This window comes from Variovorax sp. Soil_C_19, from assembly GCF_057657255.1.
This window is the reverse complement of record NZ_JBDGIV010000003.1, coordinates 1-54,370: the sequence shown is the minus strand read 5'-3', so window position 1 is coordinate 54,370 and position 54,370 is coordinate 1. Positions and strand designations below refer to the sequence as shown.

The 54,370-nt window shown below is 69.1% G+C and carries 55 protein-coding genes (1 of these 55 cut by a window edge); 35 read left to right on the top strand and 20 right to left on the bottom strand.

The genetic code is table 11. From position 1 onward, the window contains the following. Positions 1-1,998 carry the 3' portion of a bifunctional aconitate hydratase 2/2-methylisocitrate dehydratase gene (locus AC3A6R_RS07605; RefSeq protein WP_487859635.1) on the top strand. The gene continues 597 nt to the left of window position 1, outside the view, so the window shows 1,998 of its 2,595 coding nt (coding positions 598-2,595); the start codon falls outside the window, past its left edge; it ends in the stop codon at positions 1,996-1,998. Positions 1,999-2,178: 180 nt separating this feature from the next. After that, positions 2,179-4,431, top strand: a complete 2,253-nt coding sequence (locus AC3A6R_RS07600) for an acyl-CoA dehydrogenase (RefSeq protein WP_487864177.1) — start codon at positions 2,179-2,181, stop codon at positions 4,429-4,431. Here AC3A6R_RS07600 and AC3A6R_RS07595 read toward each other — a convergent pair. Further along, positions 4,343-5,182: a helix-turn-helix domain-containing protein gene (locus AC3A6R_RS07595; protein WP_487864378.1), complete on the bottom strand. Its 840-nt coding sequence runs from the start codon at positions 5,180-5,182 to the stop codon at positions 4,343-4,345. The two genes, AC3A6R_RS07600 and AC3A6R_RS07595, sit on opposite strands and share 89 nt — an antisense overlap. 133 nt (positions 5,183-5,315) lie before the next feature. Here AC3A6R_RS07595 and AC3A6R_RS07590 point away from each other — a divergent pair, with 133 nt between their 5' ends. The 7 genes from AC3A6R_RS07590 (at position 5,316) to AC3A6R_RS07560 (ending at position 12,839) form a co-directional block, all read left to right on the top strand. Beyond that, positions 5,316-5,729, top strand: a complete 414-nt coding sequence (locus AC3A6R_RS07590; protein WP_487864176.1) for a hypothetical protein — start codon at positions 5,316-5,318, stop codon at positions 5,727-5,729. Positions 5,730-5,818: 89 nt separating this feature from the next. After that, entirely contained in the window at positions 5,819-8,554 is a 2,736-nt protein-coding gene (gene acnA / locus AC3A6R_RS07585) for an aconitate hydratase AcnA (protein WP_487859638.1), read from the top strand. A 2-nt stretch (positions 8,555-8,556) separates the two neighbouring features. Next, on the top strand, positions 8,557-9,012 hold the full coding sequence (locus AC3A6R_RS07580; RefSeq protein WP_487864175.1) for a metallophosphoesterase family protein: 456 nt from the start codon (positions 8,557-8,559) through the stop codon (positions 9,010-9,012). A gap of 124 nt (positions 9,013-9,136) precedes the next feature. Continuing rightward, a complete protein-coding gene (locus AC3A6R_RS07575; RefSeq protein ID WP_487864174.1) occupies positions 9,137-9,445 on the top strand; it encodes a FeoA family protein in 309 nt (102 codons plus the stop codon). Next, positions 9,438-11,333, top strand: a complete 1,896-nt coding sequence (gene feoB, locus AC3A6R_RS07570; RefSeq protein ID WP_487859641.1) for a ferrous iron transporter B — start codon at positions 9,438-9,440, stop codon at positions 11,331-11,333. Before AC3A6R_RS07575 ends, feoB begins: the two co-directional genes overlap by 8 nt. Positions 11,334-11,361: 28 nt before the next feature. Next, positions 11,362-11,652, top strand: a complete 291-nt coding sequence (locus tag AC3A6R_RS07565; RefSeq protein ID WP_487864173.1) for a DUF6587 family protein — start codon at positions 11,362-11,364, stop codon at positions 11,650-11,652. 2 nt (positions 11,653-11,654) lie between these two features. Beyond that, on the top strand, positions 11,655-12,839 hold the full coding sequence (locus AC3A6R_RS07560) for an FAD-dependent monooxygenase (RefSeq protein WP_487864172.1): 1,185 nt from the start codon (positions 11,655-11,657) through the stop codon (positions 12,837-12,839). A gap of 19 nt (positions 12,840-12,858) precedes the next feature. Here the strand turns inward: AC3A6R_RS07560 and AC3A6R_RS07555 are convergent, their stop codons facing one another. From AC3A6R_RS07555 to AC3A6R_RS07525, 7 genes are all read right to left on the bottom strand, one after another. Further along, entirely contained in the window at positions 12,859-14,118 is a 1,260-nt protein-coding gene (locus tag AC3A6R_RS07555) for an SMI1/KNR4 family protein (protein ID WP_487864171.1), read from the bottom strand. 48 nt (positions 14,119-14,166) lie between these two features. Beyond that, positions 14,167-15,027 (bottom strand): tryptophan 2,3-dioxygenase, encoded by an 861-nt coding sequence (gene kynA, locus AC3A6R_RS07550; RefSeq protein WP_487864170.1) that lies wholly within the window; start codon positions 15,025-15,027, stop codon positions 14,167-14,169. Next, positions 15,024-16,328, bottom strand: coding sequence for a kynureninase (kynU, locus tag AC3A6R_RS07545; RefSeq protein WP_487864169.1), 1,305 nt, complete (start codon positions 16,326-16,328; stop codon positions 15,024-15,026). Before kynU ends, kynA begins: the two co-directional genes overlap by 4 nt. A 10-nt stretch (positions 16,329-16,338) precedes the next feature. Then, positions 16,339-16,992, bottom strand: coding sequence for an arylformamidase (gene kynB / locus AC3A6R_RS07540; RefSeq protein ID WP_487864168.1), 654 nt, complete (start codon positions 16,990-16,992; stop codon positions 16,339-16,341). Between the two features lie 81 nt (positions 16,993-17,073). After that, complete coding sequence (locus AC3A6R_RS07535) at positions 17,074-17,397, bottom strand: YkgJ family cysteine cluster protein (RefSeq protein ID WP_487864167.1); 324 nt, start codon at positions 17,395-17,397, stop codon at positions 17,074-17,076. 10 nt (positions 17,398-17,407) lie between these two features. Continuing rightward, entirely contained in the window at positions 17,408-18,784 is a 1,377-nt protein-coding gene (locus AC3A6R_RS07530; RefSeq protein ID WP_487864166.1) for a sensor histidine kinase, read from the bottom strand. Then, a complete protein-coding gene (locus AC3A6R_RS07525; protein ID WP_487864165.1) occupies positions 18,781-19,437 on the bottom strand; it encodes a response regulator in 657 nt (218 codons plus the stop codon). The genes AC3A6R_RS07530 and AC3A6R_RS07525 overlap by 4 nt, the downstream gene beginning before the upstream one ends. An 85-nt stretch (positions 19,438-19,522) precedes the next feature. Between AC3A6R_RS07525 and AC3A6R_RS07520 the strand changes: the two genes are divergently transcribed. Then, on the top strand, positions 19,523-21,475 hold the full coding sequence (locus AC3A6R_RS07520) for a S9 family peptidase (protein WP_487864377.1): 1,953 nt from the start codon (positions 19,523-19,525) through the stop codon (positions 21,473-21,475). 18 nt (positions 21,476-21,493) lie between these two features. On the opposite strand, the gene argF is transcribed toward AC3A6R_RS07520, so the two are convergent. Together argF and AC3A6R_RS07510 are read right to left on the bottom strand one after the other, a co-directional pair. Next, entirely contained in the window at positions 21,494-22,432 is a 939-nt protein-coding gene (gene argF, locus AC3A6R_RS07515) for an ornithine carbamoyltransferase (protein ID WP_487859652.1), read from the bottom strand. Then, complete coding sequence (locus tag AC3A6R_RS07510; RefSeq protein WP_487864164.1) at positions 22,429-23,637, bottom strand: acetylornithine/succinylornithine family transaminase; 1,209 nt, start codon at positions 23,635-23,637, stop codon at positions 22,429-22,431. The genes argF and AC3A6R_RS07510 overlap by 4 nt, the downstream gene beginning before the upstream one ends. A 159-nt stretch (positions 23,638-23,796) precedes the next feature. Here AC3A6R_RS07510 and AC3A6R_RS07505 point away from each other — a divergent pair, with 159 nt between their 5' ends. Continuing rightward, positions 23,797-24,126, top strand: a complete 330-nt coding sequence (locus AC3A6R_RS07505; RefSeq protein ID WP_487859654.1) for a DUF3579 domain-containing protein — start codon at positions 23,797-23,799, stop codon at positions 24,124-24,126. A gap of 127 nt (positions 24,127-24,253) precedes the next feature. Here the strand turns inward: AC3A6R_RS07505 and rpsT are convergent, their stop codons facing one another. Next, positions 24,254-24,568, bottom strand: coding sequence for a 30S ribosomal protein S20 (gene rpsT, locus AC3A6R_RS07500; protein ID WP_295984544.1), 315 nt, complete (start codon positions 24,566-24,568; stop codon positions 24,254-24,256). A gap of 106 nt (positions 24,569-24,674) precedes the next feature. Here rpsT and murJ point away from each other — a divergent pair, with 106 nt between their 5' ends. The 6 genes from murJ (at position 24,675) to AC3A6R_RS07470 (ending at position 29,903) form a co-directional block, all read left to right on the top strand. Then, complete coding sequence (gene murJ, locus AC3A6R_RS07495; protein WP_487859655.1) at positions 24,675-26,228, top strand: murein biosynthesis integral membrane protein MurJ; 1,554 nt, start codon at positions 24,675-24,677, stop codon at positions 26,226-26,228. 77 nt (positions 26,229-26,305) lie between these two features. Then, complete coding sequence (locus tag AC3A6R_RS07490) at positions 26,306-27,160, top strand: SirB1 family protein (protein WP_487859656.1); 855 nt, start codon at positions 26,306-26,308, stop codon at positions 27,158-27,160. Beyond that, entirely contained in the window at positions 27,157-27,585 is a 429-nt protein-coding gene (locus AC3A6R_RS07485) for a bleomycin resistance protein (RefSeq protein ID WP_487864163.1), read from the top strand. The genes AC3A6R_RS07490 and AC3A6R_RS07485 overlap by 4 nt, the downstream gene beginning before the upstream one ends. 169 nt (positions 27,586-27,754) lie before the next feature. Then, positions 27,755-28,171 carry a YciI family protein gene (locus AC3A6R_RS07480; protein ID WP_487859658.1) on the top strand — a complete coding sequence of 139 codons (417 nt, stop codon included), beginning with the start codon at positions 27,755-27,757 and terminating at the stop codon, positions 28,169-28,171. 26 nt (positions 28,172-28,197) lie between these two features. Beyond that, positions 28,198-28,620, top strand: a complete 423-nt coding sequence (locus tag AC3A6R_RS07475) for a YciI family protein (protein ID WP_487864162.1) — start codon at positions 28,198-28,200, stop codon at positions 28,618-28,620. Further along, complete coding sequence (locus AC3A6R_RS07470) at positions 28,617-29,903, top strand: RNA polymerase sigma factor (protein ID WP_487864161.1); 1,287 nt, start codon at positions 28,617-28,619, stop codon at positions 29,901-29,903. Before AC3A6R_RS07475 ends, AC3A6R_RS07470 begins: the two co-directional genes overlap by 4 nt. Here AC3A6R_RS07470 and AC3A6R_RS07465 read toward each other — a convergent pair. The 4 genes from AC3A6R_RS07465 to purM all read right to left on the bottom strand — a co-directional run bounded on the left by AC3A6R_RS07465 (position 29,897) and on the right by purM (position 33,759). After that, the gene (locus AC3A6R_RS07465; protein WP_487864160.1) at positions 29,897-30,886 is read right to left on the bottom strand and encodes a GlxA family transcriptional regulator; all 990 of its coding nucleotides are present in this window, start codon (positions 30,884-30,886) and stop codon (positions 29,897-29,899) included. The genes AC3A6R_RS07470 and AC3A6R_RS07465 overlap by 7 nt on opposite strands. An 11-nt stretch (positions 30,887-30,897) precedes the next feature. After that, positions 30,898-31,479 (bottom strand): isochorismatase family protein, encoded by a 582-nt coding sequence (locus AC3A6R_RS07460; protein ID WP_487864159.1) that lies wholly within the window; start codon positions 31,477-31,479, stop codon positions 30,898-30,900. 128 nt (positions 31,480-31,607) lie between these two features. After that, on the bottom strand, positions 31,608-32,678 hold the full coding sequence (locus AC3A6R_RS07455) for an AI-2E family transporter (protein WP_487864158.1): 1,071 nt from the start codon (positions 32,676-32,678) through the stop codon (positions 31,608-31,610). Between the two features lie 40 nt (positions 32,679-32,718). Next, positions 32,719-33,759 (bottom strand): phosphoribosylformylglycinamidine cyclo-ligase, encoded by a 1,041-nt coding sequence (gene purM / locus AC3A6R_RS07450; protein WP_487859664.1) that lies wholly within the window; start codon positions 33,757-33,759, stop codon positions 32,719-32,721. A 142-nt stretch (positions 33,760-33,901) separates the two neighbouring features. Here purM and hda point away from each other — a divergent pair, with 142 nt between their 5' ends. The 5 genes from hda (at position 33,902) to AC3A6R_RS07425 (ending at position 38,622) form a co-directional block, all read left to right on the top strand. Further along, complete coding sequence (gene hda, locus AC3A6R_RS07445) at positions 33,902-34,588, top strand: DnaA regulatory inactivator Hda (protein WP_487864376.1); 687 nt, start codon at positions 33,902-33,904, stop codon at positions 34,586-34,588. An 18-nt stretch (positions 34,589-34,606) separates the two neighbouring features. Then, positions 34,607-36,235, top strand: a complete 1,629-nt coding sequence (pcnB, locus tag AC3A6R_RS07440) for a polynucleotide adenylyltransferase PcnB (RefSeq protein ID WP_487864157.1) — start codon at positions 34,607-34,609, stop codon at positions 36,233-36,235. Further along, complete coding sequence (gene folK / locus AC3A6R_RS07435; protein ID WP_487859666.1) at positions 36,232-36,840, top strand: 2-amino-4-hydroxy-6-hydroxymethyldihydropteridine diphosphokinase; 609 nt, start codon at positions 36,232-36,234, stop codon at positions 36,838-36,840. The genes pcnB and folK overlap by 4 nt, the downstream gene beginning before the upstream one ends. Before the next feature lie 113 nt (positions 36,841-36,953). Next, positions 36,954-37,598, top strand: a complete 645-nt coding sequence (locus AC3A6R_RS07430) for a DUF47 domain-containing protein (protein ID WP_487859667.1) — start codon at positions 36,954-36,956, stop codon at positions 37,596-37,598. A gap of 13 nt (positions 37,599-37,611) precedes the next feature. After that, entirely contained in the window at positions 37,612-38,622 is a 1,011-nt protein-coding gene (locus AC3A6R_RS07425; protein ID WP_487859668.1) for an anion permease, read from the top strand. Between the two features lie 21 nt (positions 38,623-38,643). Here AC3A6R_RS07425 and AC3A6R_RS07420 read toward each other — a convergent pair whose 3' ends face one another. Together AC3A6R_RS07420 and AC3A6R_RS07415 are read right to left on the bottom strand one after the other, a co-directional pair. Further along, the gene (locus AC3A6R_RS07420; RefSeq protein ID WP_487864156.1) at positions 38,644-39,090 is read right to left on the bottom strand and encodes a TM2 domain-containing protein; all 447 of its coding nucleotides are present in this window, start codon (positions 39,088-39,090) and stop codon (positions 38,644-38,646) included. Beyond that, complete coding sequence (locus AC3A6R_RS07415) at positions 39,087-39,611, bottom strand: N-acetyltransferase family protein (protein ID WP_487859670.1); 525 nt, start codon at positions 39,609-39,611, stop codon at positions 39,087-39,089. Before AC3A6R_RS07415 ends, AC3A6R_RS07420 begins: the two co-directional genes overlap by 4 nt. 169 nt (positions 39,612-39,780) lie before the next feature. Between AC3A6R_RS07415 and rpsP the strand changes: the two genes are divergently transcribed. From rpsP to hisC, 7 genes are all read left to right on the top strand, one after another. Further along, complete coding sequence (rpsP, locus tag AC3A6R_RS07410; RefSeq protein WP_307702207.1) at positions 39,781-40,044, top strand: 30S ribosomal protein S16; 264 nt, start codon at positions 39,781-39,783, stop codon at positions 40,042-40,044. A 23-nt stretch (positions 40,045-40,067) separates the two neighbouring features. Next, positions 40,068-40,622 (top strand): ribosome maturation factor RimM, encoded by a 555-nt coding sequence (rimM, locus tag AC3A6R_RS07405; RefSeq protein ID WP_487859671.1) that lies wholly within the window; start codon positions 40,068-40,070, stop codon positions 40,620-40,622. Positions 40,623-40,636: 14 nt separating this feature from the next. Beyond that, entirely contained in the window at positions 40,637-41,383 is a 747-nt protein-coding gene (trmD, locus tag AC3A6R_RS07400; protein WP_487864155.1) for a tRNA (guanosine(37)-N1)-methyltransferase TrmD, read from the top strand. Between the two features lie 125 nt (positions 41,384-41,508). Further along, on the top strand, positions 41,509-41,889 hold the full coding sequence (gene rplS / locus AC3A6R_RS07395) for a 50S ribosomal protein L19 (protein WP_487864154.1): 381 nt from the start codon (positions 41,509-41,511) through the stop codon (positions 41,887-41,889). A gap of 153 nt (positions 41,890-42,042) precedes the next feature. Continuing rightward, positions 42,043-42,762, top strand: a complete 720-nt coding sequence (locus AC3A6R_RS07390) for a CoA pyrophosphatase (protein WP_487859674.1) — start codon at positions 42,043-42,045, stop codon at positions 42,760-42,762. A 49-nt stretch (positions 42,763-42,811) separates the two neighbouring features. Next, on the top strand, positions 42,812-43,813 hold the full coding sequence (locus tag AC3A6R_RS07385; RefSeq protein ID WP_487859675.1) for a CobD/CbiB family protein: 1,002 nt from the start codon (positions 42,812-42,814) through the stop codon (positions 43,811-43,813). Positions 43,814-43,838: 25 nt separating this feature from the next. Next, complete coding sequence (gene hisC / locus AC3A6R_RS07380) at positions 43,839-44,927, top strand: histidinol-phosphate transaminase (protein ID WP_487864153.1); 1,089 nt, start codon at positions 43,839-43,841, stop codon at positions 44,925-44,927. Between the two features lie 5 nt (positions 44,928-44,932). Here the strand turns inward: hisC and rsgA are convergent, their stop codons facing one another. Genes rsgA through AC3A6R_RS07365 form a run of 3 tightly spaced genes read right to left on the bottom strand, consistent with a single transcriptional unit; the run spans position 44,933 to position 47,554 of the window. After that, entirely contained in the window at positions 44,933-45,889 is a 957-nt protein-coding gene (gene rsgA, locus AC3A6R_RS07375) for a ribosome small subunit-dependent GTPase A (RefSeq protein WP_487859677.1), read from the bottom strand. Between the two features lie 15 nt (positions 45,890-45,904). Further along, the gene (locus tag AC3A6R_RS07370) at positions 45,905-46,252 is read right to left on the bottom strand and encodes a 4a-hydroxytetrahydrobiopterin dehydratase (protein ID WP_487860047.1); all 348 of its coding nucleotides are present in this window, start codon (positions 46,250-46,252) and stop codon (positions 45,905-45,907) included. A gap of 36 nt (positions 46,253-46,288) precedes the next feature. Next, positions 46,289-47,554, bottom strand: a complete 1,266-nt coding sequence (locus AC3A6R_RS07365; protein ID WP_487864152.1) for a M48 family metallopeptidase — start codon at positions 47,552-47,554, stop codon at positions 46,289-46,291. Positions 47,555-47,625: 71 nt separating this feature from the next. Between AC3A6R_RS07365 and orn the strand changes: the two genes are divergently transcribed. The 6 genes from orn (at position 47,626) to AC3A6R_RS07335 (ending at position 54,293) form a co-directional block, all read left to right on the top strand. Next, positions 47,626-48,222: an oligoribonuclease gene (gene orn / locus AC3A6R_RS07360; protein ID WP_487859679.1), complete on the top strand. Its 597-nt coding sequence runs from the start codon at positions 47,626-47,628 to the stop codon at positions 48,220-48,222. A 235-nt stretch (positions 48,223-48,457) separates the two neighbouring features. Then, complete coding sequence (locus tag AC3A6R_RS07355) at positions 48,458-50,341, top strand: DEAD/DEAH box helicase (protein WP_487864151.1); 1,884 nt, start codon at positions 48,458-48,460, stop codon at positions 50,339-50,341. A 212-nt stretch (positions 50,342-50,553) separates the two neighbouring features. After that, complete coding sequence (locus tag AC3A6R_RS07350) at positions 50,554-51,627, top strand: NAD/NADP octopine/nopaline dehydrogenase family protein (protein WP_487864150.1); 1,074 nt, start codon at positions 50,554-50,556, stop codon at positions 51,625-51,627. Continuing rightward, positions 51,617-52,621, top strand: coding sequence for a 3-hydroxybutyryl-CoA dehydrogenase (locus tag AC3A6R_RS07345; protein WP_487864149.1), 1,005 nt, complete (start codon positions 51,617-51,619; stop codon positions 52,619-52,621). Before AC3A6R_RS07350 ends, AC3A6R_RS07345 begins: the two co-directional genes overlap by 11 nt. Then, on the top strand, positions 52,618-53,418 hold the full coding sequence (locus tag AC3A6R_RS07340) for an alpha/beta fold hydrolase (protein WP_487864148.1): 801 nt from the start codon (positions 52,618-52,620) through the stop codon (positions 53,416-53,418). The genes AC3A6R_RS07345 and AC3A6R_RS07340 overlap by 4 nt, the downstream gene beginning before the upstream one ends. Continuing rightward, positions 53,415-54,293 (top strand): quinone oxidoreductase family protein, encoded by an 879-nt coding sequence (locus AC3A6R_RS07335; RefSeq protein ID WP_487864147.1) that lies wholly within the window; start codon positions 53,415-53,417, stop codon positions 54,291-54,293. The genes AC3A6R_RS07340 and AC3A6R_RS07335 overlap by 4 nt, the downstream gene beginning before the upstream one ends. Positions 54,294-54,370 lie beyond the last annotated feature (77 nt).

The window sequence follows — 54,370 nt, the reverse complement described above, 5'->3', positions numbered from 1 at the left end:
GCGATGCACAAGAACGCCCGCCCCGGCATCGTCCCTGAAGAAGACGGCAAGCGCGGCCCGGTGAAGTTCATCGAAGACCTGCGCGCGCGCGGCCACCTCGTGGCCTATGCCGGCGACGTGGTCGGCACCGGTTCTTCGCGCAAGAGCGCCACCAATTCGGTGCTCTGGTTCACCGGCGAAGACATTCCCTTCGTGCCCAACAAGCGCTTCGGCGGCGTCTGCCTCGGCGGCAAGATCGCCCCCATCTTCTATAACACCATGGAAGACTCGGGCGCGCTGCCCATCGAGCTCGACGTGAGCCAGATGAACATGGGTGACGTGGTCGAGCTGCGTCCCTACGAAGGCAAGGCGCTGAAGGACGGCAAGGTCATCGCCGAATTCACCGTCAAGAGCGACGTGCTCTTCGACGAAGTGCGCGCCGGCGGCCGCATTCCGCTGATCATCGGCCGCGGCCTCACGACCAAGGCGCGCGAGGCGCTGGGCCTGCCGGTCTCCACGCTGTTCCGCCTGCCGCAAAGCCCGGTCGACACCAAGAAGGGCTTCTCGCTCGCACAGAAGATGGTCGGCCGCGCCTGCGGCCTGCCCGAAGGCACCGGCGTTCGCCCGGGTACGTACTGCGAACCCAAGATGACCTCGGTCGGCTCGCAGGACACCACCGGCCCGATGACGCGCGACGAGCTCAAGGACCTGGCCTGCCTGGGCTTCTCGGCCGACCTCGTGATGCAGTCGTTCTGCCACACGGCGGCGTACCCGAAGAAGGTCGACGTCAAGATGCACCACGAACTCCCGGAGTTCATGGCCAACCGCGGCGGCGTTTCGCTGCGTCCCGGCGACGGTGTGATCCACAGCTGGCTCAACCGCCTGCTGACGCCCGACACCGTCGGCACCGGCGGCGACAGCCACACCCGTTTCCCCATCGGCATCAGCTTCCCGGCCGGCTCCGGCCTCGTGGCCTTCGCGGCCGCCACCGGCGTGATGCCGCTGGACATGCCCGAATCGGTGCTCGTGCGCTTCAAGGGCCAGATGCAGCCTGGCGTCACGCTGCGCGATCTGGTCAACGCGATTCCGCTGTACGCCATCAAGTCGGGGCTGCTCACGGTCGCCAAGCAAGGCAAGAAGAACATCTTCTCGGGCCGCATCCTCGAGATCGAGGGCCTGCCCGACCTGAAGGTGGAGCAGGCCTTCGAGCTCAGCGACGCCTCGGCCGAACGCTCTGCCGCCGGCTGCACGGTGCACCTGAACAAGGAACCGATCATCGAGTACATCAACAGCAACATCACGCTGATGAAGTGGATGATCGCGGAGGGCTATGCCGACGCCCGCACGCTCGAGCGCCGCATCGCGGCCCAGGAAGCCTGGCTCAAGGACCCGCAGCTGCTCAAGGGCGATGCCGACGCCGACTACGCCGCCGTCATCGAGATCGACCTGGCCGAGATCCACGAACCGATCGTCGCCTGCCCGAACGACCCCGACGACGTCAAGACGCTCAGCGACGTGGCCGGCGCCGTGATCGACGAAGTGTTCATCGGCTCGTGCATGACCAACATCGGCCACTTCCGCGCGGCATCGAAGCTGCTCGAAGGCAAGCGCGACATCCCGGTCAAGCTCTGGATCGCGCCGCCGACCAAGATGGACGCGCAGCAGCTCACCGAAGAAGGCCACTACGGCGTCTTCGGCAATGCCGGCGCACGCACCGAGATGCCCGGTTGCTCGCTGTGCATGGGCAACCAGGCGCAGGTGCGCGAAGGCGCCACGGTGATGTCGACCAGCACCCGCAACTTCCCGAACCGCCTGGGCAAGAACACCAACGTGTACCTGGGTTCGGCCGAACTCGCCGCCATCTGCTCGCGCCTCGGCCGCATCCCGACGCGCGAGGAGTACATGGAACAGGTGGGTGTGCTCGATGCCTCGAGCGCGCAGATCTACCAGTACCTGAACTTCGACAAGATCGACGACTACAAGACCGAGGACGCCAAGGTGGCGGCCGCCGTGTCCTGATCCTGTCTTCGGCCTCGACGACCAAGCCCCGCACTGCGGGGCTTTTTCATGGGCGCCGTTCGCCGTGCCGCGCCGGTCTCCGACAGCCGGGAGCGCCTTCGGCCGGCCCGCGCCGCGGGTGGTCGTGCACAAAATGGGGCAGGCGCGGGGCTTGCCGCGCAACAAGAAGGAGACCACCCCATGCCTCTGGCTTCTCTGATCGGCCGCTGGGCCATGCAGCCCTTCGCCAAGGCGCTGCCGCCGCTCGGCGACACCGAGCGTGCGGCGCTCGAGGCCGGCACCGTCGGGTTCGAAGGCCGGCTTTTTGCAGGGCGGCCCGACTTCGACGCGCTCGCGCAGATGGGCCCGAACCGCCTCACCGATCGCGAGCAGGCCTTCCTCGACCGCGAGGTGGCCGACCTCTGCCGCATGCTCGACGACCATGCCATCGACGAGGCGAAGGACCTGCCGCCCGAGGTCTGGCGCTTCCTTCGTGAGAAGCGCTTCTTCGGCATGATCATTCCCGAGGAGTTCGGCGGCCTCGGCTTCGGCCACTACGCGCATGCGACGGTGGTCGCGCGCATCGCCAGCGTCAACGTCGCCACGGCCGTCACCGTGATGGTGCCCAACTCGCTGGGGCCCGCCGAACTGCTGCTGCGCTACGGCACCGAGGCGCAGAAGGCGCACTACCTCCCGCGCCTGGCCGACGGCCGCGAGCTGCCGTGCTTCGGCCTGACCTCGCCCTACGCGGGTTCCGATGCGGCTGCCATTCCGGACCGCGGCGTGCTGGTCGAGCGCGACTTCGGCGGTCGCCGCACGCGCGGCTTCCTGGTCGACTTCGACAAGCGCTACATCACGCTCGCGCCCGTGGCCACGGTCGTGGGCCTGGCCTTCCATGCCGTGGACGAAAGCCGGCCCGAAGGCGAGCGCGAACTCGGCATCACCTGCGCGTTGATTCCCGTGCCGCACGAGGGCATGGAGATCGGCCGACGCCACCGTCCGATGGACAGCGCCTTCATGAACGGCCCGATCCGAGGCCGCCAGGTGTTCGTGCCGATGGACTGGGTGATCGGCGGCGAGCAGCAGGTGGGGCAGGGCTGGCGCATGCTGATGGAATGCCTGGCCGCGGGCCGTGCGATCTCGCTGCCCGCGCTCGGCTCGGCCATGCAGCAGACGGCGCTCTACGTGAGCAATGCCTACGGCCAGATCCGCGAGCAGTTCGGCCTGCCGGTGGGCAAGTTCCATGCGGTGGCGGGGCTGATCGCGCAGATGTCGGCCGAGCTCTATGCGAGCGATGCGGCGCGGCGCTTCACCGCGGCCGCGCTCGACAACGGCGAGCGGCCCAGCGTGGCGAGCGCGATCCTCAAGGTCCAGCTCACCGAGGCGGGCCGGCGCGCCGTGAACCACGGCATGGACATCCTCGGCGGCAAGGGCATCATCGCGGGCCCGTCGAACCTGCTCGGCGTGGCCTACCGCCAGGCGCCGATCGCGATCACCGTCGAGGGCGCCAACATCCTGACGCGCGCGCTGATCGTGTTCGGCCAGGGGGCGGTGCGTTGCCATCCGCATGTGCTCGACGAGATGGCGGCGGTGCAGGCCCGCGACGAAACCGCGCTGGGCCGCGCGCTCATCGCCCATGGCAGGCATGTGGCCCGCAACCTGTGGCACAGCCTGTTCGGCGCACCGGTGGTCGGTGAACCGCCCGAGGCACTGGCCCACGAGGCGCGGCTGATCGCGCGCATGAGCGCCAAGTACGCGCTCACGGCCGACCTCGCAATGGGCCTCCTGGGCGGCAAGCTCAAGCGCATGGAGCTGCTCTCGGCGCGCCTGGGCGACGTACTGGCGCACCTGTACCTCGCGAGCGCCTGCATCTGGCGCTGGCGCGTCGATGCCGCGCCGGAGATGCTGCCCTTCGCGCAGGCGGCGATACGCCTGCAGATCGATGCGGCCGGCGAGATCCTGCACGATCTCTATGCCAACCTGCCGACGCCGGGGCGCCGCCTCATCGGTGCGCTGGTGCTGCGCCGGACCGCACACCTGGCGCCGCTGCGCGACGTGCAGTTGATGGCGCTGGCCGAGCTGCTGCGCAGCCACCCGCGCACGGTCGCGCGGCTCGCGCCCGACCTCAGCGCGCCCGGCCCGGGCGGTCTGCGCGACCTGATGCACGCGATGGAACTCGCCGCACAGCTGGGCGATGCGACCGCGGCGCTCAACAAGAACCTGCGCCGCACCGGCTCGCTCGAGGAAGCTGCGGCTTCTGCGCCCGATCCCGCGCTGGCGCTGGCCTACCTGAAGGCCGCCGACAAGGTGATCCAGGTCGACGACTTCGAAGGCATTGCCACGCAGCGTCCCGGGCGCCCGGACCTCAGCCCGCCGCCGCCAGCGCCGTCAGCGCCGCAGCCGTCTGCGCATCCGCGGGAAAGAACGATTCCACCGCCAGTTCCTGCAGGGTGACGTCGACCGGCGTGCCGAAGATGGTGGTGGTGCTGATGAAGCTCAGCATGCCGTTCGGCGTCGCGAGCTGAAACGGCACCACCACGTTCGACAACTCTGCGGCCGCGGGCGGTGCGTCGTGGCCGACCTGCGGCATGGGGTAGGCCTCGAGCTCGTCGTGCAGCGCCTGCAGCACCGCATCGCCAGTGGCGGCGATCTGCTGCTGCAGCCGCTCGAGCAGGTGCGCGCGCCATTGGGCGAGGTTGGCGATGCGCGGGGCCAGGCCATCGGGATGCAGGCTCAGCCGCAGCACGTTGATCGGCGCACGCACCAGTTCGGGCGCCGCGCCGGCCATGAGCATCGGCACCAGCGCGTTGTGGGCCACGAGGTTCCAGTGCCGGTCGACCGCGAGCGCGGGAAAGGGCTCGTGGCCCTTGAGCACGAGGTCCACCGCGCGCCGCGCCGCGGCCATCGCAGGGTCGTCGAGCGAACGCTGCCGGTACATCGGCGCGAAGCCGGCGGCCACCAGCAGCGCATTGCGCTCGCGCAGCGGCACGTCCAGGCGCTCGGCCAGGCGCAGCACCATCTCGCGGCTCGGCGCGGCGCGGCCGGTTTCCACGTAGCTCAGGTGCCGCGTCGAGACCTCGGCCTCCTGCGCCAGGTCGAGCTGGCTGAGCCGGCGGCGCGTTCGCCAGTGCCGCAGATGGGCGCCGAAGGGATCGCGCGCGCCGGGTTGGGCGACGGCGGACGAAGGGGGGCGGGGCGTGTTCATCATGCCGCGCATTCTGGCGCGGCCGCGGCGCCGCGCCATGACCTGCGAGGTTATCGACCGTGCGCGGGCGCTTCGGGATCATTGGCTCCAACGCGGCAGGACAGGCTTGCCGTACAACCCGAAGGAGAAAGTCATGTCCGTCTTTGCGTCCCCCCGTTTCCTGCCCCGCGTGATGTGGGCCGATGCCGCCTCCTGCGCCGCGACCGGTGCGCTCCAGGTCGCGCTGACCGACACGCTCGCGCGGCTCACCGGCCTGCCGGCGCCGCTGCTCATGGCCACGGGCGTGTTCCTGCTCGGCTATGCGGCGGCCGCGGTCTGGATGGCCAGCCGCAAGACCCCGCCGCGCACGCTGATCGGACTGGTGGTGGCCGGGAACTTCGGCTGGGCCGCGGGCTGCGTCGCGCTGCTGATGAGCGGCATGCTCGCGGTCACAGCGCTCGGCGTGGCCTGGGTGCTGGCGCAGGCGCTGTGCGTGGTGGTGCTGGCCGAGCTGCAGTGGACCGGCCTGCGCCGCACGCGCGCCGGCGCCGGCATGGCGATCGCCTGAAAAAGACCCTCGGTGCGGACCATGGTCATCGTTCCCTGCTATCTTTGAGGTGCTTCCACGAACAGACCGAACGAACAGGAGTTTCCTCAATGGCCCAAGCACCGGCGCATGCCTTTGCCTCTACCCTCAAGACCTTCAAGACCGACTCGGGCAAGGCCGGCAAATACTGGTCACTGAAGGAGCTGGCGAAGCAGTATCCGTCGATCGAGCGCCTGCCGGTCTCCATCCGCATCGTGCTCGAGTCGGTGCTGCGCAACTGCGACGGCAAGAAGGTCTCGCCCAAGCACGTCGAGGAACTGGCCCGGTGGACGCCCAACTCGGACCGCACCGACGAGATTCCCTTCGTCGTCACGCGCGTGGTGCTGCAGGACTTCACCGGCGTGCCGCTGCTCGCCGACCTGGCCGCCATGCGCAGCGTGGCCGCCAAGCTCGGCAAGTCGCCCAAGACCATCGAGCCGCTGGTGCCCGTCGACCTGGTGGTCGACCATTCGGTGATGGTCGACCACTACGGCACGCCGAAGGCGCTCGACCTCAACATGAAGCTCGAGTTCCAGCGCAACAACGAGCGCTACCAGTTCATGAAGTGGGGCATGCAGGCCTTCGACACCTTTGGCGTCGTGCCGCCCGGCTTCGGCATCGTGCACCAGGTCAACCTCGAGTACTTTGCGCGCGGCGTCTACAAGAGCGCGAGCGACACGGCCGAGGTGCCGGTGTACTACCCCGACTCGCTCGTAGGCACCGACAGCCACACAACCATGATCAACGGCGTCGGGGTGGTCGGCTGGGGCGTCGGCGGCATCGAGGCCGAAGCCGCCATGCTGGGCCAGCCGGTCTACATGCTCACGCCCGACGTCGTCGGCTTCGAGCTCACGGGCAAGCTGCGCGAAGGCGTCACGGCCACCGACCTGGTGCTGTATGTCACCGCGATCCTGCGCGCCGAGAAGGTGGTGGGCAAGTTCGTCGAGTTCTTCGGCCCCGGCGCCGCCTCGATCGCGGTGCCCGACCGCGCCACCATCGGCAACATGGCGCCCGAATACGGCGCGACCATGGGCTTCTTCCCGGTCGACGAGATGACCGTGGCCTATTTCAAGGGCACCGGCCGCACCCAGGAGGAAGTCGAACGCTTCGAGGCCTACTACAAGGCCCAGGGCCTGTTCGGCATGCCGGCGCCGGGCGACATCGACTACACCAAGATCGTCAAGCTCGACCTGGGCACCGTGTCGCCGAGCCTCGCCGGACCGAAGCGCCCGCAGGACCGCATCGACCTCGGCCAGCTGTCGACCAAGTTCTCCGAGCTCTTCAGCAAGCCCAACAATGCCAACGGCTTCAACCAGCCGCCCGAGCGGCTCAAGCAGCGCCATCCGCTGCCGGCCGGCGACGTCGCCATCGGCAACGGCGACGTGCTGATCGCGGCCATCACCTCGTGCACCAACACGTCGAACCCGAGCGTGATGCTCGCGGCCGGGCTGCTGGCCAAGAAGGCGGTGGAGGCGGGCCTCACGGTCAAGCCGCACGTCAAGACCTCGCTGGCCCCGGGTTCGCGCATCGTCACCGAATACCTCGAGAAGGCCGGCCTGCTGCCGTACCTCGAGAAGCTCGGCTTCTATCTCGCGGGCTACGGCTGCACCACCTGCATTGGCAACGCCGGCGACCTCACGCCCGAGATCAACGACGTCATCGTCAAGAACGACCTCATCGGTGCGGCCGTGCTCTCGGGCAACCGCAACTTCGAGGCGCGCATCCATCCGAACCTCAAGGCCAACTTCCTCGCCTCGCCGCCGCTCGTCGTGGCGTTCGCGATCGCGGGCAACGTGATGGTCGACCTGATGACCGAACCCGTGGGCAAAGGCAACAATGGCAAGGACGTCTATCTCGGCGACATCTGGCCGACGCCGAAGGAGATCGACGAGAACCTGCGCCATGCGATGAACGCCAAGTCGTTCCGCGCCAACTACGACAAGGTCAAGACCGACCCAGGCAAGTTCTGGAGCAGCATCAAGGGCACCACGGGCCAGGTCTATGACTGGCCCGCTTCGACCTACATCGCCGAGCCGCCCTTCTTCGAAGGCTTCAAGATGGAGCCGCACGCGTCGGACGCGGGCTTCAAGGGCGCGCGCATCATGGCGCTCTTCGGCGACTCGATCACCACCGACCACATCTCTCCCGCCGGCGCCATCAAGGAAAGCTCGCCCGCAGGGATCTGGCTCAAGGCCAACGGCGTGGCCAAGGCCGACTTCAACAGCTACGGCTCGCGCCGCGGCAACCACGACGTGATGATGCGCGGCACCTTTGCCAACGTGCGCATCAAGAACCTCATGATCCCGCCGGACGTCAACGGCACGCAGGAAGAGGGCGGCCTCACGCTGTTCCAGCCCGGCGGCGAGAAGATGTTCATCTACGACGCGGCCATGAAGTACATGGCCCAGGGCGTGCCGACGGTCGTGTTCGGCGGCGAGGAGTACGGCACCGGCTCGTCGCGCGACTGGGCCGCCAAGGGCACGCAGCTGCTCGGCATCAAGGCCGTGGTGGCGCGCAGCTTCGAGCGCATCCACCGCGCCAACCTCGTCGGCATGGGCGTGCTGCCGCTGCAGTTCCGCGGTGCCGATTCCTGGCAGACGCTGGGGCTCAACGGCGACGAGAAGATCGACGTGGTGATCGGCGGCGAACTCAAGCCGCAGATGGACGTGAAGCTCGTCGTGCACCGCGCCGACGGCAGCCACCAGGAAGTGACGGTGCGCCTGCGCATCGACACGCCGATCGAGGTCGACTACTACAAGCACGGCGGCATCCTGCCGTTCGTGCTGCGGCAGCTGCTGGCCGCCTGAGCTTGGTCCGCGTCGGCCTGATCTCCGACACCCACGGCCTGCTGCGGCCGCAGGCCGTGGCGGCGCTGCAGGGCTGCCACCGCATCGTGCACGGCGGCGACATCGGCAGCGCGGCGATCCTCGAGGCGCTCGCGGCCATCGCGCCACTCACCGTGGTGCGCGGCAACAACGACCGCGAGGCCTGGGCCGACGGAATTCCCGAGACCGCGGAACTCTGCGTGGAGCAGGTGCGCATCCATGTGATCCACGACCTGTCGCAGATCGCGCCCCACCTTGCGGGGGGGCGCGTGGTCGTTTCGGGCCATTCGCACAAACCCAGGGTCGAAACGCGCGACGGCATCCTCTACGTCAATCCCGGCAGCGCCGGGCCGCGGCGCTTCAAACTGCCGGTTTCGGTAGCGGAACTCGCCATCGAGGGCGCTTCCGTCAGCGCGCGCATCGTCGAACTGGCGGTCTGAACACGGGCTGTGCGGCGCTATTCCGCACGCCAGCCAAAGGACTTTCTCTGCGACTGCAATTGAGAATTGATAGCATCTGGGTTTTGCTCCTTGGCGTGGCCGGTTTCCGGCGTGCTTTCTCACCGTGCAAACCTCTGACTCCGGCGCCGCCCTGGCGCCCACCGGCCTGCGGCTCGACCAGCTTCCCGACAACCAATGGGCCACCGTGCTCGACGTGGCGCGCCCCGACGGCGCGGACGATCGCGAGCTGGTGCTGCGCCTGACCGAGATCGGCTTCGTGCCGGGCGAGGCCGTGCGCATCGTTGCGACCGGCATGGCAGGGCGCGAGCCGCTCGCGGTCCGGCTTGGCCACACCACCTTTGCCCTGCGCCGCCACGAGGCCGCGCTGATCCGGGTGGCACCCGACACGCCGGAAGGAGCCCGCCATGGGTGAGGCCGTGATCCAGGGACCGGGCCGCCTCGCGGCCACCGCCCAGCCGGGGCGCGTCGCGCTGCTCGGCAACCCGAACTGCGGCAAGACCGCGCTCTTCAACCTGCTGACCGGCAGCCGCCAGAAGGTCGCCAACTACGCGGGCGTGACCGTCGAGCGCAAGGAAGGGCTGCTGCGCACCCCGTCGGGGCGCCGCGTTTTCGTGCTCGACCTGCCCGGCGCCTACAGCCTCAACGCGCTGAGCGCGGACGAGGCCGTGACGCGCGACGTCGTCACCGGCAAGAGCACCGAGGCCCTGCCCGACCTGCTGGTGTGCGTGACCGATGCCACCAACCTGCGGCTCAACCTGCGGCTGGTGCTCGAGGCCAAGCGCCTCGGCCTGCCGATGGTGGTGGCGCTCAACATGACCGACATGGCGCGCAAGCAGGGCATCGCGGTCGACACCGCCGTGCTCGCGCGCGAGCTCGGCGTGCCGGTGGTCGAGACCGTCGGCGTGCAGTCGGGTGGCGCCCACGACCTGCTCGCGGCGCTCGATGCGCCGGTGCCCGCGGCTTCGCCCAAGGCCTGGCAGGCACCGGGGCTCGACGACGTGCTGGCCACGCAGCGCGAGGTGCGCCGCATCCTCGGGCTCGCGGTCACCGAGCCCGCGACCAGCCTCGTTACCAGCGACCGCATCGACCGCGTGGTGATGCATCCGGTGTGGGGCATGCTGGTGCTCGCGGTCACGATGTTCCTGATGTTCCAGGCCGTGTTCAGCTGGGCCAGCGTGCCGATGGACGCGATCCTCGCTGCCACCGACGGCGCCGGCGGGCTGCTCAAGACCTACATGCCCGAAGGCATGCTGCAAAGCCTGCTGGTCGACGGCGTGATTGCTGGCGTGGGCGGCGTGATCGTCTTCCTGCCGCAGATCCTGATCCTGTTCCTTTTCATCCTCGCGCTCGAGGACTCGGGCTACCTGCCGCGCGCCGCGTTCCTGCTCGACCGCATGATGGGTTCGGTGGGGCTGTCGGGCCGCTCGTTCATTCCGCTGCTGTCGAGCTTTGCCTGCGCCATTCCCGGCGTGATGGCGACGCGCACCATCAGCAACTGGCGCGACCGCATCACGACGATCATGATCGCGCCGCTCATGACCTGTTCGGCGCGCCTGCCGGTGTATGCGCTGCTGATCGCGGCGTTCATCCCCGAGCGCTCGGTGGCCGGGGTGTTCAACCTGCAGGGCGTGGTGCTGTTCGCGCTCTACGTGTTCGGCATCGTCTCGGCGATGGCGGTGGCCTGGGTCATGAAGCGCTTCCGCGACAACAAGCAGCACTCGCCGTTGCTGATGGAACTGCCGGCGTACCGCTGGCCCAACCTGCGCAACCTGGCGCTCGGCCTCTACGAGCGCGCCTGGATCTTCCTGCGCCGCGTGGGCACCATCATCCTCACGCTCACGATCCTGCTGTGGTTCCTGTCGACCTTCCCGTCGCCGCCCGAGGGCGCCACGGGGCCCGCGATCCAGTACAGCCTGGCCGGCATCATCGGCCGCGGGCTCGAGCACATCTTTGCGCCAATCGGCTTCAACTGGCAGATCTCCATCGCGCTGGTGCCGGGCATGGCGGCGCGCGAAGTGGCGGTGGGCGCGCTCGGTACGGTGTATGCGCTGTCGGCCACGGGCGACGACGTCGCGGGCCAGCTCCAGCCGCTGATCGCGGGCACCTGGTCGCTCGCGACTGCGCTGTCGCTCCTGGTCTGGTTCGTGTTCGCGCCGCAATGCATCTCGACGCTCGCGGCGGTCAAGCGCGAAACCGGCGCATGGAAATACGTCTGGATCATGGCGGGCTACCTGTTCGCGCTCGCCTACGTGGCCTGCTTCATCACCTACCGGGTGGCGCTGGCTTTGGGGGCGGGGTAAAAAGCAGGCTTCGCAACAAGGGACGGACATGACACAGCAACTGATCGTCGGATTGATCGTCGCGGCCGCCGCGTTCTACGCGGTCTGGCGCTGGATGCCCGCCGGCTGGCGCCGCAGCGCCGCGCAGAAGTTCGCCGCCGGCACGCACCGGGCCGGCTGGGTCGACCGCGAGCGCGCCGATGCGCTGGCCGCCTCGCTGGCCAAGACCTCGGGCTGCGGCTCCTGCGACAGTTGCGGCAGCTGCGGCCCCAAGGTGCGTCCGGGCGCCGAGGCTGAAAGAACCGGCCAGGAACTTCGCGACACGCATCCCAGCCGCTGAGGATGCCCGCGCACATCCTCGTCGCCGGCGGCGGCATCGGGGGGCTTGCCGCCGCGCTGGCACTGTCGCGTGGCCGGCACCGGGTCGATGTCTTCGAGCAGGCGGCGGCCTTCGGCGAGATCGGCGCCGGCATCCAGCTCGGTCCCAACGTCACACGTCGCCTCGCAGGCCTCGGTCTGGTTGAAGGCCTCGACGCCATCGCTGCGCGCCCCACGATGCTGACTGTGCGCAGCGCCGGCAGCGGCAGTGAACTCGCGCGGCTGCCGCTCGGCGAAGCGATGCGCCGGCGCTACGGCGCACCCTACGTCTGCGTCCACCGTGCCGACCTGCACGCGTTGCTGCTCGATGCGGTGCGCGCCGCGGGCAGCGGCGTGCTGGTCACCGACGCGCGCATCGCCGACGTCGAGGCCGGCGAAGACCTGGTGTGCATCTCGAGCAGCGGTGCGAGGGCCTGGGAGGGCGAGGCGCTGGTCGGCGCCGACGGGCTCTGGAGCATCGCGCGGCAGCGGCTCGACGCGCCTTCGGCCGCAGAGGCGCCGCGTGTCACCGGCCACACGGCCTGGCGCGCGCTCGCCGCCCAGGCCGACCTGCCGCAGGCGCTGCGCCGCGACGGCATCGACGTCTGGCTCGGCCCCCGCCTGCATGCGGTGGCCTATCCGGTGCGCGGCGGCGACTGGCTCAACGTGGTGGTGATCGCCGAAGCGGCAGCCACCGGCAACGTGCACGACTGGGACCAGGCCAGCAGCCTGGCCGCGCTGCAGCAAGCCACGGGGCCGAGCGGGCGCAGCCTGCAGGCCCTGCTCGAGGCGATGCCGGGCTGGCGTGCCTGGTCGCTGAGCGACCGGCCCCCGATGCGCTCGGCCGCCGAGATGGCGCACGAACGCGTGGCACTGGTCGGCGACGCCGCGCATCCGATGGTGCCGTACCTCGCGCAGGGCGCAGGCATGGCCATCGAGGATGCGGTGGCGCTGGCCGACGCGCTCGGCGAGGGTTCCGCGGCCGAGGTGCCGTCCGCCTTCGCGCGCTATGCCGAGGCCCGGTGGCAGCGCAATGCGCTGGTGCAGGCGCGGGCGCGGCGCAACGGCCAGGTCTTCCACGCGACCGGTGCCACGCGCATCGGCCGCGACCTGGCAATGCGGGTGCTCGGCGCGCGGCTGCTCGACCAGCCCTGGCTGTACGCGGGCTGATCCCGGCGGGCTGCCGCGCTCAATCGAGGCTGAATGCCTGCAGGTGTTCGATGCGTTCGGCCAGGCCCTCGGGCCCGAGATAGTGGCCCTGCGTGTCCTCGCGCACCTCGAGCAGCGTGGCCTTGAGTTCGCCCAGCATGGCTTCGCGTTCCAGGGCGAACGCGGCCGGCACGTCGATGCCCGCCTTGGCGCAGGCCTCCGCGATCAGGTGCGCGCTCGCAGGCGCGCCGCAGGCCGCGCACTGCACGATCGCGACCACGCTAGGCTCGGCACCGTTCGCGAGCAGGGCGCTCGTGAGTTCGGGCGAGATCTGGCCGTCGATGTTGGCCAGCGCCTCGCGCGCCACCGGTGCGCCGGCGCGCACCAGTGCCATGGCGGCTGCGAACGCGCCGTGGCCGATCGCCACGTCGGTGGCCAGTGCGCTGCCCTGCTGTGGGCCCTGGAAGCTCACGCCCGCGGCCGCGAGCTCGGCCACCAGCGAGGCGTCGTCTGTGCCGATGGCGTGGCGCAATGCCGCGCGTGCGGTCGCCGGCTGGAGGCGCAGCGTGCCGTCGGCGAGCGGCGTGCGCCAGTCGCGCATCGCGCGGCGGTAGAAGGCCACGAGCTTGTCGACGAGGTCGATCGCGAGGCCGTGTTCCTCGTGCCGGTCGTCGAGGTATTCGAGTAGCGCCTGGCCCGAGAAGTAGTCGCCCGCGGGTGCGAGCGGATCCTCGTCGAGGTGCAGCGCCGCGAAGGCGCCGCGCAGGTCGGGCGCAATGGTGCTGACGCCGTCCTCGTGCAGCGCATGCGTCCAGGCGGGCGGCAGGCCGTGCTTCCACGCGACGATGCTGCCGTGCTCGCCGCCGGGTTCCACCACCGCATACACGCGGTCGAGGTACTCGAAGCCGCCGAGCGGCAGGTGCGTGAGCTTGCCGCTCCAGGTGCGGCCCTCGTCGTCGGCGGCTTCCTGGGCGATCTCCTGCTCGTGCGCGATCCAGCCCTGCAGGTCGTGGTAGCCGTCGCTGCCGTCCCAGAACAGCTCCGACCAGCTCACGGCCTCGATGTTGCCTTTCATCGGCAGCGAGAGGTCGTAGTCGAGGCGGCCGCCCGCGGTTTCGCGCCAGAGCGCGGCGAGCGCATCGGGAACCGGCCCGGCGCACAGGGCCTCGACCTCGGCGATGCGCGCCTCGGGCATCGGCGGCCGGGCTTCGAAGATCACGCGGTCCGCGAACAGCACCACGCCATGTGTGCGCAGCGTGGCGAGTTCGTCGGGAGAAAACTGGACGTCGTCTTTGTGCATGGCAGGTCTCCGTGAGGTGTCTGCCAATGTAGCGTGTCGGGGCGCGTCCTAGAGATCCGTTCGGATCTTCCAGATTTCAGGGAACAGAACCACGTCCAGCATCTTGCGCAGGTAGCTCACGCCACCCGTGCCGCCGGTGCCGCGCTTGAAGCCGATCACGCGCTCGACCGTGGTCACGTGGCGGAAGCGCCAGAGCCGGAAGGCATCTTCAAGGTCGGTGAGCTTCTCGCCGAGCTGGTAGAGATCCCAATGCGCATGCGGATCGCGGTACACCGTGAGCCATGCGGCCTCGACGCCGTCGCTCGCCTCGTACGGCTGCGTCCAGTCGCGCTCGAGCTTGTCGGCGGGCACTGGCAGTCCGTGGCGCGCCAGCAGGCGCAGCGACTCGTCGTAGAGCGAGGGCGAGCGGTAGGCGGCCTCGACCTGTACCAGCAGATCGGGGCGGTGCGCATGGGGCTTGAGCATCGCCGCGTTTTTGTTGCCCAGCGCAAATTCGATGCAGCGGTACTGCGCGCTCTGGAAGCCGCTCGAGTTCGCGAGGTAGGGGCGCATGGCCGTGTACTCGGGAGGCGTCATGGTCGAGAGCACGGTCCATGCGCTCACGAGCTGCTCCATGATCCGGCTCACTCGCGCGAGCATCTTGAAGGCGTCCGACAGCTTTTCACTGGCGATGCAGGCCGTGGCCGCGCGCAGTTCGTGCAGCATGAGCTTCATCCAGAGCTCGCTGGTCTGGTGCTGCACGATGAACAGCATCTCGTCGTGCGCGGGCGACAGCGGATGCTGCGCGTTGAGGATCTCGTCGAGGTGCAGGTAGTCGCCGTAGCTCATCGACTTGCTGAAGTCGAGCTGCGCGCCTTCCTCCCGGACGATGTGCTCGGGGTGGTTCGGCAAGGGCTTCCCGGTGCTCATGTCACTGCATTCTTCTGGTTGAACTCGGCGCGCCGCCATTCGCCCGTCTCGAGCACCTGCACCAGGTGCTCCACCGCATTCCACACATCCTCGAAGCCGAGGTAGAGCGGCGTGAAGCCGAAGCGCAGGATGTCGGGCATCTGCGCGTCGCCGGCACGGAAGTCGCCGATCACGCCGCGCGCGATCAGCGCCTGCACGATGGCGTAGGCACCCGAGCCGCCCTGCGGGTCTTGCGGGTCCGTGCGGCTCAGGCAGACTTGCGAGCCGCGGCGTGCCGGATCGCGCGGTGTGACGAGCGAGAGCCCGTGGCCCGCGCAGCGCGCCTCGACCAGCGCGATGAACAGGTCGGTCAGCGCGAGCGACTTGGCGCGCAGGGCCGCCATGCCGCCCCGGCCGTTGTCGAAGGTTTCGGCCGCGAGCACGGTGTCGATGCCGCATTCGAGCCCCGCGAGCGCAATGATCGGCTGCGTGCCGCAGAGGTAGCGGCCCACGCCGGGCGCTGGCCGATAGTGCGGCGTGAACTCGAACGGCGCCGCATGGCCCCACCAGCCCGCGAGCGGCTGCTCGAACTGGCCCGCGTGCCGGGTGTGCACCCACACGAACGCCGGCGCACCGGGGCCGCCGTTCAGGTACTTGTAGCCGCAGCCGATCGCGTAGTCGGCCTGACTGTCGTTGAGCGCGACCGGCACCGCGCCCGCGCTGTGGGCCAGGTCCCAGACGGTCAGCGCGCCGACCGCATGCGCGGCCGCGGTGACGGCCTTCATGTCGTGCATCGCACCGGTGCGGTAGTTGACGTGCGTGAGCATCAGCACGGCCACTTCGTCGGTCAGCACGGCGGGCAGCTCGCCCTCGTCGACGAGCTTGAGCGTGAAGCCGCGTTCGCGGCACAGCGACTCGGCGATGTAGAGGTCGGTCGGGAAGTTGCTGCGCTCGCTCACCACGAGCCTGCGGCCGGCATGCTGCTTCTGCTGCGAGAGCGCGGCGAACAGCACCTTGTAGAGATTGACCGAGGTGCTGTCGGTGCACACCACCTCGCCGGGCGCGGCGCCGATCAGCCGGGCCACCTTGTCGCCCAGGCGCTGCGGCAGGTCGAACCAGCCCGCCGTGTTCCAGGAGCGGATCAGGCCCTGGCCCCATTCGGCGGCCACCACTTCGGCAATGCGTGACGGTGCCGCCTTCGGCAGCACGCCGAGCGAGTTGCCGTCGAGGTAGATCACGCCGTCGGGCAGGATGAATTGGTCGCGCAACGCGCCGAGCGGGTCTTGCGCGTCGAGCGCGCGGCAGTCTTCGAGGGTGGTCATGGATGGGATGTCAGCGGGGAAGGTCGCGCAGCACGGCGCGCACGGGGGAGGCATCGGCACTCGCCAGCTTCAGCGGCAGCGCGATGAGTTCGTAGTCGCCTTCGGGCACCGCGTCGAGCACGAGGTTCTCGAGCACGCGCATGTCGAGCCGGCGGATGCGCTGGTGGCTGTCGAGCGTCTTGCTGTCGGCCGGGTCGATGCTTGCGGTGTCGATGCCGATGAGCTTCACGCCCATGGCCGCGAGGCGCTCGATCGTGTCGGGCGCATAGGCCGCGAGCTGCGGGTCCCAGCGGTCCACCGGCATGGCCGCATAGGTGCGCACCAGCACGCGCGGCGGCAACTGGCTGTCGACAGCGTGCGCGATGTGCGCCCATTCGACCAAGGGTCCCTTGGCAATGGCATGGATGACGCGGCAGGGCCCGAGAAAGGGCGCGAGATCGACCAGGCCGATGGGCAGGCCTTCGGCGTCGTAGTGAAGCGGTGCGTCGGCATGCGCGCCGGTGTGCGGCGAGAGCGTGATCTCGCTTACGTTGACGGGGCAGCCCGGCGAGATGGTGGCCGCCCAGCGTTGCCGGTAGGGCGTGTCGCCGGGGAACACCGGCGTGCCTTCATGGACCGGCGGCGAGATGTCCCAGACGCGGGGTTGGGGTTGCAGAGAGCGCATGGCGCGAAGGTAGCGCCGCGCGCGCGGTCGTGGTGTCGGTTATTTCCAACAACTGCGGTGACGAGTTGATGGGCGCGGGTTTCAGGACGCCGCGAGCGCCGGCAACCCGTGGCGCGCCCGGGCCCGTTCGCAGGCGTCGCTGCCGGCCTCGATCTCGTGGCAGGGGTTCGGACGCCATTCGTAGATGCCGCAGCCCACCGCCTCGCCGATCCGGCCGGTGAGCGCCGCGCAGCGCGGCCGAGCGTGGTCGGTGCCGCGCATGCGGGCGATCGCGTCGTTGACGTCCACCGCGAGTCTGGCCGGCACCGCGCCGCCATGCGTGTCGAGTTCGTGCACGCTGAAGTCGACGCGGTAGGCGGCGCAGCAGGCGCCGCATTGCTGGCAGGAAGAATAGCGGCTGCTCATGGCGGCGATGCTATCCGCCCGGCCGCGGCAGGCGCACGCGAAAGCCAACGCCACGGCCCCGCAGCCCCTCCACGATCTCGATGCTGCCGCCCAGGCGCGCGGCAGCTTGGCGGACGATGGCGAGCCCGAGGCCGGCGCCGGTCGCGCGCGGCTCGGTGCCGCGGTGGAAGCGCTCGAAGACCCTGTCGCGCTCGGCCGCTGCGATGCCGGGGCCATCGTCGCGCACGTCGAGCTGCAGCTCGCCGCCGGTATCGCAGAGGGTCACGGCCACCATGCTGCCGGGCACGCCATGGCGCAGCGCGTTGTCGACCAGGTTTTGCACGATCGACTCCAGCGTGCCGAGCTCGACCCTCCAGGGCAGCGTGTCGGGCGCGTCGAGCGAGAGTTCGCGGCCTTCGCGCAGCGCGGCCTGGGCGGCGGGCCCGAGCAGCGTGCGCAGCCAGTGCGCCAGGTCGATGCGGCTGGCGCTCGGCGCACCGGCGCGGTCGAGCGCGGCGAGTGCCAGCAGTTGCCGCGCCAGGTGCGAGGCGCGTGCGATGGCCTGGCTCAATTGCGCCTCGGCCGTGGCGCGCTCTGCCGGCTCGCGCGCATGCGCCAGCACATGGGCCTGCGCGCTGATGACGGCCAGCGGCGTGCGGATCTCGTGGGCCGCGTCCTGCACGAATGCACGCTCGCGCTCCACCGTGCCGCGCAGGCGCGACACCAGCGTGTCCAGCGCCTGCACCAGCGGCCTGAGTTCGCGGTAGTGCGCCGGCACGCCGACCGGGCTCAGGTCGTCGGCCGGACGCGCTTCGATCCGCTGCGCCAGCTGCTGCAGTGGCCGCAGGCTGGCGCGCACCGTGAGCCACACCGCCAGCAGCACGAAAGGGAACGCCACCAGCAGGTAGGGAGCGATGGTGCGGGCGTTGTAGCCGAGCCATGCGCCGCGGGTGCGGCGCGGGTTGAGGATCTGCAGGTGCCACTGCGCACTCGTGCCGTGGTAGCGCCAGTAGCGCTCGGTCCAGCGGCCGTCCGGCGGCGTGGCGGCTGCCCACGGCCACGCGTCGGACGCGTACACGCGGGCGCCGCCGCGGTCGCGCAGTTCGTAGAGCACGATGCCGCCGAGGCGCCTGTCCTGGGTGCGGCGGATGGCAGTCCAGCGTTCGGTGGCGGCCATCACCATGCGCGCCTGGGCCGGGTCCGGGGTTTCGTCGAGCGCGACGAGCAGCGCGTCGCCGAACTGCTGCAGCCCGGGTGCCTCGGCCAAGTACCTGCGGTTCTCGAGGTACATGTAGCCCAGCAGCACGGCCCAGATCAGCAGCAGGACCAGCAGCGTCGCCGCGGTGCCGCGCCGCACCAGCGAGGGCTCGCGCACGCGCTGCCACAAATTGCGAAGCGCAACGCTCATGGCTCGAGCAGATAGCCCACGCCGCGCACCGTGCGCACGCGTTCGGTGCCGATCTTCTTGCGCAGGTTCGAAACATGCACCTCGATCGCGGCAAAGTCGACCGGATCGCCCAAGGGCTCCAGGCGCTGTGCCAGCCGGTCCTTGGGCACCACGACGCCCGGTTCGCGCGCCAGTTCGAGCAGCAGCTGGAATTCGCGCGGCGAGAGCGCCAGCGGTGTGCCGTGCAGCCTGGCCTGGCGCCGGCCCGGTTCGATTTCGAGGGCGCCCACGGTCCAGTCTTCGCTCGCCTGGCGCGCGCTGCGCCGCACCACGGCGCGGATGCGCGCCACCAGTTCGGCGGTGTCGAAAGGCTTGATGACGAAATCGTCGGCACCGCCTTCGAAGCCGGCCAGCCGGTCGTCGATGGCCGAGCGCGCGGTGATCACGATCACCGGCACGCGAACGTCGCTGCGCCGCCAGCGCCGCAGCAGGTCGAAGCCGCTGGCATCGGGCAGGTTCAGGTCGAGCAGCACGCAGTCGACGCGCGCGGCATCGACGGCCGGCGGTGCATCGGCGGCGCGACGCACCCACTCGCTCGTGAAGTGCTCGACCTTGAGCGTGGCCTGCAGCGCACGCCCCAGGTCGAGATCGTCTTCGATGAGCAGGAGGTGCATGGCCGCATTGTGGCGCGCGCACCTTTGGGATCGCCAAAGGTCGGTCGGCCCACAATCCGGCCTCCAACAAGGAGGAGTCCCCGTGATGCTGGCAAGAATGTGGATCGCGCTCGGTCTGACGGTGCTGCTCGGCGGCTGCGCCATCGCGCCGACGCACCCGGCGCTGCAGGATGCGCCGCTGCCGCCGCTGATCCCGGTCCGCGAGTTCGTCGCGAACGTGGAAGGCACGAGCCTCTATCGGTTGTCGCCCGATGGCGCCTCGCTCGCATGGAAAGGCGTCAGCGGGCTGCGGCCGGCCGTCTGGGTGAAGAAGCTGGCCAGCGGCGACACGCGGGCGATCCCGGTGCGCGCGCGAGGCATCGTCTGGTCGGGCGACAGTCGCTTTCTCTTCCTCACGGTCGATCGCACAGGCGACGAGGACACCCATGTGCTGGCCGTTGACCTGATGCGCGCCGATTCGCAGCCCGTCGACCTGACACCGTTCAAGGGCACCCGCTCGCGCATCGTGCGACGCGTCGACGGCAGTGCCGAACTCCTTGTGATCTCCAACCTGCGCGACAAGAAGGTCTTCGACCTCTACCGCATCGATCCCGCCACCGGCGCGCGGACCTTGCTGGCGCAGAACCCGGGCAACGTCACCTCTTGGGTGGTGGACCGCGCGGGGCGCCTGCGCGTGCGTTCGGTGCTGGACGGGGACGCGCGCTACCTGCAGCTGCCCGATGGCGATGGATGGCGCACCACGTTGCGCTGGCAGAAGGGCGAGAACTGGTGGATCGCCGACTTCGTGCCCGGCACGAACATCGCGTGGGCGGTCTCGGGCCGCGGCCGTGACAAGGACGCTTTGGTGCGCCTCGACCTCGAATCGGGCGCCGAGGAAGTGGTGCACGCCGAGCGCGAGGTCGACGTCGAGCAGGTGCTCATCAGTCGCCGCAGCCATGCGCCGCTCGCGGCCTATGCGATGCCGGGCTACCCGCGCGTCAGGTACTTCGATACCGCGCTGGCGGCGCGGCTCGAACCGCTGGCGGGCGGCGCACCGGCTGCGGTGCACGTGACCAGCATGGCCGACGACGAGCACGCCATGACGGTCAGCGTCGGAACCGACAAGGGTTGGAAGCATTACCTGCTGCAGCGCGATGCGGGCACAGCGCCGCTGCTGCTCGGCGAAAGCAACACCAGCGGCCTCGCTGCCTCGCTGGCATCGACGCGGCCGATCGACTACGCCGCGCGTGACGGCTTGCGGATCCATGGCTACCTGACGCTGCCGCCGGGCGCGCAGGCGCGCGCGCTGCCGATGGTGCTGCTGGTGCACGGCGGGCCTTGGGCGCGCGATATCTGGACCTACCAGAGCAACTACAGCGTCCAGCAGTTTCTTGCCAACCGCGGCTATGCGGTGCTGCAGGTCAACTACCGCGGTTCCACCGGCTACGGCCGCGCGTTCATGGAAAAGGCCGTGGGCGAGTTCGCGGGCAAGATGCACGACGACCTCATCGACGGCGTGCGATGGGCCGTGGCCGAGGGCGTGGCCGATCCCGCGCGCGTGGCGATCTACGGCGCGAGCTACGGCGGCTATTCGGCGCTCGTGGGCGCCACGATGACGCCGGAGACCTTTGCCTGCGCGGTCGACGTGGTAGGCATGTCCGACCTCTCGCGGCTGATCGAGAACGCGCCCGCCTACTGGTCGCTCAACCTGCCTTGGTGGAAGCGCTATGTGGGCGATCCGGCCGATCCTGTGCAGCGCAAGCTGTTGGACGCCAAGTCACCGATCAATCACGTCGCCCAAGTGCGCGCGCCGCTGCTCGTCATGCATGGCGTGAACGATGCGCGCGTGAAGTTCGATCAGTCGGAGCGCATGGTGGCGGCGCTGCGCGCGGCCGGCAAGACGGTCGAGTTCGTCAGCTTCCAGGGTGACGGTCACGGCAACCAGAAGTGGCCCAACAACCTCGCCATGTACCGCCACGCCGAAGATTTCCTCGCCGGCTGCCTTGGCGGGCGCAGCAGCGGCTTCGACTATTACCAGTTGGGCGCGTGGGCGTTTTGAAGCCCGAGGCGCCAGGACTTACAGCCGCCCCAGCAGCAGAAACTCCATCAGCGCCTTCTGCGCATGGAGCCGGTTCTCGGCCTCGTCCCACACCACCGACTGCGGCCCGTCGATGACTTCGGCCTGCACCTCTTCGCCACGGTGCGCGGGCAGGCAGTGCATGAAGAGGGCGTCGGGCTGGGCGGCGCGCATCATGTCCTCGTCGACGCACCAGTCGGCAAAGGCCTTGCGGCGGGCCTCGTTCTCGGCTTCGTAACCCATGCTGGTCCAGACGTCGGTGGTCACGAGGTCGGCGCCGCGGCAGGCTTCCATCGGGTCCTTGAAGACCTTGTAGCTGTCGCCCGAGCGGATGCCGGCGATAGACTGGTCGACCTCGTAGCCGCTGGGCGTGCTCACGTGCACCGAGAAGCCGAGGATCTCGGCTGCCTGCAGCCAGGTGTTGGCCATGTTGTTGCCGTCGCCGACCCAGGCCACGGTCTTGCCCTGGATCGATCCACGGTGCTCGATGTAGGTGAAGATGTCCGCAAGGATCTGGCAGGGGTGAAACTCGTTGGTCAGGCCGTTGATCACGGGCACGCGCGAATGCGCGGCGAAGGTGTCGATCTTGGCCTGCTCGTAGGTGCGGATCATCACCAGGTCGACCATGCGGCTGATGACCTTGGCGCTGTCCTCGATCGGTTCGGCGCGGCCGAGCTGGCTGTCGCCGGTGGTCAGGTGCACCACGCTGCCGCCGAGCTGGTACATGCCGGCCTCGAAGCTCACGCGGGTGCGCGTGGAAGCCTTCTCGAAGATCATCGCCAGCGTGCGGTCGGTCAGCGGCTGGTGCTTCTCGTAGGTCTTGAACTTCTGCTTGATGACCGCCATGCGGTCGAACAGGTAGGTGTATTCGTCGGCCGTGAGGTCCGAGAACTGCAGGTAGTGGCGGATGGCGTTGGGCGTGGTGGCGGCGGTCGTCATTGCGCGGCAGGTTCCGAAAGGAAGTTCTTCACGATGGGCGCGAGGATGGCCACGATCTCGTCGGCCTCGGCAATGCTCAGGATGAGCGGCGGCACGAGGCGGATCACGCGGTCGGCGGTCACGCTCAACAGCAGGCCGGCGTCGCAGGCGCGGTTCAGAATCACGCCGCAGGGCCGGTCGAGCTCGATGCCGAGCATCAGGCCCTGGCCGCGGATGTCCTTCACGCCCCCCAGCCCGCCAAGCTCGCGCTCGAGCGCGGCCTTCAGGTGCGCGCCCACGGTGGCGGCATTCTCGAGCAGCTTGTGCTCTTCCATGATGCGGATGGTCTCGATGCCCGCACGCATCGCGAGCGGATTGCCGCCGAAGGTGGTGCCATGGTTGCCGGGCGCAAAGATGTTGGCGGCCTTGGGGCCGGCCACCACGGCGCCGATCGGCACGCCCGAGCCCAGCCCCTTGGCGAGCGGCATCACATCAGGTTTGATGTCCGCCCACTGGTGCGCGAACCACTTGCCCGTGCGGCCCATGCCGCACTGCACCTCGTCGATCATCATGAGCCAGTCGCGCTCGTCGCAGAGCGCCCGCACCTGCTTGAGGTAGTCGAGGCGCATCGGGTTGATGCCGCCTTCGCCCTGGATGGTCTCGAAGAACACCGCCACCACGTTCGGGTTGCCTTCGGCGGCCTCCTTGAGGGCATCGATGTCGTTGAGCGGCACGCGGATGAAGCCCTCGACCAGCGGGCCGAAGCCGGCCTGCACCTTCGGATTGCCGGTGGCAGACAGCGTGGCGATGCTGCGGCCGTGGAAGGCGGCCTCGTAGACCACGATCTCGGGGCGCTCGATGCCCTTGTCGTGGCCGAACTTGCGCGCGAGCTTCAGCGCGGCCTCGTTGGCCTCGAGGCCGGTGCAGCAGAAGAAGGCGTTGGTCAGGCCCGAGAGTTCGACCAGCTTGGCCGCGAGCTGCTCCTGGCCCGGCACGTGGTAGTAGTTGGAGCTGTGGATCAGCTTGGCGATCTGGTCCTGCAGCGCGGGCACCAGCTCGGGGTGGTTGTGGCCCAGCGTGTTGACGGCGATGCCGCCGAGACCGTCGAGGTAGGCCTTGCCCGCGGTGTCCCAGACTCGGCAGCCCTGGCCGTGCGACAGCGCGATCGGCAGTCGACCGTAGGTGTTCATGACGTGGGGCGAGGTGGGCTCGGCGGTGGCGCTCATTCGATTCTCCAGAAAGGGAAGGGGAATTCTAGGCGGGTGGTACGACGGCTTCGTTGACGATTCCGCATCACAGCAATGCCCCCGGCCATGGCCGCCAAAAGGGCGCGGATACAATTGCATGCTGCACCGCAGCACCTGCTTCGGTCGCCTCTTTCAACGATGATTTCCCCCACTGCCAAAGAAATCTTCATCCAGGGCATCACGCGCGATGGCCGGACTTTTCGCCCCAGCGACTGGGCCGAGCGGCTGGCCGGTGTGATGTGCTCCTTCCGCCCCGGAGGGGCCTACCCGGGGAGCCATCTGAGCTATTCGCCCTGGTGTGTTCCCACCACGATCAACGGGGTCAAATGCGTGGTGGTGAACAGGGCGCTGCGCGACGCGGAGCCCATGGCATGGGACTTCTGCGTGAACTTCGCGCGCGACAACGACCTGCAGGTGGCCGAGGCCTGTCTGGTGCCCGACGTACCCGAAGTGCCGCCCAAGGCCTGAGCCGCCGCCCCCGCGAATCGATCGCCCATGAAAAAACCGCCCGAAGGCGGTTTTTTACACTTTGCTGCAGCGCACCCCGATCAAACGGCGGACTGAAACATTTCAGTCCGGGCTTGCCTGACAGGTGTCAGGCGGCGGCCTTTTCAGGCGCGAGGGCGAGGGCCTTGACCTTCGCCGACAGGCGGCTCTTGTCGCGGGCAGCCTTGTTCTTGTGGAAGATGCCCTTGTCGGCGATGGCGTCGACGATGCTCTGGGCCTTCGCGAAGAGTTCGCTCGCCTTGGTCTTGTCGCCGGCCAGCACGGCCTTCTCGACATTCTTCACGGCGGTGCGGTATTTGGAGCGCAGCGAGGTGTTCGCAGCGTTGAGCTTGGTGTCCTGACGGACGCGCTTACGGCCCGACGCGAGGCGCGGGTTCTTTTTCTTGGGCTTGGCGGATGCCATGGTTTTGGTTCCTTAGGTGTCTGAGGATGATGCAGCAAAGCCCTCCATTATAGGCCGGGTTGCGTTTTCGGCCGAATCGGGGCTTTCCGGGCCCTACACTCGCCCCGTGTCCCTGCTCAAATCCGCCTCCACCGTATCCCTGCTGACGCTCGCCTCGCGGATCACGGGCCTCGTGCGCGACGTGCTTTTTGCCTCGGTCTTCGGCGTCAGCGCGCTGACCGACGCTTTCAATGTCGCATTCCGCATTCCCAACCTGTTCCGGCGGGTGTTCGGCGAGGGCGCCTTCAGCCAGGCCTTTGTGCCCGTGCTGGCCGCGCACAAGACCGAGGCCGGTGAGGAGGGCGCCAAGGCGCTGATCGACCATGTCGCGACGCTCCTGACCTGGGCGCTGGTGGTGGTGTGCGTGGCGGGCGTGGTCGGCGCACCGTGGTTGGTGTGGGCCATGGCCAGCGGCCTGCCGGGCTTCGACGCGGCCGTGGTGATGACGCGCTGGATGTTCCCCTACATCGGCTTCATGTCGCTCGTGGCGCTGGCCGGCGGGGTGCTCAATACCTGGCGCAGGTTCGCGGTGCCGGCCGCGTCGCCGGTGCTGCTCAATCTGTCGCTGATCCTTGCGATCGTGGTCGGCGCGCCGCTGTTCCGTCGCTGGGGCATCGAGCCGATCTATGCGCAGTGCGCCGGCGTGCTGGTCGGCGGCGTGCTGCAGCTGGCGCTGCAGGTGCCGGCACTGCGCAAGCTCGGGCTCGCGCCGCGCATCGGCGCGAGCCTGGGCGCGCTGCGCGCGGCCTGGCGCGACCCCACCACGCGCAAGGTGGCCAAGCTCATGGCGCCGGCGCTGCTGGGCGTCAGCGTGGCGCAGATCTCGCTGCTCATCAATACGCAGATCGCGTCGCACCTCGCGGTCGGCAGCGTGACCTGGATCGCCAATGCCGACCGCCTGATGGAATTTCCCACCGCAATGCTCGGTGTGGCGCTCGGCGTGGTGCTGATGCCGCAGCTGGCGGGCGCGCGCGCGGCCAAGGACGACGCGCGCTATTCGGCCCTGCTCGATTGGGGCCTGCGGCTCGTGGTGCTGCTTTCGGCGCCCTGCGCGGTGGCGCTGCTGCTCTTTTCGCAGCCGCTGGTGGCGGTGCTGTTCCACAACGGCGCCTACAGCGGCGAGGACGTCCGGCGCACCACGATGGCGCTGATGGGCTACGGCGTGGGGCTCGTCGGCATCGTGGCGATCAAGGTGCTGGCGCCGGGCTACTACGCCAAGCACGACATGCGCACGCCGGTGATCATCGCGGTGTCGGTGCTGGTGCTGATCCAACTTCTCAACCTCGTGCTGGTGCCGGTGCTCCAGCATGCGGCGCTGACGCTGACCATCGCGATCGGCGCGCTGGTCAATGCGGTCTGGCTGCTGGTCGGGCTGGTGCGCCGCGGCAACTACCAGCCGGCGCCCGGCTGGGGCCGGTTCGTGCTGCAGGTGGCCGCCGGCACGCTGGTACTGGCCGCCGTGCTGGCCTGGGGCGCACAGCATGTCGACTGGATCGCCTTGCGCGAGCAGCGGCTATTGCGCATCGGCTGGCTGGCGGCGCTGATCGCGGGCGCGGGGCTGTTGTATTTCGGCGTGCTCGCGGCCGTGGGCGTGCGGCTGCGCAGCTTCCTGCGGCGCTGAAGGCCCGCGGCCACCGCGACTGGCGCAAGCTGAAAACACCGCCTTGACGCACCCCTGGCGCTCCTCTACAAAGACACATGACGTTCAGCTTTCAGGTTCCCACCGCCCTCGCGTATTTCGAGTCGCTGGTGCAGAGCGACGACCATTTCCCGCTGCTCGAGGCTGCCGCCAGCCTGGCGCAGGACGAATACCCTGACCTCGACGTGCAGCAGGTGCTTGGCGACGTCGACCAATTGCTCGCGCGCCTGAAGCGCCGGCTGCCGGGCGACGCCGCGCCGCTGGCACGGCTGCGCGCACTCAACCAGTTCTTCTTCAGCGACCTGAGCTTCGGCGGCAACGTCAACGACTACTACGACCCCGACAACAGCTACCTCAATGCCGTGCTGCGCACGCGCCGCGGCATCCCCATTTCGCTCGCGGTGCTCTGGATGGAGCTGGCGCAGGGGCTCGGACTGCAGGCACGCGGCGTCGGGTTTCCGGGCCATTTCATGGTCAAGGTGACGCTGCCGAAGGGGCAGGTGGTGATCGATCCCTTCAGCGGCAAGTCGCTCTCGCGCGAGGAACTCAGCGAGCGGCTCGAGCCCTACAAACGCAGCAACGGCCTTGTGGGCGATTTCGACGTGCCTCTGGGCCTCTACCTGCAGCCCGCGAGCTCGCGCGAGATCATTGCGCGCATGCTGCGCAACCTCAAGGAAGTGCACCGCGCGCAAGAGGACTGGCAGCGCGCCATTCCCGTGCAGGACCGCCTCATCGCGCTGCTGCCGAATGCCTGGGGCGAGTACCGCGACCGCGGCATCGCCCATGCCGAGCAGGGCAACACCGCGGCGGCCGTGCGCGACCTCGAAACCTACCTCACGCATGCCGAAGATGCGCTCGATGTCGACGACATTGCCGAGCGCGTGGCCGCGCTGCGCCGCGCGTCGAACCGATGACCCCCGCGAGGCCCGGCGTCGCGCCCGCGGCCGACCTCGGGACGCTGCATCAGTTCCACGGCTTGCAGCCGGTGCTGCCGGTGTCCGACGTCGCGCGCGCGGCGCGCTGGTTCTGCGACGTGCTGGGCTTCGAGCTCGACTTCATCGCGGGCGAACCGCCGAGCTATGCCAGAGTCAAGAAGGGTGACGGCAGCCATGGCGACCCGGTCTACCTGCGCCTGTGGCAGTGCAGCACGCGCGACGCGCCGCCCTGGCGCGGCGAGATCGTGATCCACGTCGGCAAGGACATCGACGGCCTGCATGCCGCCTACCTCCGGCGCGGCGTCACCGTGGTCGAGCCGCCGGTGTCGCAGCCCTGGGGCCTGCGCGAGTTCGCGGTGCGGGAACCCGACGGACATGTGCTGCGCTTCTGCGGCTATCTGTGAGCGCGGGCGGGGGTGGCACTGCGCCCGGCCGGTTCGACGTTGAAGCACTAATTTACAAATTGTCAGTCGCCCGCGTGTCGATCCGGCGGCACGCTGCGCGACGTGTGAACAGGCGCGAGTGTTTTTTCCGCGCCGTTTCTTTCTTCATCCACCCTCCAGGAGAAACGACATGCGATTCATGGTTCTGGTCAAGGCCAGCAAGGATTCCGAAGCCGGCGTGATGCCGAGCACCGAGTTGCTCACCGCCATGGGCAAGTTCAACGAGGCGCTGGTCAACGCCGGTGTGCTGCTTGCCGGCGAAGGGCTGCATCCCTCGTCGAAGGGTGTGCGCGTGCGCTGCGAAGGCACGAAGCGCACCGTCATCGACGGCCCCTTCACCGAGACGAAGGAGCTGCTCGCGGGCTTCTGGCTGCTGCAGGTCAAGTCGAAGGAAGAGGCGATCGAGTGGATCAAGCGCAGCCCCTTCGAGGAGGGCGAGATCGAGATCCGCCAGGTGTTCGAAGCCGCCGATTTCGGCGAGGCGATGACGCCCGAACTGGTCGCGCAGGAAGACCGCCTGCGCGCCCAGACCAAGGCCGCCCACTGACCGCCCCGCAATAAAGGAGACCCGCCATGCGATTCATGCTGCTGATGATTCCCCACGGCTACGAGACGGCCGCGCCCGGCACCGTACCCGACGACATCGATGCGGTGTCGGCCATGATGGCCTACAACGAGTCGATGCAGCAGGCCGGCGTGCTGATCAGCTGCGACGGCCTGCACCCGCCTTCGATGGGTGCGCGCGTGAGCTTTCCGGGCCGCAAGCCCAAGGTCGTCGACGGCCCTTTCGCAGAAGCCAAGGAAGTGCTCGGCGGATTCTGGATCATCGACGTGCCCACGCGCGCCGACGCCATCGAATGGGCCACGCGCTGCCCCGGCGCCGAGAACGAGGTCATCGAGGTGCGCCAGATCCAGGAAGTGGCCGACTATCCGCCCGACGTGCAGGCCAGGACGAACGATTTCGCGTCGATGCAGACGCTGAAGAAGCCCCAGTGAGCGCCTCCGCCACGGCCGCCATCCACCGCAGCATCGAGGCGGTGTGGCGCATCGAGTCGGCGAAGATCGTGGCCACCGTCGCGCGCATGGTGCGCGACGTGGGCCGCGCCGAGGAACTGGCCCAGGACGCGCTGGTTTCGGCACTCGAGCAATGGCCCGCGGCCGGCGTGCCCGACAACCCCGCGGCGTGGCTCACGGCCGTCGCCAAGAACCGGGCGCTGGACCAACTGCGCCACGGCCAACTGGTCGAGCGCAAGGCGCCCGAGATCGGTCGCGAGCTCGACGCCCAACACGCGATCGCGCAGGCCGACTTCGCCGAGGCGCGCGATGCGGCGATCGACGACGACATCGGCGACGACCTGCTGCGGCTGGTGTTCACCGCCTGCCACCCGGTGCTGTCGACCGAGGCGCGCGTGGCGCTCACGCTGCGCCTGGTCGGCGGCCTCGCCACCGACGAGATCGCCCGTGCCTTCCTCGTGCCCGAAGCCACCATCGCGCAGCGCATCGTGCGCGCCAAGCGCACGCTGCGCGAGGCGCGCGTGCCTTTCGAGGTGCCGCGCCGGCACGAACTCGCGGCACGGCTCGCCTCTGTGCTCGAAGTGCTCTACCTGGTCTTCAACGAAGGCTATTCGGCCACGGCCGGCGACGACTGGATGCGGCCCGCGCTCTGCGACGAGGCGATGCGCCTGGGCCGCATCGTGGCCGGGCTGATGCCCGGGGAGGCCGAGGTGCACGGCCTGGTCGCGCTGATGGAGATCCAGGCCTCGCGCACGGCCGCGCGCGTGGGCGCCTCGGGCGAGCCGGTGCTGCTGCTCGAACAGAACCGCGCGCGCTGGGACCAGATGCTGATTCGCCGCGGCCTGGCCGGGCTGGCGCGCGCCGAAGCGCTGGGCGGCGCTCTCGGGCCCTATGCGCTGCAGGCCGCGATCGCCGCCTGCCACGCGCGCGCCCGCAGCGCGGCCGATACCGACTGGCCGCGCATCGCGGCGCTCTACGACGCGCTGGCCCAGCTGTCGCCGTCGCCCGTGGTCGAACTCAACCGCGCGGTGGCGCTGTCGATGGCCTTCGGGCCGGCCGCAGCGCTCGAGGTGGTGGATGCGCTCGTCGGAGAAACGGCCCTGCAGGGGTATCACCTGCTGCCGACGGTGCGCGGCGACCTGCTGTTCAAGCTTGGCCGCCACGACGAAGCGCGCCGGGAGTTCGACCGCGCCGCCTCGCTCACGCGCAACACGCGCGAACGCGCACTGCTGTTGGCGCGTGCGCGGGCGTGCCTGCCTCAGTGACCCGGCGCCGAGGGCGAGCCCGGCAGGCCGAACTGGTGCCAGGCGCGCCGCAATTGGGTGTCGGAGCCGAAGCCCGAGATCTCCGCGGCCCGCGTCACGCTCGCCCCCGAGGCCAGCGCGAGCTGCGCCGCCGCGAGCCGCAGCCGCCGCAGGTAGGCCAGTGGCGCGACGCCCCCATGCTCGACGAACAGCCGCGTCAGGTGCCGCGCCGAGGTGTGCGCCACTTCGGCCATGCGCGGCACGCTCCAGTCGGCCTGCGGCTGCTCGCTCACCGCGTCCTGCACGCGGTGCAGCGCGGCATGCAGGTGGTTGCGGTAGGCCAGAAACGGCGACAGCTCGGGATCGTGCGGACCGCGCCGTTGCGCCACCACCATCGTCTGCGCCACCTGTGCAGCCAGCGCTTCGCCGCAGACGTCGCCGATGCGGTGCAGCATCAGGTCGATGCCGGTGGTCACGCCCGCGCTGCTGTAGACCGGTGGATCGAGCACGAACACGCGGTTGGCCACCAATTCGCAGCGCGGCTCGGCTGCGCGCAGTTCGTCGAGGTGATGGTGGTGGGTGGTCACGCGCCGGCCCGCGAGCGCGCCGGCATGCGCGGCCAGCAGCGCGCCGGCGCAGATCGTGATCAGCTCTAGCCCGCCGCGTTCGAAGCGCAGCCCGCGCAGCCAGTGCAGCAGGTCCTGCGCCTCGGCGCTGTCGATCGGAATCGCATCGCCCGGCAGCCCGACCAGCACCACCCAGGCTGGCCCGTTCCACGCTGTTGGCAGCGGTGCGAGATCGGCGAGCGCGATGCCGACCGAGCCGATGGCGGTAGGCCGCGGACTCGCGAATTCGATCTCGAAGCGTGCCGGCCGTCCCGCGGCGCCCAGCCGCTGGTTGGCGATGCGCAGCGCTTCGGCGGGCCCGGCCCAGTCGAGCACGAGGCTGTCCGGAAGCAGCGCGAACACGACGCGGATGGGCGGCGCTGTGTGCTGCGGAGCCATCGGTCGTCCGTCTACCGCGCCGCGGCGGCCTCTACGGCGCCCGCGCGCTCGAGCGCCTGCGCCACGCTGCAGACCGTCGCGAAGCGCTCGTGAAGCACCGTGGCCGTGCGAGCACGGATGTCGGCCGCGGCGAGTGGCCGGCCATCGGGCTGCACCATGTCGAAGGTCAGCGTGGCCTCGGCCACGAAATCGACCTCCCAGCCCAGGTCGGAGGCGTGGCGCGTGGTGGTCTCGCAGCATTGCTCGGTGCGGATGCCGCTGACGATCAGCCGGCCGATGCCGTGCTGCGTGAGCCAGACCTCGAGCCCGCTTCCAACCAGCGCGCTGTGGCGGTGCTTGGTGAAGGTGGCGGCCGCCTCGAACGGCGCCAGGCCTTCGATCGGGCGCACGAAACCCGATTCAAGCGCGAACGGGTTGTCGGGCACTGCGGGCGCGTCGATGTGGAACACGCGAACGATCGGCACGCCCGCGTCGGCGCAGCCCTCGATGAGCGCGTTCTGCGCCGCGAGGTACGACGGCAGGCCGCCGGCGGACCAGTACGGCCGGTGCCGAAACGATTCCTGGGCGTCGATCACAATCAGACAGGATCTCATGGGTGGAGTGCTCGCACGGGCGGAGTGAATGATGCCGTCTATTCTTGGGCGCCGCCAGCGCAGGGTCCGTGCCGAAGCGGACCGGAATCGATCAGATCAGGACATCAAGAGCCGGAAGAGCGCACGCCCTAGACCAGCCCCGCCGCCTGCAGCTCTTTCTTGAGGTAGGCGTAGAACAGCGGCGCCGCCACCAGTCCGGCCGGCCCGAACACCGCCTCGGCCACGAACATCACCGCGAGCAGCTCCCACACGCTCATCTGCGTGCGGCGTCCGACCACCTTGGCATTGATCACGTACTCGGCCTTGTGGATGACGATCAGGAAGATCAGGCAGGCAAGCGCGGTGATCGGCGATACCGACAGCGCCACCAGCGTGATGACCGTGTTGCACACCAGGTTGCCGACGATTGGCACCAGCCCGGCCACGAAGGTGAGCGTGATCAGCGCCGGCGTGTAGGGCAGCAGCTGGCCCCAGAGCGGCATCAGGAACAGCAGGAAGATCGCGGTCAGCAGCGTGTTGAACGCCGCGATCCAGAACTGGGCCGCGACGATCTGGCCGAAGGCCTCGCCAAACATGCTGATGCGCCGGTGCAGTTCGGCCGCGAGCGGCGGCCGCTCCCGGTTCTGCACCGCCACCGCTGCGAGCGCGCCGATGACCAGGCCAACATAGGCGAAGAGCAGGGCGCCGAGCCAGGCGCGGCCCGTGAGTGCAAGCGCGCCGGCCTGCGTGCGCATGTAGTTGGCCGCCATGCGCTGGATCTCGGCCGCGCCCTCGGGCAGGTAGACGGCGATCTCGGGCGGCAGCTTCTGGCGCAGCTCGAGCACGGTGCGCGCGGTGTAGTCGACAAGTTCGCGGTACTGGTCGGGCGCATCGATGACATATTCGCGCGCCTCGGAAAAGCCCAGCGAGAGCAGCCCTACCGGCGCCAGCAGCACCAGGATGACCGAGAGAACACGCGCCAGCCCTTCGCCGCGGCCGCGAAGCACGCCGAGGCGGGCCAACTGGGGCGCGATGAGCCGGGTGAACCAGCGCGTGGCGAGAAACCCGATGCAGACGCACAGCAGGCCCGGCAGCAGGTGCTGCCACATCACGAGCAGCAGGCCCGCGAGCATCAGCAGATAGCTCGCGACCACCACCTGGCGCGACGCGGTGCGCGCAGGCGGGGTGGCGAGGGGTGTGGCGGGCAGCGGCTTGGTCATCCGTGGCGAGGGCTGCGCGTCGTACCGGAAGCCGCGGGCCTCAGGCCACCACCACGGCCGCGCCTTCGCCGCGTTCGGCGATGGTGCCGATCTCGTGCACCGTTTCGCCGGCCGCGCGCAGCGTGTCGGCGCAGGCCGCGGCCTCGGCCGCGTCGATCACCACCACCATGCCGATGCCGTTGTTGAAGGTGCGGTTCATTTCGATGTCGTCGATGCCGGCCACCTTCTGCAGCCAGGCGAAGAGTTCGGTCTGGGGCCAGCTGCCCTTCTTCAGGTGCGCGGCCATGCCTTCGGGCAGCACGCGCGGGATGTTCTCGAGCAGGCCGCCGCCCGTGATGTGGGCCAGCGCCTTGATCGGATGCTTCATCAGGGCCTCGAGCACGGGCTTCACGTAAAGGTGCGTGGGCGCCATGACCGCTTCGCGGAAGGGCATGCCGTCGAGCGTGGCGGGCAGTTCGGCGCCCGCGCGCTCGATCACCTTGCGCACCAGGCTGAAACCGTTGGAATGCACGCCGGCCGAGGCGAGGCCGAGCACCACGTCGCCGGGCTTCACGTTGAGGCCCGTGAGGATCTTCGATTTCTCGACCGCGCCAACGGCGAAGCCGGCCAGGTCGTATTCGCCGGCCGGGTACATGCCGGGCATCTCGGCCGTTTCGCCGCCGATCAGCGCGCAGCCCGAGAGTTCGCAGCCGCGGGCGATGCCGCCGATCACGGCCGCGGCCGTGTCCACGTCGAGCTTGCCGCAGGCGAAGTAGTCGAGGAAGAACAGCGGCTCGGCACCTTGCACCAGCACGTCGTTCACGCTCATGGCCACCAGGTCGATGCCGACCGTGTCGTGCATGTTCCATTCGAACGCCAGCTTGAGCTTGGTGCCCACGCCGTCGGTGCCGCTCACCAGCACCGGCTCCTTGTAGCGCTTGGGCACCTCGAACAGCGCGCCGAAGCCGCCGATGCCGGCCAGCACGCCTTCGCGCAGGGTCTTTTTTGCGAGCGGCTTGATCCGGTCGATCAGGGCGTCGCCGGCATCGATGTCGACGCCTGCGTCCTTGTAGCTGAGCGGGGTGGGCGTGGGGGAAGTCATGGTCGGACGGTGTCGGAAAAGGCGAAACGATGGGCCGAAAAGCAGGCGGGCGGTGGAGGCGCCGGCAACCGAAGCGGCCGGGCCGATAGAATTCCTGTTGATTTTAAGGGTCCCAGCGGCCCCCTCCATGAACCTTCCCGGGATGAAACAGCTCGCGCTCGATATCGGCATTGCGACGGGCCCCAGCTTCGACGCCTTTTTTGCCGGCCCCAACGAGGCGGCGCTGCGCCACCTTCAAGTATGGGCGGGCGGCGCCGGCGGCCCCGTGCCGCACTCGCCGGTGCCGACCTACCTGTGGGGCGAAAGCGCCAGTGGCAAGAGCCATCTGCTCGAATCGGTGCGCGTCGCACTGCGCGAGCAGGGCGCGAGCGTGGGCTGGCTGCATGCCGGCCTGCTCGAGCCGCCCGAGTTCGACGAGCGCTGGGGCGCGGTGCTGCTTGACGACGTGCACCTCTACACCGCGGTGCAGCAGCACGCGGCCTTCAACTGGTTCGTCAATGCGCAGACCCTTCAGCGCGGTGTGGTGGCAGCCGGCGCATTGCCGCCAGCCGACCTGCCGCTGCGCGAGGACCTGCGCACGCGCCTCGGGTGGGGCCATGTGTTCCACCTGCACGTGCTGAGCGAAAGCGAACGCCGCGCGGTGCTGCGCCAGGCGGCCGACACGCGCGGCGTGATGCTGTCGGACGACGTGCTCGACTACATGCTGCACCGCTTCAGCCGCGACCTCGGCAGCCTGATGGAGCTGCTGAACCAGCTCGACGGCTATGCGCTGCAGACGCAGCGCGCGATCACCATTCCCCTGATTCGATCCATGCTCGAAAACGAATAAGAAGAGCCTCAACCAACAATGATCAAGAAATTCATCGACAAGCTGCTCGGCAAATCGCCCGGCGGCGCACAGGGCAAGAGCCGCTTCGGCAAGCGTCAGGAGGTATCGGCGGAGGTTCACAAGATCGACCCGGCCCTGGTCGACGAACGTGCGAAGAACGTCGTCACCACGCTGCAGCAGGCGGGCTACGAGGCCTATGTGGTGGGCGGCGCGGTGCGCGACCTGCTGCTCGGCCTGCGCCCGAAAGATTTCGACGTGGCCACCAATGCCACGCCCGAACAGGTCAAGTCGCTCTTTCGCCGCGCCTTCATCATCGGGCGGCGCTTCCGCATCGTGCACGTCGTGTACGGGCGCGGCCGCGAGCACGAGGTGATCGAGGTCTCGACCTTCCGCGCCTACATGGACAGCGCCGCGGCCGGGCAGGTGACCGGCAACGAGCGCACCAGCAAGGGCGAGCTCGCGAGCATGACGCATGCGGTGGATGCGAGCGGCCGCGTGCTGCGCGACAACGTGTGGGGCCCGCAGGAAGAAGACGCGGCGCGCCGCGACTTCACCGTCAACGCCATGTACTACGACCCGGCCAACCAGGTCGTGGTCGACTACCACAACGGCATTCGCGACGCCCAGAAGCTCACGCTGCGCATGATCGGCGACCCGGCCACGCGCTACCGCGAGGATCCGGTGCGCATCATCCGCGCGATCCGCTTCTCGGCCAAGCTCGCGGCGCTCGGCTTCAAGATGGAGGCCAAGACGGCCGCGCCGCTGGTCGAATCGAGCCGGCTCCTGGCCGACGTGCCGCAGAGCCGCCTGTTCGACGAGATGCTCAAGCTGCTGCAGACCGGCCATGCGATCGCCACCGTCGAGCAACTGCGCAAGCTCGGCCTGGCCAAGGGCATTTATCCGCTGCTCGACGTGGTGGTGGAGCGCGCCGACCAGCCCTTCGTGCAGGCGGCGCTTCTGGACACCGACCGTCGCGTTGGCGAGGGCAAGCCCGTCGCGCCCAGCTTCCTGCTGGCCTGCGTGCTGTGGGCCGACGTGCGCGATGGCTGGTCCCAGCGCATCGAGGGCCAGCGCGGGCATCGGCCGCAGCCGCCGTTCCCGGCGCTGCAGGATGCGATCGACGATGTGTTCAACGCCCGCATCGGCGACGTGTCCGGCCGTGGCAAGCTCGCGGCCGACATGCGCGAGATCTGGATGATGCAGCCGCGCTTCGACAAGCGCACCGGCTCCACGCCCTATAGCCTGGTCGAGCAGGCGCGCTTTCGCGCTGCCTTCGACTTCATGCGCCTGCGCGCCGACGTGGGCGAGATCGGCGAAGCAATCGCCGAGTGGTGGCAGGAGTTCAGCACCGCCGACGACGTGCGCCGGCAGGACCTGCTAGAGCAGGTGCGCGAGGAGCAGAAGACCCGCCAGCGCGTGCGCACGCGCGACCCTGTGGCACCGAAGCCGCGCGCGGAGCCCGCCGGGCGCCAGCGCGAGGAAGGGCGCGAGCCGCAGCCCGACGAGGTGCTCGAGGCCGAAACCGTCGCGCCGTCCGGCGAAGGCGGTGGCGACCCCACGACGCCGCGCAAGCGCCGGCGCCGCCGCAAGCCCCGCACCGATGGCGCGGCCGGCAGTGAAGGCGGCGCAGGCGCCGCATCCGAATGACGCGGCCTTCCCAGCCGAAGGGCGGCAAGCCCCCTGGCCCCGCGCGGGCGAACGACAAGCGCGCGCCGTCGCGTCCGCGGCCGGCAGGCAAGGCGGCGCCCAGGCCGGCGCCCGCCGCCCGCCGCCCGCGCGAGGACTACCCGACCGTGCAGGCCTTCGTGGCCATCGGAGCCAACCTCGGCGACGCCCAGGCGGCCGTGACGGTGGCCATGGACGCGATCGCCGGCATCGAACGGACCCAGGTCACGGCGCGGTCGTCGCTCTACCGCAGTGCGCCGATCGATGCAGAAGGGCCCGATTACATCAACGCCGTGGTGGCGGTGCGCACCGGCCTCACGGCCGAGGCCTTCCTGGCCGAGTTGCAACTGCTCGAGACCCAGGCCGGGCGCGAGCGGCCGTTCCCGAATGCGCCGCGCACGCTCGACCTCGACCTCCTGATGCACGGCAACACGGTCAAGGACGCGCCCGCGCTGAGCCTGCCGCATCCGCGCATGCGCGACCGCGCCTTCGTGCTCAAGCCGCTTGCCGAGATCGCGCCCGACAAGGTGCCGCGCGCAGCCTTGGCGCGCGTTTCCTCGCAAGTGGTCGAGCGCATCCGCGACTGAAGCGGCGGAGCCGGGCCCCCCGATCGCCGGGGGGCTTGATCGCCCATTACACTCCTATGGTTTTTCATAACGCTGTCACATGCCTGTGGCAGACGCGAACCCAGGAGAGCGCCATGTTCGGCAAGCTGCTGCCCCGCGAGGGGAATTTTTTCGAGATGTTCAACCAGCACGCCGAGCGCATCGTCGAAGCGGCGCGCGCGTTCGAGCAACTCGTGGCCAACTACAGCGACGTGCACCTGCGCGAGCAGTACAACCGTGACGTCGATAACGCCGAGCGCGCGGCCGACCGTGTGACGCACGACGTCAATCGGCTGATCCACAAGACCTTCATCACGCCCATCGACCGCGAGCAGATCCACAAGCTCATCAACACGATGGACGACGTGGCCGACCTGATCCAGGACTCGGCCGAGACCATGGCGCTGTACGACGTGCGCCACATGACCGAAGAGATCGTGCGGCTCACGGCCTTGTGCGTGAAGTGCTGCGACCGCCTGAAGGATGCCGTCAAGTTTCTGAGCAAGATCGCCGATCCGGCGGTGGCCGAGGCCACCCTCAAGACCTGCGAGGAGATCGACCGCCTCGAGTCGGATGCCGACCGCGTGATGCGCAGCGCCATGAGCAAGCTGTTTCGCGAGGAGCCCGATGTGCGCGAGGTGATCAAGCTCAAGGCCATCTACGAGCTGCTCGAGACGATCACCGACAAATGCGAGGACGTGGCCAATGTGATCGAGGGCATCGTCCTCGAGAATTCTTGAGCGGCGGCTACCGATGGAAACGATGCAGGTCGCCCTCTGGGTGGTGATAGTGCTGGTCGCGCTTGCGATCCTGTTCGACTTCATGAACGGCTTCCACGACGCCGCCAACTCGATCGCGACGGTGGTGTCCACCGGCGTGCTCAAGCCGGGGCAGGCGGTGGTGTTCGCGGCGTTCTTCAACCTGATTGCCATCTTCGTGTTCCACCTGAGCGTGGCCGCGACGGTGGGCAAGGGGATCGCCCAGCCGGGCGTGGTGGACGTGCATGTCGTCTTCGGCGCACTCATCGGCGCCATCAGCTGGAACCTCGTCACCTGGTATTACGGCATTCCGAGCAGCTCGTCGCACGCGCTGATCGGCGGCATTGTCGGCGCGGTGATCGCCAAGACCGGGACCGGCGGCCTCGTGGCCTCGGGCATCTGGAAGACCCTGGCCTTCATCTTCGTGTCGCCGGTGCTCGGCTTCCTGCTCGGCACCCTGATGATGGTGGTGGTGGCCTGGGGCTTCCGGCGCGCCACGCCGTCGCGCGTGGACCGCTGGTTCCGGCGATTGCAGCTGGTCTCGGCCGGAGCCTACAGCCTGGGCCACGGCGGCAACGATGCGCAGAAGACCATCGGCATCATCTGGATGCTGCTGATCGCGACCGGCTACCACTCGGCGACCGAGAGCGCGCCGCCCGGCTGGGTGGTCGTGAGCTGCTACGCCGCCATTGCGCTGGGCACCATGTTCGGCGGCTGGCGCATCGTGAAGACCATGGGCCAGAAGATCACCAAGCTCAAGCCCGTGGGCGGCTTCTGCGCCGAGACAGGCGGCGCGATCACGCTGTTCCTGGCGACCGCGCTCGGCATTCCGGTGTCGACCACCCACACCATCACCGGCGCGATCGTCGGCGTGGGCGCCACCCAGCGCGCGAGCGCGGTGCGCTGGGGCGTGGCGGGGAACATCGTCTGGGCCTGGATCTTCACGATCCCGGCCTCGGCCTTCGTGGCCGCGATCGCCTACTGGGTCAGCTGGCAGATCTTCTGAGGCCCCGGCCGGCGGGCGGGGCTACTGCGAAATCTTCCGGCCCTCTTCGATCTGGTGCTCGAAGTAGCGCTGGAAGCTGAACACGATGCTCGACATGAGCACCGTGGTGCCGAAGAACAGCGCCAGCACCACGGCGCCGATCGTGGCCCAGTTCGTGCGGCCCGGTTCGGCGTCGGCCGGCGCGCCGGCGTTGAAGCGGGCATTCCACTTCTCGGGCGCCATGAGGCCATAGACGATGGCCATGAGCGCACAGCCCGCGATGGTGAAGCCCAGCATCGGAATCAGCACCCAGCTCCAGCCGTCGTCCACGCCGTACATGCGCACGCGCTCCATGCCATAGAGGCCGAGCGCGGTCGGAATGGGCAGCAGCCATCCGAGCCAGTCGCCGAATCCGCGCAGGTAGAAGCGGTGCAGCCCGAAGGGGCCGCCCAGGAAGGAGAGCCAGGCGGCAGTCGTCTTGTTTTTCATTCGGGTCGGGTGGTGCTGCCTTCGCCGAGCACCTTCTCCATCAGCACCACGTCGCGCCATTCGCCGAATTTCCAGCCGCAGTCCTTGAGCACGCCGACGTGCGTGAAGCCCTGGGCGCGATGCACGCCGACAGAGCCGGCATTGGCAGAATCGCCGATCACCGCGATGAGCTTGCGGATGCCCGCGGCTTCGGCGGCCTCCGACAACGCCGCCAGCAAGCGGCTGCCGAGCCCGCGACCGCGCGCGGCTTCGGCCAGGTAGATCGAGTCTTCGGCCGAGAAGCGGTAGGCGGGGCGCGGCTTGAACCAGTTGCAGTAGGCAAAGCCCAGCACTTCGCCGGCCTCTTCGGCGACGAGGTAGGGCAGGTTCTTGCCGAGCACGTCGGCGCGCCGCGCCGCCATGTCGGCAGCCGGGGGCGGCTCGGTCTCGAAGGTGCCGGTGCCGTTCAGCACGTGGTGCGCGTAGATCGCGGTGATGGCCGCGACGTCCTCGTCGCGGCTGGGTCGAATGGTGAGGGTCATGCAGGTGGAGAGCGGGAGACGCAGGGGGCCGAATTCTGTAAAAGCGGTTCGGGCTATAATCGCAGGCTTTTCAGCGTGTCGCTGGCCGGGTGGCCATGTCGCGTGTCTCGACGCTGAAAGAACTCTGTGGGCGGGCATTCAGGCTCGCTGCACCACCCAAGGATAAATCATGGTCGTCATTCGACTCTCCCGCGGCGGCTCGAAAGGCCGTCCGTTCTTCAACATCGTCGTGTCGGACAAGCGCGTTCGCCGCGATGGCCGTTTCATCGAGCGTCTGGGTTTCTACAACCCGACCGCGAAGGAAAACGAAGAAAGCATCCGCATCGCCCAGGACCGCCTGGCGTACTGGAAGAGCGTCGGCGCACAGGCTTCGCCCACGGTCCTGCGCCTGATCAAGCAAGCGGCAGCCGCAGCACCCCAGGCCGCGGCCTGAGCCTGCAGGCCTTTCGCACGGCCATGCTGCCCGCACTCGAAACCGCCGAATTGCCGGCGGACGCGATCGAGGTAGGACGCATCGCCGATGCCTGGGGCATCAAGGGGTGGTTCAAGGTCCTGCCCCACAGCGCCCAACCCGAGGCGCTTTTTTCTTCCAAACGCTGGTTCCTGCAGGCGCCCGGCGCCACCACCAGCGCTGCATTTCGGCTCGCGATCCGCGAAGCCAAGGAACATTCCGACTGCATCGTCGCCTCGTCCGAGGACGTGCCCGACCGCAATGCGGCCGAAGCGCTTCGCGGTGCGCGGGTGTTCGTGCCGCGTTCGAGCTTTCCCACCGCCGGCGATGACGAGTACTACTGGGTCGACCTGATCGGCCTCTCGGTCGTCAACCGCGAGGGCGTGGTGCTCGGCAACGTGCGCGAGCTGCTCGCGACCGGGCCGCAGACCACGCTGGTCCTGTCCGCGGAAGAAGACGGCAAGGCGATCGAGCGCATGGTGCCTTTCGTCTCGGCCTTCGTCGACAAGGTCGACCTGCCGGGCCGGCTCATCACGGTCGACTGGCAACCCGACTACTGATCGGGCTCGCGCGCATGCGCTTCGACGTTCTCACGCTCTTTCCCGAGCTGTTCGCGCCTTTCATGGCCGCGGGCGTGACGCGCCGTGCCTACGAGTCAAAACAGGTCGAAGTCGTGCTCTGGAACCCGCGCGATTTCGCGCAAGGCAACTACCGGCGGGTGGACGATCGTCCGTTCGGCGGCGGGCCGGGCATGGTCATGATGGCCGAGCCGCTCTCGGCCTGCCTCGATGCGGCGCTGGCCGCGCGCGGCACGCCGGCACCGGTCGTGCTGTTTTCGCCGATTGGCGACGTGCTGCGGCACGAGGCGGTCGAACGCTGGTCCGCGAGCGACGGCGCCGTGCTGGTCTGCGGGCGCTACGAGGGAATCGACCAGCGCTTCATCGACACGCGCGTGACCCACCAGGTGAGCCTCGGCGACTTCGTGCTGTCGGGCGGCGAGATCGCGGCCATGGCGCTGCTCGATGCGGTGGCACGGCTGCAGCCCGGCGTGCTGGGCGACGAGGCCAGTCATGTGCAGGACAGCTTCAATCCCTCGCTCGACGGCCTGCTCGACTGCCCTCACTACACGCGGCCCGAGCAGTGGAACGGGCAGGGCGTGCCGGCGCAGCTGTTGTCGGGCCATCATGTCCAGATCGAACGCTGGCGCCGCGACCAGCGGCTCGCGATCACCGCGGCCCGGCGTCCCGACCTGATCGACGCGGCGCGTGCCGCGGGCCGGCTGAGCAAGGCTGACGAGACAGCGCTCAAAAAAAAGCTATAATCCCGGGTTCCCCGATCCTCTGCCCGGCCGCGCCTGGATTTCGTCTTTGGCTTCTTTTGAAGCAGCTGACAAAACCCCAAGAGCGCCTTTTGTGTAGCGCGAGCACGATCGACTATCAGGAAATCATGAACCTCATCCAGACCCTCGAGCAGGAAGAAATTACCCGTCTCGGCAAGAAGATCCCCGACTTCATGCCCGGTGACACGGTCATCGTCAGCGTGAACGTCGTCGAAGGCAGCCGCAAGCGCGTGCAGGCCTACGAAGGCGTCGTGATCGCCAAGCGCAATCGCGGCCTCAACAGCGGCTTCACGGTGCGCAAGATCTCGAGCGGCGAAGGCGTGGAGCGTACGTTCCAGACCTACAGCCCGTTGATCGCCGGCATCGAAGTCAAGCGCCGTGGCGACGTTCGCCGCGCCAAGCTGTACTACCTGCGCGAGCGCAGCGGCCGCTCGGCACGCATCAAGGAAAAGCTGCCGGGCAAGCGCGCAGCAGTGGCTGCCAAGTAAGCCGTTCTTCTGCCGTGCAAAAAGCCGCCCTCTGGCGGCTTTTTGCGTTGTGCGCTGTGCAGGCCTTTCCGCGAAAAGACAGCACCGCAGTTTCGGGTTCTACTCCTTCACCAGACAGCCAGCTACCACTTGACCACCCCCGCCGACCCCTCCATGCAGCTCGAGCCCGCCGAACCCGTCAATGCCGTTGTGCCGCCCACGCTGCTCGTGGTCGACCCGCGCAAGGCGCCGGTGGTCGGCGGTCCGGATGGCCTGCCCGCGGTCGATGTGGCCGAGTTGACGGCCGAGGCGCTGCGCCGGCGATTCGCCACGCCCCCCGAGTGGATGCCCGAGCTGCGCCGCGAGCCACGCCTGAGCGACCGCACGCCGGCCCAGGCGGCGGTGCTGGTGCCAATCGTCCAGCGTCCGGAAGGCCCCACGGTGCTGCTGACCGAACGCACCGCGCACCTGTCGAACCATTCGGGCCAGGTAGCGTTCCCGGGCGGGCGCGTCGACCCCGAAGACGCGAACGTCGCGGCGGCGGCCCTGCGCGAGGCCTGGGAAGAGGTGGGCCTCTCGGCGCAGTTCATCGAGGTGCTCGGCAGCCTGCCGACCTACACGACGATCACCTCGTTCGTCGTGACGCCCGTGGTCGCGCTGGTGAAGCCGCCCTTCGAACTCACACTCAATCCCTACGAAGTAGCCGCCGCCTTCGAGGTGCCGCTGGCCTGGCTCATGGACCCCGCCAACCATCGCCGGCACACGGTGCCGGCACCCGACGGCACGCGCCGCGAGTGGTATTCGATGCCCTACCAGGATGGCGCCGAGGAGCGCTTCGTCTGGGGCGCCACGGCGGGCATGCTGCGCAACCTCTACCGCTTCCTGATCGCCTGATGGTGAGCGCCGGCGTGAAGCGCCGGGGCGCCCTCGCTATCATCGAAGGATGAGCTTCTTTGCCATCCTGTGTGCGTTGCTGATCGAGCAGGTGCGTCCGCTCGCGCCACACAACCCGGTGTACGGCGGCGTGCTTTCCTGGACCCGCTGGACCAGCCGCAACTTCGATGCCGGCAAACCGCACCACGGATGGGTCGCATGGGGGCTCGCGGTGCTCATGCCCACGTTTGCAACGCTGGGCATCCACTGGCTGCTGGTGCTCACGCTCGGACTGCCGTTCGCGGTGCTCTGGAGCGTCGCCGTGCTCTACGTCACGCTGGGCTTCAGGCAGTTCAGCCATCACTTCACCGGCATCCGCGATGCGCTCGACGAAGGCGACGAGCCGCTCGCGCGCTCGCTGCTCGCCCATTGGCAGGGCGTGGACGCGGCCGAGTTGCGGCGCAGCGAGATCGTCCGTCGCGTGATCGAGCATTCGGTGATCGCCGCGCATCGCCACGTGTTCGGCGTGCTGGCCTGGTTCTCTGTGCTCGCGGCGCTGGGCCTCGGTCCGGCCGGCGCGGTGTTCTACCGCATGAGCGAATTCGTCGCGCGCTACTGGGCCCACAAGGACGGCGCGGCGGTGCAGCCCTCGAGCGTCTCGGTGCAGCGTGCCGCCGAGGGCGCCTGGCATGCGATCGACTGGCTCCCGGCGCGCATCACCGCGCTGGGCTTTGCCGTCGTCGGCAGCTTCGAGGAGGCCATCGACTGCTGGCGCAACGACGCGCGACGCTTCGCGAGCGAGAACGACGGCGTGATCCTCGCGGCCACGTCTGGTGCGGTCAACGTGCGGCTCGGCGGGGGAGCGCTGCGGCCGATTCCGCTCGCTGATGCGCTCTCGCGCGCCCAGGCCGGCGATTCCTTGGCCGACGACCGCCGGACCGACAGCGGCAGCACGCCCGGGCGCGAGCCCGAGCCGGGTCACCTGCGCAGCGTGGTCGGCCTGGTCTGGCGCTCGGTGGTCATGTGGATGGTGCTGCTGGCCCTTCTCACGCTGGCCCGCCTGCTCGGTTGAGCGGGCTGCTCGCCACCACGACGCCATGGCGACCTCCGTGCCGACCTTCTGGAGCCCGCGCATCGGCGCGCTCCAGCCCTATGTGCCCGGCGAGCAGCCGCGCATCGCCGACCTCGTCAAGCTCAATACCAACGAGAACCCGTATCCGCCGTCGCCGCGCGCGGTCCACGCGATCCGCGAGGCGGCTGCCGAGGGACTGGAGCGCTACCCCGATCCAAGCTCGCTCGCGCTGCGCGAAGCCGTGGCCCGGCGGCATGGCCTGGACGTGGCGCAGGTCTTCGCGGGCAATGGTTCGGACGAGGTGCTGGCGCACGCCTTCTTCGCCTTCTTCCAGCAGGCCGAGCCGCTGCTCATGCCCGACGTGAGCTACAGCTTCTACCGCGTCTATGCGCAGCTCTACGGCATCGCCTGCGAGCTGCTGCCGGTCGACGCGCAGTTGCGCATCGACGCCGAGGCGATGGCGTCGCGCGCGGCCAGCGGCTGCGCCGGCCTGGTGATTGCGAACCCGAATGCGCCCACGGGGATCGGCCTTCCGCTCGAGCGCATCGAGCGGCTCGCCGCCGCCTGCCCCGAGCGCGTGGTGCTGGTCGACGAGGCCTACGTCGATTTCGGCGGCGAGAGCGCCATGCCGCTCATCGCCTGCCATCCGAACCTGCTCGTGGTCCACACCCTGTCGAAGTCGCGCTCGCTCGCGGGCCTGCGGGTCGGCTACGCCTGCGGCCAGTCGCACCTGGTCGATGCGCTGGTGCGCGTGAAGGACAGTTTCAATTCCTATCCGATCGACCGCCTCGCCTCGGCGGGCGCGGTGGCGGCGCTCGACGACGAGGCCTGGTTCGAGCGCACGCGCCGCCAGGTCATGGACGCGCGCGAAGGGCTGTGCCTGCAGCTCGAAGACCTGGGCTTCGAGGTGCTGCCTTCGCAGGCCAATTTCGTTTTCGCCCGCCACCCGGGGCGCGACGCGGCCGAACTCGCGGCGCTGTTGCGCGAGCGCGCGGTGCTGGTGCGGCATTTCAGGCAGCCGCGCATCGCGCAGCACCTGCGCATCAGCATCGGCACGCGCGACCAGTGCAGCCTGCTCGTGCAGCGTCTGCAGGAGATTCTCCAGGCGCCCTGAGCGGTTCAGTAGCGCGTCTGGCTCAGTTCGGCGAACAGCTCGCCGTAGATTCGGTAACGCGTGGCGCTGATCGGGGCCGGCTTCCCGGGCGCGTCGACATTCGCGATGACGCCGCACCCCGGCTCGTGCAGGTGCGTGCAGTTGTAGAACTTGCATTCCTGCGCATGCTCGGCGATGTCCGGCATCAGTCCCGCCAACTGCATCGGGGCAATGTGGTTGAGACCGAATTCCTGGAACCCCGGCGAATCGATGAGGCCTGTGGTGCGCGCCTCGTCGACCCAGTACCAGGTGGTGCTCGTCGTGGTGTGCTTGCCCGAATTGAGCGCCTGCGAGATTTCGTTCGTCAGCGCGGCGGCACCCGGCACGAGCAGGTTCACGAGCGTGCTCTTGCCTGCGCCCGAGGGGCCCAGCACCAGGGTGCGCTTGCCCGCGAGCAGTGCCATGAGCGTGGCGCGGTCGGCGTCGCCCGTGGCCGTGAGCGACAGCGGCAGCACGCCTTCATGCATGCGCCGGTACGGTGCGAGCCGGTTCCATGCGCGCTCGAACGGCACGGCCAGGTCGCGCTTGTTGAGCGCGATGATCGGCACGATGCGCTCGGCCTCGGCCGCGATCAGTGCGCGGGCCAACTGGTGCTCCGAAAACTCCGGTTCGGCCGCGATCAGGATCAGCACCTGGTCGAGGTTGGCCGCGAACGACTTGGTGCGGATCTCGTCCTGCCGGTAGAAGAGGTTGCGCCGCGGCACGACCTCTTCGATCGTGCCCTCGTCCTCGCTGGCCTGCCAGCGCACGCGGTCGCCGACCACGGCCTGGCTCTTCTTGCCGCGTGGATGGCAGATCAGCCGTTCGCCCGCAGGCGTCTCGACCAGGCAGTGGCGTCCGTGACTCGCGACGACCAGGCCATCGTGCAGGGTGCGGGCGGCGCCCGCGGCGCCCTTGGCGGGGGTGCGGGGCGGCTTAGCCAAAGGCGCGAGCCCTCGTCACGGCGCGGGCCCGGCCACCAGCGCGTCGGCCTGGCGTGCGCACTCGAAGTCGGTGCTCGAGATGCCGCCGACGTCGTGCGTGTTGAAGCGCACCACGCAGCGGTTGTAGTGCACCGACAGGTCGGGATGGTGGTCTTGCGTATGGGCGACGAAGGCCAGCGCATTCACGAAGGCCATGGTCTCGAAGTAGTTCGCGAAACTGAAGGTCTTCTCGATCGCAACGTTGGCGCCGTCGCCATTGAGCTTCCATCCGTCGAGCTTGGCGAGACCCGAGACGATCTCGGTGGCGCTCAGTGCCTGGCGGGTAACGCCCTTCCAGTCTTTGGGCTTGAACATGCTGCTCATGGTGTCGGCTTTTTCTTCGCGAGAGGTGGGAGTCATTCAGGCGGCCTGCATGCGCGCGAGGCGCTCGGAGGCCGGTGGGTGGGAGTAGTAAAACTTGACGAACACAGGGTCGGGCGTGAGCGTCGACGCGTTGTCCTGGTAGAGCTTCAGCAGCGCAGCGGAGAGATCGGCGCTGCTGGTCTGCGCCACCGCATAGGCGTCGGCCTCGAACTCGTGTTTGCGCGACAGCCGGGCCGCGAGCGGCGCGACGAAGAAGCCGAACACCGGCACCGCGAGCATGAAGAGCAGCAGCGCGAGCGCGTCGTTCGGCGCCGTGGGCGCCATGTTCGGCTGTACGCCGAGCCCGCCGTAGAACCAGGCCTGTGTCGACACCCAGCCCAGCAGCGCGAAGCCCGCCAGGCTCAGCGCGAACATCGAGGCGAGCCGCTTCACGATGTGGCGGTGCTTGAAATGGCCGAGCTCGTGCGCGAGCACCGCCTCCATCTCGGCCGCATTGAGCTGGCGCAGCAGCGTGTCGTAGAAGACCACGCGCTTGCTCGCGCCGAAGCCCGTGAAGTAGGCATTGGCATGCGCGCTGCGCCGGCTGCCGTCCATCACGAACAGCCCCTTGGCGCGAAAGCCGCAGCGCTTCATGAGCGCGGTGACGCGCTCCTTGACGGTGGGATCGTCGAGCGGCTTGAACTTGTTGTAGAGCGGTGCAATGAACATCGGATAGACGATCATCAGCAGCAGGTTGAAGCCCATCCATGCCGCCCAGGCCCAGAGCCACCACAGGGTGCCGGCCGCGCCCATGATCCACAGGATCAGCGCGGCGATCGGCAGCCCGATGGCTGCGCCGATCAGCGTGGAGACGGCCGTGTCGCGCAGCCAGAGGCGCCAGCTCATCTTGTTGAAGCCGAAGCGCTCCTCGAGCCGGAAGATCTGCCACAACGTGAACGGCAGCTCGAGCAGCGCGCCGATCGCCGCGAATGCTGCGAGTAGCGCGAGCTGCTGCACCATCCCGCCACCGAGCCACGCCACGAGCAGCTTGTTGAGCAGGTCGAGGCCGCCGAGCAGCGTCCAGCCGAGCAGCACCGCCGTGCCCCAAGCCATCTCGACCATGCCGAAGCGCGCCTTGGCCACGGTGTAGTCGGCGGCCTTCTGGTGGGCCTCGAGCGTGATCTTGTGCTCGAAGGCGGGCGGCACCGCGTTGCGGTGGCGCGCCACGTGGCGCACCTGGCGCGAGGCGAGCCAGAACTTCACGACGAGCCCCGCGACGAGTGCAGCGGCGAAGGCGACGGTGAAGATGAGTGAATAGGACATGACCGGCGAGTTTAGGGCGTGTTGCCGCCCGCCGGGTCCGCAGCGCGGAAGCCATCGGCGACAATCCGGGCATGCTCGAATCCCTGGACCCCACGACCGGCGGCGCACTGCCGGTGCTGAAGAAAAGCGACCAGAACCTGGTCTGGCTCGACTGCGAAATGAGCGGGCTCGACCCCGAGAAGGAGCGCCTGCTCGAGATCGCCGTGGTCGTGACCGGCCCCGACCTGAGCCCCCGCATCGACGGCCCCGTGCTCGTGATCCACCAGAGCGATGCCGTGCTCGACGCCATGGACGCCTGGAACAAGGGCACGCACGGCCGCAGCGGCCTGATCGACAAGGTGAAGGCCTCCACCCTCGACGAAGCCACGGCCGAACTGCAGCTGCTCGAGTTCATCGCGCGCTATGTGCCCAAGGCCGGCTCGCCGATGTGCGGCAACACCATCGGGCAGGACCGGCGCTTCCTGGTCAAGTTCATGCCCAGGCTCGAGGCCTATTTCCACTACCGGAACCTCGACGTCAGCACCCTCAAGGAGCTGGCCAAGCGCTGGAAGCCCTCGGCCTACAGCGCGTTCAAGAAGCAGCAGGCGCATACCGCGCTGGCCGACGTGCACGAATCCATCGAGGAGCTCGCGCACTACCGTGAAACCTTCTTGCGTTTGACGGATTAGGTAAAAACCCCGATCCGTGCCATAATCGTTGGCTTCGCTGGTCGACAGGTTTTTTTCGGCCAGCGTCTCTTGCATCTCCCTATCTTGCACACCGCGCCCGATCGCATCCGCTGATCAAAAAGGGCCGCAGCCTCCGGCGAAATCCGGAAGTTGAATGTCGTTGGATGGTTGATGTTTTTAACCACCAACGGGGCGCCGCCTACGGCAGCGCTCGCGTTTGAGATTGACAAATCACATGACCGACGCTTTTGAAGCGCAGGGCGAGTTCGCGCCTGTGCAATCCACCAACAACAACGAATTCATCGCCGCTCCGGACACCGCGTCCGAGTCGCCGATCCTCGAGGCACTCGACGCCGCGCTGCCCGAAGCGGCCGTGGCCGAGGCGCCCGTCGCACCGAACGGTTTCGTCCGGCTCGGTCTCGCGCCCGAACTCATCGCCGCCGTGGCCGACCTGGGTTTCACCCAGCCCACGACCGTGCAGGACAAGGTGATCCCGCTCGCCATGGGCGGTGAAGCCGGCCAGGACGGCAAGGCCCGCTTCGTCGACCTGATGGTCTCGAGCCAGACCGGCTCGGGCAAGACCGCAGCCTTCCTGCTGCCGGTGCTGCACACGCTGCTCAAGCGCCAGGCCGAAGCCGAAGAGGCCGCCAAGGCCGAATACCAGCGCCTGGCTGCCGAAGCCGCCGCGCGCGGCGAAGCCGTGCCCAAGAAGGCGAAGCGCAAGGACCCGACCAACGCGCGCCACTTCAAGGCCGCCACGCCCGGCGCCCTGATCCTGTGCCCGACGCGCGAGCTCGCGCAGCAGGTGGCGCACGACGCCATTGAGCTGGTGCGCCATTGCCGCGGCCTGCGCGTCGCCAACGTGGTGGGCGGCATGCCCTACCAGCTGCAGATCGCCAAGCTGCAGAACGCCGACCTCGTGGTTGCCACGCCGGGCCGCCTGCTCGACCTGCAGCGCTCGCAGCAGCTCAAGCTCGACCAGGTCAAGTTCCTGGTCGTCGACGAAGCCGACCGCATGCTCGACCTCGGCTTCTCCGACGACCTGGCCGAAGTCAACCAGCTCACGATCGAGCGTCAGCAAACGATGATGTTCAGCGCCACCTTCGCGCCGCGCATTCAGCAGCTGGCTCAGCGCGTCATGCGCGAGCCGCAGCGCATCACCATCGATAGCCCGCAAGAGAAGCACGCCAACATCAAGCAGTCGCTGTACTGGGCTGACAACAGCCAGCACAAGCGCAAGCTGCTCGACCATTGGCTGCGCGACACCAGCATCAACCAGGCGATCGTGTTCGCCAGCACGCAAGTCGAGTGCGACGGCCTCGCCAACGACCTGCAGCAAGAAGGCTTCAGCGCCGTCGCGTTGCACGGCGCCCTGAGCCAGGGCCTGCGCAACCGCCGCCTGATGGCACTGCGTCAAGGTCAGGTCCAGATCCTGGTGGCCACCGACGTTGCCGCCCGCGGCATCGACGTGCCGACCATCACGCACGTCTTCAACTTCGGCCTGCCGATGAAGGCCGAGGACTACACCCACCGCATCGGCCGCACCGGCCGTGCCGGCCGCGATGGCCTGGCCATCACGTTTGCCGAATTCCGCGATCGCCGCAAGATCATGGACATCGAGCAGTACAGCCGCCAGCAGTTCAAGGCGGAAGTGGTTGCCGGCCTCGAGCCGCAGCAGCGCATGCCGCAGTCGCGCCCGCAGGGCGACTTCGGCGGCCGTGGCCGCGACAACAACAGCGGCCCGCGTGGCGACCGCAAGTTCGGTGGCGGCGGCGGCAACGCAGGCGGCCCGCGCGGCGGCTATGCCGGCGCCAGCGGCTTCAACGACCGCCGCGGCGCCCCGGCCGGCCCGCGTGGCTTCCAGGGCCAGAACGCCGGCTTCGGCGGCGGCGGTGCCCGTGAAGAGGGCGGCGGTGGCGGCTACGGTCGCAAGCCGGGCTGGGGCGGCGACAACGCCGCACCGCGCGGCGGCCGTGGCGACGGCGGCTTTGCACCGCGTGAAGGCTTCGCACCCCGCGAGGGCTTCGCACCCCGCGGCAATGGCGCAGGCCATGGCGGCCCGGGCAAGGTCTTCGTGCCGCGCGACGCCCAGAAGCGCGCCTTCAAGCCCACGCGCTGATCCCCTCCAGGGCGGCCTACGAGCCGCCCGCACCCGAGAAAGCCCGGACTTCGCGAGAAGTCCGGGCTTTTCCTTTGCGGGTTTCCGCGGGGGCCGCAGTCACGGAAGTTGGTTGACACATGAAACGATGAAAAGTAATGTATTGAGGCATTTACTTCTCCGGTCCGCACCGCGGCTACCGGTTCATCGACATCTGCCTTCAAATTCCGAACATGAAAATTGCGATTCTTGGCGGCGGCCATGGGGCCTACGCGGCGGCCGCGGACCTCTCCGAAGCGGGCCATGAAGTGCGGCTGTGGCGCCGCGATGCGGCAGCGCTCGAGCCGGTGGTGCAGGCGGGCGCCATCACGCTGAAGGATGCCGATGGCGCGCGCGAGGTGCCGCTGGCCCTGGCCACCGGCGACATCGCCGCGGCATTGAAGGGCGCGGAACTCATCGTCGTTCCCACCCCGGCGATCGCGCAGCACGACATCGCGCTGGCCATGGCGCCGCACCTCGCCGACGGCCAGGTGGTGTTCCTGCCGCCCGGCACTTTCGGCAGCTACGTGATGGCGCGCACCGTGAAGGCGGCAGGCAGCCGTGCCGACGTGGCGTGGGCCGAGACCGGCACCCTGCCATACCTGGCGCGCAAGCACGGCGAGCGCGAAGTGAACGTCACCATCCGTGCGATCCGGCTGCCCACCGGCGTCTATCCTGCGCGGAAGGAAGCCGAGGCGATCGAGGTGATCCGCCAGGCCTACCCTGCGGTGCACGGCTGCGGCAATGCGCTCTCGGGCGCGCTGATGAATGCCGGCCCGGTGATCCATCCGCCACTCATGGTGATGAACGCCGCGCCGCTGCAGCACTTCGAGCGCTGGGACATCCACAACGAAGGCACGCAGCGCGCGGTGCGCGACGTGACCGACCGGCTCGACCTGGAGCGCGTGGCGGTGCGCGAAGCCTTCGGGCATGCGGCGCCGCACTATCCGCTGGCGGACCACTACAACAACGACCAGTGGATGTACGGCGATGCGCACAAGAAGCTCGTCAAGTCGGGCGACTGGCGCGAGCACATCGACCTGCACACCCACCGCTACATCACCGAGGACACCGAGCTCGGCCTGGCCTTCCTGGCCTCGGCCGCGCGCCATGCGGGCGTGGATGCGCCGATCGCGCACGGCCTGCTGGCCATCGTGGGCGGCTTTCTCGGCCGCGACCTGCGCCGCGGCGCGCGCACCTTCGAAAGCCTGGGGCTGGCCGACCTGAGCGCGGCCGACCTCCAGCAAAGGCTGCACGATGGCGAATGAAGCCGCGCTGCCCCGCTTTGCGGCCGTCGGCGCGGGCCGCATGGGGCGCGGCATCGCGATCGCGTTCGCCTATGCGGGTCACCGCATCGCATTGATCGACCTGCGCCCGCGCAGCGACGAAGCCTGGCAGCGGCTGCAGGCCGAGGCCCGGGCCGAGATCGAGGCCAGCCTCTCAGGGCTGGCGCAGCTCGGCGTGATCGACGCCGCGCAGGCCGAGGCCATCGCGGCGCGCGTGCACCTCGTGAATGCGGCCGACGCGCCGCAGGCCCTGGCGGCCGCCGAGCTGGTATTCGAGGGCGTGCCCGAGACGCTCGAGGCCAAGCGCGAGGCCTTCGAGCAGCTCAACCGGCATTGCCGCGACGATGCGATCCTCACGTCGACCACGAGCAGCATCCTCGTCACGCAGCTCGCGGCGCTCGTGCGGCGGCCCGAGCGCTTCCTCAACATGCACTGGCTCAATCCGGCCTATGTGATCCCGGTGGTCGAGCTCAGTTGCCACCCGGGCACCGACGCCGCCGTGCTCGCGCGCACCAAGGCGCTGATGGAGGCCATCGGCAAGCTGCCGGTGGTCTGCGGCGCATCGCCGGGCTACATCGTGCCGCGCCTGCAGGCGCTGGTCATGAACGAGGCCGCACGCATGATCGAGGAGGGCGCCGCCACCGCCGAGGAGATCGACAAGGCCACGCGCTACGGCCTCGGCCTGCGCTTCGCGGCGCTCGGCGTGGTGGAGTTCATCGACTTCGGCGGCTGCGACATCCTGCACCACGCGAGCCGCGAGATGTCGGCCTCGCTCGATGCGGGGCGCTACACCGCGCCGGCCATCGTCGGGCGCATGGTCGAAGAGGGGCGGCTCGGCCTCAAGAGCGGCAGCGGCTTCTACGACTATGAAGGCCGCGACGTGGCCGCCTACCGGCGCGACGTGCTCTCGCGCACGCTCGGCGAACTGAAGCACGCGGGCCTCTGGCGCGCGCCCGCCGCCGACACCCTGCCATGACGATCCGCCGCGCCTTCGCCGATCTGTCGGTGGGACAGGTGCACTACGCGGCGTGTGGCGACATTTACGCGCCACCCGTGCTGCTGCTGCACCAGTCGCCGCGCAGCTGGGCCGAATACCGCGCGGTGCTGCCGCTGCTGGGTGCGCGCTACCGCGCCATTGCGATGGACACCGCGGGTTTCGGCGACTCCGACGACGGCGGCGCGCCTGCGAGCATCGCGCAATGGGCGCGCGTGGCCTGCGAGTTGCTCGACGCGCTGGGCATCCTGCGCGCCGACGTGGTCGGCCACCACACGGGTGGGGTCGTGGCGCTGGAAATGGCGGCTGCGTTTCCCGAGCGCGTGCGCAGCCTCGTGTTGTCGTCGACGCCTTTCACCGACGAAGCCTTTCGCCGCGCGCGGGCCGAACGTCCGCCCATCGACGAAGTCGCGCCCAGCGAAGACGGCATGCATCTCGCGGCGCTCTGGCAGAAGCGCCAGGGCTTCTATCCGCCGGGCCGCCCCGACCTGCTCGAAGCCTTCGTGCGCGATGCCATGAAGGTCGGCCATCGGCTCGAGGAAGGGCACCGCGCCGTGGCGTCGTACCGCATGGAGACGCGCATCGCCCGCGTGACGCAGCCTGCGCTCATCGTGCGCGCCACGGCCGATCCGTTCGCCGCGCCGCATGCGGCGGAGCTGCAGCAGCACCTGCCGCAGGCGCGCATCGTCGACATCGAAGGCGGCATGGTGCCGCTGCCCGACCAGATGCCCGAAGCCTTCGCGCGCACGGTCGCCGACTTCCTGTCGACGCTGCCATGAAGGCCGTGCGCATCCATGGCTTCCATGCCGCGCCGGTGCTCGAAGAAGCCGCCGATCCACTGCCGCGCGCCGGACGCACCCTCGTGCGCATGCAGGCGGCCACGGTCGGCCACATCGACCGCACCGTGTGGCGCGGCAGCTTCCTGCGCCATCCGCCGATGCCGTACATACCGGGCGTGGAGGCCGCGGGCATCGTGGTCGCGAGCCAGCGCTACGCGGCGGGCCAGCGCGTGTGGCTGCGCGGCGGCGGGCTCGGCACGCTCTTCGATGGCACCTGGTGCGAACTCATCGACGCGCCCGACGAAACCCTGGGCCTGCTGCCCGATGCCGTGCCGATGGCGCTGGGCGCGGCTTTCTTCTCGCCGTGCACCTCGGCCTGGGTCGCGCTGCACGAGGTCGCGAAGCTGCAGCCGGGCGAGCGCGTGCTCGTGACCGGCGCGAGCGGTGCGGTCGGATCGCTCGCAATGCAATTGGCGCGCGATGCCGGCTGCACCGCGTCGCCGGTCGATCCCGATGGGCCGCCGCCGGGCGAGGGCACAGCCGACCTGCTCGTCGACACCGTCGGCGGCGACGTGCTCGCGAAGGTATTGCCGGCGGTGCGTCCCGGTGGCCGCGCGGTGCTGGTCGGCTACACCGCGGGGCCGTTGCTGCAGCTCGACATCGCTCATTTCCTGCAGCGCGACGTGGCGCTGCTGCCGCTCAACATGTTCCGGCGCGAAGCCGCGGGCCGTGCGGCGGCGCCTGACCTGCTCGCGCGACTGGCCGACGGGCGGCTGCAGCTTGATGTGAAGCCGTTCGCGCTGGCCGATGCGGGTGCGGCGCTCGACTGGATCGCGCAGCGCGGACACCGCGGCCGCGCGGTGCTGGTGCCCTAGCAGGCTGTTGAATTTCGGCCTTGGACGCCGATGCTGGTACTGGCGACGTGGTTCGTGGGGATGTTTACCGGCTGTTT

What these genes read in the sequence shown, in the direction of transcription:
- AC3A6R_RS07600 (WP_487864177.1), top strand. Translation starts at nt 2,179, where the DNA reads ATGCCTCTGGCTTCTCTGATCGGCCGCTGGGCCATGCAGCCCTTCGCC.
- AC3A6R_RS07595 (WP_487864378.1), bottom strand. Translation starts at nt 5,182, where the DNA reads ATGAACACGCCCCGCCCCCCTTCGTCCGCCGTCGCCCAACCCGGCGCG.
- AC3A6R_RS07590 (WP_487864176.1), top strand. Translation starts at nt 5,316, where the DNA reads ATGTCCGTCTTTGCGTCCCCCCGTTTCCTGCCCCGCGTGATGTGGGCC.
- acnA (WP_487859638.1), top strand. Translation starts at nt 5,819, where the DNA reads ATGGCCCAAGCACCGGCGCATGCCTTTGCCTCTACCCTCAAGACCTTC.
- feoB (WP_487859641.1), top strand. Translation starts at nt 9,438, where the DNA reads ATGGGTGAGGCCGTGATCCAGGGACCGGGCCGCCTCGCGGCCACCGCC.
- AC3A6R_RS07565 (WP_487864173.1), top strand. Translation starts at nt 11,362, where the DNA reads ATGACACAGCAACTGATCGTCGGATTGATCGTCGCGGCCGCCGCGTTC.
- AC3A6R_RS07560 (WP_487864172.1), top strand. Translation starts at nt 11,655, where the DNA reads ATGCCCGCGCACATCCTCGTCGCCGGCGGCGGCATCGGGGGGCTTGCC.
- AC3A6R_RS07555 (WP_487864171.1), bottom strand. Translation starts at nt 14,118, where the DNA reads ATGCACAAAGACGACGTCCAGTTTTCTCCCGACGAACTCGCCACGCTG.
- kynA (WP_487864170.1), bottom strand. Translation starts at nt 15,027, where the DNA reads ATGAGCACCGGGAAGCCCTTGCCGAACCACCCCGAGCACATCGTCCGG.
- kynU (WP_487864169.1), bottom strand. Translation starts at nt 16,328, where the DNA reads ATGACCACCCTCGAAGACTGCCGCGCGCTCGACGCGCAAGACCCGCTC.
- kynB (WP_487864168.1), bottom strand. Translation starts at nt 16,992, where the DNA reads ATGCGCTCTCTGCAACCCCAACCCCGCGTCTGGGACATCTCGCCGCCG.
- AC3A6R_RS07535 (WP_487864167.1), bottom strand. Translation starts at nt 17,397, where the DNA reads ATGAGCAGCCGCTATTCTTCCTGCCAGCAATGCGGCGCCTGCTGCGCC.
- AC3A6R_RS07530 (WP_487864166.1), bottom strand. Translation starts at nt 18,784, where the DNA reads ATGAGCGTTGCGCTTCGCAATTTGTGGCAGCGCGTGCGCGAGCCCTCG.
- AC3A6R_RS07525 (WP_487864165.1), bottom strand. Translation starts at nt 19,437, where the DNA reads ATGCACCTCCTGCTCATCGAAGACGATCTCGACCTGGGGCGTGCGCTG.
- AC3A6R_RS07520 (WP_487864377.1), top strand. Translation starts at nt 19,523, where the DNA reads ATGCTGGCAAGAATGTGGATCGCGCTCGGTCTGACGGTGCTGCTCGGC.
- argF (WP_487859652.1), bottom strand. Translation starts at nt 22,432, where the DNA reads ATGACGACCGCCGCCACCACGCCCAACGCCATCCGCCACTACCTGCAG.
- AC3A6R_RS07510 (WP_487864164.1), bottom strand. Translation starts at nt 23,637, where the DNA reads ATGAGCGCCACCGCCGAGCCCACCTCGCCCCACGTCATGAACACCTAC.
- AC3A6R_RS07505 (WP_487859654.1), top strand. Translation starts at nt 23,797, where the DNA reads ATGATTTCCCCCACTGCCAAAGAAATCTTCATCCAGGGCATCACGCGC.
- rpsT (WP_295984544.1), bottom strand. Translation starts at nt 24,568, where the DNA reads ATGGCATCCGCCAAGCCCAAGAAAAAGAACCCGCGCCTCGCGTCGGGC.
- AC3A6R_RS07490 (WP_487859656.1), top strand. Translation starts at nt 26,306, where the DNA reads ATGACGTTCAGCTTTCAGGTTCCCACCGCCCTCGCGTATTTCGAGTCG.
- AC3A6R_RS07485 (WP_487864163.1), top strand. Translation starts at nt 27,157, where the DNA reads ATGACCCCCGCGAGGCCCGGCGTCGCGCCCGCGGCCGACCTCGGGACG.
- AC3A6R_RS07480 (WP_487859658.1), top strand. Translation starts at nt 27,755, where the DNA reads ATGCGATTCATGGTTCTGGTCAAGGCCAGCAAGGATTCCGAAGCCGGC.
- AC3A6R_RS07475 (WP_487864162.1), top strand. Translation starts at nt 28,198, where the DNA reads ATGCGATTCATGCTGCTGATGATTCCCCACGGCTACGAGACGGCCGCG.
- AC3A6R_RS07465 (WP_487864160.1), bottom strand. Translation starts at nt 30,886, where the DNA reads ATGGCTCCGCAGCACACAGCGCCGCCCATCCGCGTCGTGTTCGCGCTG.
- AC3A6R_RS07460 (WP_487864159.1), bottom strand. Translation starts at nt 31,479, where the DNA reads ATGAGATCCTGTCTGATTGTGATCGACGCCCAGGAATCGTTTCGGCAC.
- AC3A6R_RS07455 (WP_487864158.1), bottom strand. Translation starts at nt 32,678, where the DNA reads ATGACCAAGCCGCTGCCCGCCACACCCCTCGCCACCCCGCCTGCGCGC.
- purM (WP_487859664.1), bottom strand. Translation starts at nt 33,759, where the DNA reads ATGACTTCCCCCACGCCCACCCCGCTCAGCTACAAGGACGCAGGCGTC.
- hda (WP_487864376.1), top strand. Translation starts at nt 33,902, where the DNA reads ATGAAACAGCTCGCGCTCGATATCGGCATTGCGACGGGCCCCAGCTTC.
- pcnB (WP_487864157.1), top strand. Translation starts at nt 34,607, where the DNA reads ATGATCAAGAAATTCATCGACAAGCTGCTCGGCAAATCGCCCGGCGGC.
- folK (WP_487859666.1), top strand. Translation starts at nt 36,232, where the DNA reads ATGACGCGGCCTTCCCAGCCGAAGGGCGGCAAGCCCCCTGGCCCCGCG.
- AC3A6R_RS07430 (WP_487859667.1), top strand. Translation starts at nt 36,954, where the DNA reads ATGTTCGGCAAGCTGCTGCCCCGCGAGGGGAATTTTTTCGAGATGTTC.
- AC3A6R_RS07425 (WP_487859668.1), top strand. Translation starts at nt 37,612, where the DNA reads ATGGAAACGATGCAGGTCGCCCTCTGGGTGGTGATAGTGCTGGTCGCG.
- AC3A6R_RS07420 (WP_487864156.1), bottom strand. Translation starts at nt 39,090, where the DNA reads ATGAAAAACAAGACGACTGCCGCCTGGCTCTCCTTCCTGGGCGGCCCC.
- AC3A6R_RS07415 (WP_487859670.1), bottom strand. Translation starts at nt 39,611, where the DNA reads ATGACCCTCACCATTCGACCCAGCCGCGACGAGGACGTCGCGGCCATC.
- rpsP (WP_307702207.1), top strand. Translation starts at nt 39,781, where the DNA reads ATGGTCGTCATTCGACTCTCCCGCGGCGGCTCGAAAGGCCGTCCGTTC.
- rimM (WP_487859671.1), top strand. Translation starts at nt 40,068, where the DNA reads ATGCTGCCCGCACTCGAAACCGCCGAATTGCCGGCGGACGCGATCGAG.
- trmD (WP_487864155.1), top strand. Translation starts at nt 40,637, where the DNA reads ATGCGCTTCGACGTTCTCACGCTCTTTCCCGAGCTGTTCGCGCCTTTC.
- rplS (WP_487864154.1), top strand. Translation starts at nt 41,509, where the DNA reads ATGAACCTCATCCAGACCCTCGAGCAGGAAGAAATTACCCGTCTCGGC.
- AC3A6R_RS07390 (WP_487859674.1), top strand. Translation starts at nt 42,043, where the DNA reads ATGCAGCTCGAGCCCGCCGAACCCGTCAATGCCGTTGTGCCGCCCACG.
- AC3A6R_RS07385 (WP_487859675.1), top strand. Translation starts at nt 42,812, where the DNA reads ATGAGCTTCTTTGCCATCCTGTGTGCGTTGCTGATCGAGCAGGTGCGT.
- hisC (WP_487864153.1), top strand. Translation starts at nt 43,839, where the DNA reads ATGGCGACCTCCGTGCCGACCTTCTGGAGCCCGCGCATCGGCGCGCTC.
- AC3A6R_RS07370 (WP_487860047.1), bottom strand. Translation starts at nt 46,252, where the DNA reads ATGAGCAGCATGTTCAAGCCCAAAGACTGGAAGGGCGTTACCCGCCAG.
- AC3A6R_RS07365 (WP_487864152.1), bottom strand. Translation starts at nt 47,554, where the DNA reads ATGTCCTATTCACTCATCTTCACCGTCGCCTTCGCCGCTGCACTCGTC.
- orn (WP_487859679.1), top strand. Translation starts at nt 47,626, where the DNA reads ATGCTCGAATCCCTGGACCCCACGACCGGCGGCGCACTGCCGGTGCTG.
- AC3A6R_RS07355 (WP_487864151.1), top strand. Translation starts at nt 48,458, where the DNA reads ATGACCGACGCTTTTGAAGCGCAGGGCGAGTTCGCGCCTGTGCAATCC.
- AC3A6R_RS07350 (WP_487864150.1), top strand. Translation starts at nt 50,554, where the DNA reads ATGAAAATTGCGATTCTTGGCGGCGGCCATGGGGCCTACGCGGCGGCC.
- AC3A6R_RS07345 (WP_487864149.1), top strand. Translation starts at nt 51,617, where the DNA reads ATGGCGAATGAAGCCGCGCTGCCCCGCTTTGCGGCCGTCGGCGCGGGC.
- AC3A6R_RS07340 (WP_487864148.1), top strand. Translation starts at nt 52,618, where the DNA reads ATGACGATCCGCCGCGCCTTCGCCGATCTGTCGGTGGGACAGGTGCAC.
- AC3A6R_RS07335 (WP_487864147.1), top strand. Translation starts at nt 53,415, where the DNA reads ATGAAGGCCGTGCGCATCCATGGCTTCCATGCCGCGCCGGTGCTCGAA.